This window comes from Candidatus Neomarinimicrobiota bacterium (genome assembly GCA_018651745.1).
Taxonomy (GTDB): Bacteria; Fidelibacterota; Marinisomatia; order Marinisomatales; family TCS55; genus JAAZYX01.
The window spans coordinates 1-57,671 of record JABIDL010000027.1; the positions used below are offsets into that span (position 1 = coordinate 1).

The 57,671-nt window shown below is 38.4% G+C and carries 56 protein-coding genes and 1 pseudogene (1 of these 57 running past the window's edge); 25 read left to right on the forward strand and 32 right to left on the reverse strand.

Annotation, left to right across the window (positions count from 1 at the left end):
- The 3 genes from HOD97_04815 to HOD97_04825 all read right to left on the reverse strand — a co-directional run.
- On the reverse strand, positions 1-2,400 hold a 2,400-nt coding region (locus HOD97_04815), incomplete at its 3' end, for a TonB-dependent receptor (GenBank protein MBT4280920.1).
- A gap of 29 nt (positions 2,401-2,429) precedes the next feature.
- Complete coding sequence (locus HOD97_04820; protein ID MBT4280921.1) at positions 2,430-3,884, reverse strand: hypothetical protein; 1,455 nt, start codon at positions 3,882-3,884, stop codon at positions 2,430-2,432.
- Between the two features lie 12 nt (positions 3,885-3,896).
- Positions 3,897-4,232: a 4Fe-4S binding protein gene (locus HOD97_04825; protein MBT4280922.1), complete on the reverse strand. Its 336-nt coding sequence runs from the start codon at positions 4,230-4,232 to the stop codon at positions 3,897-3,899.
- Positions 4,233-4,408: 176 nt separating this feature from the next.
- On the opposite strand from HOD97_04825, the gene HOD97_04830 reads away from it, so the two are divergent.
- The 13 genes and pseudogenes from HOD97_04830 to rseP all read left to right on the forward strand — a co-directional run bounded on the left by HOD97_04830 (position 4,409) and on the right by rseP (position 17,213).
- Positions 4,409-4,714 carry a ferredoxin family protein gene (locus HOD97_04830; protein MBT4280923.1) on the forward strand — a complete coding sequence of 102 codons (306 nt, stop codon included), beginning with the start codon at positions 4,409-4,411 and terminating at the stop codon, positions 4,712-4,714.
- Positions 4,715-4,788: 74 nt separating this feature from the next.
- Entirely contained in the window at positions 4,789-5,904 is a 1,116-nt protein-coding gene (locus HOD97_04835) for an Mrp/NBP35 family ATP-binding protein (protein MBT4280924.1), read from the forward strand.
- An 11-nt stretch (positions 5,905-5,915) separates the two neighbouring features.
- On the forward strand, positions 5,916-6,707 hold the full coding sequence (locus tag HOD97_04840) for a hypothetical protein (protein ID MBT4280925.1): 792 nt from the start codon (positions 5,916-5,918) through the stop codon (positions 6,705-6,707).
- A complete protein-coding gene (locus HOD97_04845) occupies positions 6,704-7,099 on the forward strand; it encodes a hypothetical protein (GenBank protein ID MBT4280926.1) in 396 nt (131 codons plus the stop codon). The genes HOD97_04840 and HOD97_04845 overlap by 4 nt, the downstream gene beginning before the upstream one ends.
- A gap of 105 nt (positions 7,100-7,204) precedes the next feature.
- Complete coding sequence (locus tag HOD97_04850; protein ID MBT4280927.1) at positions 7,205-7,957, forward strand: isoprenyl transferase; 753 nt, start codon at positions 7,205-7,207, stop codon at positions 7,955-7,957.
- Positions 7,957-10,362, forward strand: a complete 2,406-nt coding sequence (bamA, locus tag HOD97_04855; protein ID MBT4280928.1) for an outer membrane protein assembly factor BamA — start codon at positions 7,957-7,959, stop codon at positions 10,360-10,362. The genes HOD97_04850 and bamA overlap by 1 nt, the downstream gene beginning before the upstream one ends.
- 19 nt (positions 10,363-10,381) lie before the next feature.
- The gene (locus tag HOD97_04860) at positions 10,382-10,927 is read left to right on the forward strand and encodes an OmpH family outer membrane protein (protein MBT4280929.1); all 546 of its coding nucleotides are present in this window, start codon (positions 10,382-10,384) and stop codon (positions 10,925-10,927) included.
- 39 nt (positions 10,928-10,966) lie between these two features.
- Positions 10,967-11,941, forward strand: a complete 975-nt coding sequence (gene lpxD / locus HOD97_04865) for a UDP-3-O-(3-hydroxymyristoyl)glucosamine N-acyltransferase (GenBank protein MBT4280930.1) — start codon at positions 10,967-10,969, stop codon at positions 11,939-11,941.
- Between the two features lie 17 nt (positions 11,942-11,958).
- Positions 11,959-13,363, forward strand: a pseudogene (locus tag HOD97_04870) (bifunctional UDP-3-O-[3-hydroxymyristoyl] N-acetylglucosamine deacetylase/3-hydroxyacyl-ACP dehydratase).
- A 13-nt stretch (positions 13,364-13,376) separates the two neighbouring features.
- Positions 13,377-14,138, forward strand: coding sequence for an acyl-ACP--UDP-N-acetylglucosamine O-acyltransferase (gene lpxA, locus HOD97_04875; protein ID MBT4280931.1), 762 nt, complete (start codon positions 13,377-13,379; stop codon positions 14,136-14,138).
- Positions 14,139-14,159: 21 nt separating this feature from the next.
- Positions 14,160-14,876 (forward strand): hypothetical protein, encoded by a 717-nt coding sequence (locus HOD97_04880; protein ID MBT4280932.1) that lies wholly within the window; start codon positions 14,160-14,162, stop codon positions 14,874-14,876.
- Positions 14,876-16,024, forward strand: coding sequence for a 1-deoxy-D-xylulose-5-phosphate reductoisomerase (locus tag HOD97_04885; protein ID MBT4280933.1), 1,149 nt, complete (start codon positions 14,876-14,878; stop codon positions 16,022-16,024). Before HOD97_04880 ends, HOD97_04885 begins: the two co-directional genes overlap by 1 nt.
- Before the next feature lie 19 nt (positions 16,025-16,043).
- Entirely contained in the window at positions 16,044-17,213 is a 1,170-nt protein-coding gene (gene rseP / locus HOD97_04890; GenBank protein MBT4280934.1) for an RIP metalloprotease RseP, read from the forward strand.
- On the opposite strand, the gene HOD97_04895 is transcribed toward rseP, so the two are convergent.
- From HOD97_04895 to HOD97_04905, 3 genes are read right to left on the reverse strand one after another with little or no spacing between them, the layout of a single operon-like run.
- Positions 17,182-17,892, reverse strand: coding sequence for a DUF3108 domain-containing protein (locus HOD97_04895; GenBank protein MBT4280935.1), 711 nt, complete (start codon positions 17,890-17,892; stop codon positions 17,182-17,184). The genes rseP and HOD97_04895 overlap by 32 nt on opposite strands.
- A gap of 17 nt (positions 17,893-17,909) precedes the next feature.
- Positions 17,910-18,479 (reverse strand): threonylcarbamoyl-AMP synthase, encoded by a 570-nt coding sequence (locus HOD97_04900; GenBank protein ID MBT4280936.1) that lies wholly within the window; start codon positions 18,477-18,479, stop codon positions 17,910-17,912.
- On the reverse strand, positions 18,476-19,342 hold the full coding sequence (locus HOD97_04905) for a lysophospholipid acyltransferase family protein (GenBank protein ID MBT4280937.1): 867 nt from the start codon (positions 19,340-19,342) through the stop codon (positions 18,476-18,478). Before HOD97_04905 ends, HOD97_04900 begins: the two co-directional genes overlap by 4 nt.
- A gap of 118 nt (positions 19,343-19,460) precedes the next feature.
- Between HOD97_04905 and HOD97_04910 the strand changes: the two genes are divergently transcribed.
- The 3 genes from HOD97_04910 (at position 19,461) to HOD97_04920 (ending at position 22,284) form a co-directional block, all read left to right on the forward strand.
- On the forward strand, positions 19,461-20,789 hold the full coding sequence (locus HOD97_04910; protein ID MBT4280938.1) for a nodulation protein NfeD: 1,329 nt from the start codon (positions 19,461-19,463) through the stop codon (positions 20,787-20,789).
- 1 nt (position 20,790) lies between these two features.
- Entirely contained in the window at positions 20,791-21,804 is a 1,014-nt protein-coding gene (gene floA / locus HOD97_04915; protein MBT4280939.1) for a flotillin-like protein FloA, read from the forward strand.
- A gap of 93 nt (positions 21,805-21,897) precedes the next feature.
- Positions 21,898-22,284 carry a hypothetical protein gene (locus HOD97_04920; protein ID MBT4280940.1) on the forward strand — a complete coding sequence of 129 codons (387 nt, stop codon included), beginning with the start codon at positions 21,898-21,900 and terminating at the stop codon, positions 22,282-22,284.
- A 1-nt stretch (position 22,285) separates the two neighbouring features.
- Here the strand turns inward: HOD97_04920 and HOD97_04925 are convergent, their stop codons facing one another.
- The 9 genes from HOD97_04925 to HOD97_04965 all read right to left on the reverse strand — a co-directional run bounded on the left by HOD97_04925 (position 22,286) and on the right by HOD97_04965 (position 30,150).
- Complete coding sequence (locus HOD97_04925; protein ID MBT4280941.1) at positions 22,286-22,879, reverse strand: dephospho-CoA kinase; 594 nt, start codon at positions 22,877-22,879, stop codon at positions 22,286-22,288.
- 1 nt (position 22,880) lies between these two features.
- The gene (locus HOD97_04930; GenBank protein ID MBT4280942.1) at positions 22,881-23,438 is read right to left on the reverse strand and encodes an adenylate kinase; all 558 of its coding nucleotides are present in this window, start codon (positions 23,436-23,438) and stop codon (positions 22,881-22,883) included.
- Positions 23,439-23,442: 4 nt separating this feature from the next.
- Positions 23,443-24,663 carry a NupC/NupG family nucleoside CNT transporter gene (locus tag HOD97_04935; GenBank protein MBT4280943.1) on the reverse strand — a complete coding sequence of 407 codons (1,221 nt, stop codon included), beginning with the start codon at positions 24,661-24,663 and terminating at the stop codon, positions 23,443-23,445.
- Complete coding sequence (locus tag HOD97_04940; GenBank protein MBT4280944.1) at positions 24,663-25,226, reverse strand: thymidine kinase; 564 nt, start codon at positions 25,224-25,226, stop codon at positions 24,663-24,665. Before HOD97_04940 ends, HOD97_04935 begins: the two co-directional genes overlap by 1 nt.
- 8 nt (positions 25,227-25,234) lie before the next feature.
- A complete protein-coding gene (gene udk / locus HOD97_04945; protein MBT4280945.1) occupies positions 25,235-25,858 on the reverse strand; it encodes a uridine kinase in 624 nt (207 codons plus the stop codon).
- Positions 25,855-26,235 (reverse strand): cytidine deaminase, encoded by a 381-nt coding sequence (cdd, locus tag HOD97_04950; protein MBT4280946.1) that lies wholly within the window; start codon positions 26,233-26,235, stop codon positions 25,855-25,857. The genes udk and cdd overlap by 4 nt, the downstream gene beginning before the upstream one ends.
- A 2-nt stretch (positions 26,236-26,237) precedes the next feature.
- Positions 26,238-26,894 carry a rhomboid family intramembrane serine protease gene (locus HOD97_04955; GenBank protein MBT4280947.1) on the reverse strand — a complete coding sequence of 219 codons (657 nt, stop codon included), beginning with the start codon at positions 26,892-26,894 and terminating at the stop codon, positions 26,238-26,240.
- Positions 26,894-29,146 carry a M23 family metallopeptidase gene (locus HOD97_04960; GenBank protein ID MBT4280948.1) on the reverse strand — a complete coding sequence of 751 codons (2,253 nt, stop codon included), beginning with the start codon at positions 29,144-29,146 and terminating at the stop codon, positions 26,894-26,896. The genes HOD97_04955 and HOD97_04960 overlap by 1 nt, the downstream gene beginning before the upstream one ends.
- Positions 29,147-29,259: 113 nt before the next feature.
- Positions 29,260-30,150: a PDZ domain-containing protein gene (locus HOD97_04965; GenBank protein MBT4280949.1), complete on the reverse strand. Its 891-nt coding sequence runs from the start codon at positions 30,148-30,150 to the stop codon at positions 29,260-29,262.
- An 89-nt stretch (positions 30,151-30,239) separates the two neighbouring features.
- On the opposite strand from HOD97_04965, the gene HOD97_04970 reads away from it, so the two are divergent.
- Together HOD97_04970 and HOD97_04975 are read left to right on the forward strand one after the other, a co-directional pair.
- A complete protein-coding gene (locus HOD97_04970) occupies positions 30,240-30,929 on the forward strand; it encodes a hypothetical protein (protein ID MBT4280950.1) in 690 nt (229 codons plus the stop codon).
- A complete protein-coding gene (locus HOD97_04975) occupies positions 30,883-31,692 on the forward strand; it encodes a hypothetical protein (GenBank protein ID MBT4280951.1) in 810 nt (269 codons plus the stop codon). Before HOD97_04970 ends, HOD97_04975 begins: the two co-directional genes overlap by 47 nt.
- A 5-nt stretch (positions 31,693-31,697) precedes the next feature.
- Here HOD97_04975 and HOD97_04980 read toward each other — a convergent pair whose 3' ends face one another.
- Genes HOD97_04980 through HOD97_04990 form a run of 3 tightly spaced genes read right to left on the reverse strand, consistent with a single transcriptional unit; the run spans position 31,698 to position 36,068 of the window.
- Positions 31,698-32,345 (reverse strand): hypothetical protein, encoded by a 648-nt coding sequence (locus HOD97_04980; GenBank protein MBT4280952.1) that lies wholly within the window; start codon positions 32,343-32,345, stop codon positions 31,698-31,700.
- Positions 32,346-32,399: 54 nt separating this feature from the next.
- Complete coding sequence (locus HOD97_04985; GenBank protein MBT4280953.1) at positions 32,400-35,645, reverse strand: lamin tail domain-containing protein; 3,246 nt, start codon at positions 35,643-35,645, stop codon at positions 32,400-32,402.
- Between the two features lie 3 nt (positions 35,646-35,648).
- Complete coding sequence (locus tag HOD97_04990; GenBank protein ID MBT4280954.1) at positions 35,649-36,068, reverse strand: arsenate reductase ArsC; 420 nt, start codon at positions 36,066-36,068, stop codon at positions 35,649-35,651.
- Positions 36,069-36,158: 90 nt separating this feature from the next.
- Between HOD97_04990 and HOD97_04995 the strand changes: the two genes are divergently transcribed.
- Genes HOD97_04995 through HOD97_05020 form a run of 6 tightly spaced genes read left to right on the forward strand, consistent with a single transcriptional unit; the run spans position 36,159 to position 41,052 of the window.
- Entirely contained in the window at positions 36,159-36,950 is a 792-nt protein-coding gene (locus HOD97_04995; protein ID MBT4280955.1) for a site-specific DNA-methyltransferase, read from the forward strand.
- A gap of 11 nt (positions 36,951-36,961) precedes the next feature.
- Complete coding sequence (locus HOD97_05000; GenBank protein ID MBT4280956.1) at positions 36,962-37,405, forward strand: GatB/YqeY domain-containing protein; 444 nt, start codon at positions 36,962-36,964, stop codon at positions 37,403-37,405.
- Positions 37,406-37,408: 3 nt separating this feature from the next.
- Complete coding sequence (locus tag HOD97_05005; GenBank protein ID MBT4280957.1) at positions 37,409-37,960, forward strand: CvpA family protein; 552 nt, start codon at positions 37,409-37,411, stop codon at positions 37,958-37,960.
- A complete protein-coding gene (locus HOD97_05010) occupies positions 37,961-39,709 on the forward strand; it encodes a DNA primase (GenBank protein ID MBT4280958.1) in 1,749 nt (582 codons plus the stop codon).
- The gene (locus HOD97_05015; GenBank protein MBT4280959.1) at positions 39,706-40,164 is read left to right on the forward strand and encodes a hypothetical protein; all 459 of its coding nucleotides are present in this window, start codon (positions 39,706-39,708) and stop codon (positions 40,162-40,164) included. Before HOD97_05010 ends, HOD97_05015 begins: the two co-directional genes overlap by 4 nt.
- A 3-nt stretch (positions 40,165-40,167) precedes the next feature.
- Positions 40,168-41,052: a hypothetical protein gene (locus tag HOD97_05020; protein MBT4280960.1), complete on the forward strand. Its 885-nt coding sequence runs from the start codon at positions 40,168-40,170 to the stop codon at positions 41,050-41,052.
- A gap of 78 nt (positions 41,053-41,130) precedes the next feature.
- Here HOD97_05020 and HOD97_05025 read toward each other — a convergent pair whose 3' ends face one another.
- From HOD97_05025 to lexA, 5 genes are all read right to left on the reverse strand, one after another.
- Positions 41,131-44,061, reverse strand: coding sequence for a TonB-dependent receptor (locus tag HOD97_05025; GenBank protein MBT4280961.1), 2,931 nt, complete (start codon positions 44,059-44,061; stop codon positions 41,131-41,133).
- Positions 44,062-44,210: 149 nt separating this feature from the next.
- A complete protein-coding gene (locus HOD97_05030) occupies positions 44,211-44,858 on the reverse strand; it encodes an SOS response-associated peptidase (GenBank protein MBT4280962.1) in 648 nt (215 codons plus the stop codon).
- Positions 44,859-45,025: 167 nt separating this feature from the next.
- Complete coding sequence (locus tag HOD97_05035; GenBank protein MBT4280963.1) at positions 45,026-48,058, reverse strand: DNA polymerase III subunit alpha; 3,033 nt, start codon at positions 48,056-48,058, stop codon at positions 45,026-45,028.
- A gap of 3 nt (positions 48,059-48,061) precedes the next feature.
- Positions 48,062-49,204, reverse strand: a complete 1,143-nt coding sequence (locus HOD97_05040; protein MBT4280964.1) for a hypothetical protein — start codon at positions 49,202-49,204, stop codon at positions 48,062-48,064.
- Between the two features lie 75 nt (positions 49,205-49,279).
- Complete coding sequence (gene lexA / locus HOD97_05045; GenBank protein ID MBT4280965.1) at positions 49,280-49,882, reverse strand: repressor LexA; 603 nt, start codon at positions 49,880-49,882, stop codon at positions 49,280-49,282.
- Between the two features lie 141 nt (positions 49,883-50,023).
- Between lexA and gpmA the strand changes: the two genes are divergently transcribed.
- Positions 50,024-50,770 (forward strand): 2,3-diphosphoglycerate-dependent phosphoglycerate mutase, encoded by a 747-nt coding sequence (gene gpmA / locus HOD97_05050; protein ID MBT4280966.1) that lies wholly within the window; start codon positions 50,024-50,026, stop codon positions 50,768-50,770.
- 11 nt (positions 50,771-50,781) lie between these two features.
- On the opposite strand, the gene HOD97_05055 is transcribed toward gpmA, so the two are convergent.
- From HOD97_05055 to HOD97_05095, 9 genes are all read right to left on the reverse strand, one after another.
- Positions 50,782-51,402, reverse strand: a complete 621-nt coding sequence (locus HOD97_05055; protein ID MBT4280967.1) for a rhodanese-like domain-containing protein — start codon at positions 51,400-51,402, stop codon at positions 50,782-50,784.
- Positions 51,403-51,404: 2 nt separating this feature from the next.
- The gene (locus tag HOD97_05060; GenBank protein ID MBT4280968.1) at positions 51,405-51,995 is read right to left on the reverse strand and encodes a YeeE/YedE family protein; all 591 of its coding nucleotides are present in this window, start codon (positions 51,993-51,995) and stop codon (positions 51,405-51,407) included.
- 10 nt (positions 51,996-52,005) lie between these two features.
- A complete protein-coding gene (locus HOD97_05065; protein ID MBT4280969.1) occupies positions 52,006-52,515 on the reverse strand; it encodes a YeeE/YedE family protein in 510 nt (169 codons plus the stop codon).
- 10 nt (positions 52,516-52,525) lie between these two features.
- The gene (gene nrfD / locus HOD97_05070; protein ID MBT4280970.1) at positions 52,526-53,464 is read right to left on the reverse strand and encodes a polysulfide reductase NrfD; all 939 of its coding nucleotides are present in this window, start codon (positions 53,462-53,464) and stop codon (positions 52,526-52,528) included.
- 4 nt (positions 53,465-53,468) lie between these two features.
- Complete coding sequence (locus HOD97_05075) at positions 53,469-54,002, reverse strand: 4Fe-4S dicluster domain-containing protein (GenBank protein MBT4280971.1); 534 nt, start codon at positions 54,000-54,002, stop codon at positions 53,469-53,471.
- Positions 54,002-56,242, reverse strand: coding sequence for a molybdopterin-dependent oxidoreductase (locus tag HOD97_05080; protein ID MBT4280972.1), 2,241 nt, complete (start codon positions 56,240-56,242; stop codon positions 54,002-54,004). The genes HOD97_05075 and HOD97_05080 overlap by 1 nt, the downstream gene beginning before the upstream one ends.
- A 5-nt stretch (positions 56,243-56,247) precedes the next feature.
- Positions 56,248-56,724 (reverse strand): MerR family transcriptional regulator, encoded by a 477-nt coding sequence (locus HOD97_05085; protein MBT4280973.1) that lies wholly within the window; start codon positions 56,722-56,724, stop codon positions 56,248-56,250.
- Between the two features lie 217 nt (positions 56,725-56,941).
- A complete protein-coding gene (locus HOD97_05090) occupies positions 56,942-57,667 on the reverse strand; it encodes an ABC transporter permease (protein ID MBT4280974.1) in 726 nt (241 codons plus the stop codon).
- A protein-coding gene (locus tag HOD97_05095; GenBank protein MBT4280975.1) for a DUF971 domain-containing protein crosses the window boundary here: on the reverse strand, positions 57,664-57,671 show its 3' portion. 301 nt of this gene lie beyond the right edge of the window; 8 of the gene's 309 nt are visible here — the last part of the coding sequence; the start codon falls outside the window, past its right edge; it ends in the stop codon at positions 57,664-57,666. The genes HOD97_05090 and HOD97_05095 overlap by 4 nt, the downstream gene beginning before the upstream one ends.

Genomic DNA, 57,671 nt, shown 5'->3' on the forward strand with positions numbered 1-57,671 from the left:
TTGCCAACTCATTACTTTTGATCCATCTTCGATATAAACATATTCATTGGGGTTGGGTCGGTTCAAAATATTTATAATATCCCAAAATGCTACAAGATTTACTTTCTTAAAATTAAACCGCTGTTGAATCATAATATCCAATCGATTATAATTCCCATACCTTTCCGTATTCCAAGCATCATCGGAATTTGAATACCAATCTCTTGTTGTTGGGTCAAAATGTTTTAAGGTAAAAGGCCGCCCTCCCATATATCGGTATTTAATACTGATTTCATATTCATCGCTTGGCATAAACGGGAGCCAAGAAAACGCTTTCGCAACCCACGAATTTTTATAGGATTTATACCAACTAAAATTTGTGTACTGAATTTTATATCCACCCACAATGTTCATAACATCTTTATAATCGTAATCCCAAGGATAAAGAGTGTTTGATCTTGGATCCACACCCTCGGCAATTGAATGAGACCAAGAAATTGAGCCATACCAATTGTCTGAATACTTTTTTTGTATAAAAAATTCGATTCCATCTGATTGCCCTTCTCCAACATTGACTAAGTTTTCAAAGTTCAAACTGTCTTTGCCGGCGGAATTTTCCAATATTTCGAATGTCACCATATCATCATATTTTTTAACATAATATTCCAAAGTAATTCGTGTATCCGAAGCTGGGAAAAACTCGAACCCACCCACCAATTGGTCAGCAAAATAATTTTTAAGGCTTTTTGGTGATCCGCTATTGGAATTCAACTGGATATTAAATGGTGATTGAAAATATCGCCCCGCAGATAAATTAAGTTTTAATAGTGGGGTTAAATGATATTTCATTCCAAACCTTGGAGATAAACTTGATTCATCTGTGAATGAAATATAATCCAGTCGGGCACCAAGCGATATCTCCATATTCGGAAAGGGAAGCGAATTGATTTGAAGAAATCCACCATATTTTTGATAATTCAAAACAGCTTTTGTTTTGAAAGTGTCTAATTCTCCAAAAGACCCTATTTCGGTGATAATTGTATTGGGGTTATCAAAATATGTGGTATAAAAAACCTCTTCGCTAATAGATTGTGGGGATTCAGCGGAATCTAGTGAATAACCATAAAGATTTTTCGGTCGATCTGCAAACCAATTTTCATAATCAAGATTTATAGATTTTGCGGATAATCCACCACTCAATTCAATTCCTTTTTTGAGCTTATACACAATTTTGCTCCGAAAAGAAAGATCCCCTTCCAAATCTTTATTTTCGAAATAAATGTCTCGTTCTAAATCAGAATTAATCTCATAAACATCTGCATTAAGGCTAATCCAAGATTTCCCAATCGAAGATATAAAGTAACCACTTTTAGAGAATAAATTTTTATAGGTCATTCCAAAGGTAGATTGCCAAGAAGAATAATCAACATTTTCTGCACCACGCAATTGGGGATTGTTTTCACCTTCTATTGTGATGTTGTCAATACCTCCAATAAAATTAACATAGACTTTTTGTGTTGGCGATATATGATACACAATTTTCCCTTGGCTTGACCAATACTTTGGTATGGCTTGTAATCCAGAAGATGAAATGACAAGGTCCAAAAAGGAGCGTTTTAATGAATAAATATAGGATGAATTTTCGGCGATTGGGCCCTCAGCAGTTAATCCGAAACCTGCCATGTTTAAATCCATTTGCTGAAGGTGGTTTTCGCGATTTCCATCTCGAAGTGTTACATCCATCACAGAAGATAATTTTTCTCCATATCGAGCCGGAAATGCCCCGGCAAAAAAATCAATTCGTTCAATAAATTCAGTATCTACCATGGTGACAGGACCTCCGCCCTTTCCTTGTTCAGGATAATGGTTAGGGTAAGGTATCTCAAGAAAATCCATTATAAATAAATTTTCTCCAGGGGAACCACCGCGGACGATTATTTCATTTGTCTGATCTGATCCCGATACGACAGAAGGTAACGATTGCATCATAGCCATAATATCGTAAGCGCCGATTGGGTCAGAACGAATTTCCTCAATATCAACGGTTCGGCTACTTGTGACTGCATCTTTTGTTTTTTCAAAATATGTTACTGTTACCTCAACACTTTTGCCCTGCAAAACTTGAGGATGTAAATCAAAATTTGTGATTGTATTCCGTTTTGGCACAATATGAATATTCGCCCGTTTCACCTGTTCATATCCAATCATGGAAACATGGATTACATAAGATCCAACAGGAAGATTTTCAATTCTGAAATTTCCTCCTTCATCTGTTGCAGCGCCGATTTCCGTTTCGCTTACAATGACATTCACCCCGATTAATGGTTGGTGTGTGAACACATCGCGAATCAGTCCCGTAAGTGTGCCTGTTTGGCCGAATACTAATCCCAAATACAAGGGAACTAATTGCAATTTATTCATTGTTAAATATTGGTTTAATTCAATATCAATTATTGTGAAATAGTTGGCTGAATCCCCTCGGAAATCAATACCTTTCTCCAGCTTTCGAGTTTTTTCATTCTATCTACCTTATTCATTTTTGGATTCAAAATAGTGCTACAAGAAGTTGGGCTTGGTTTCCAATTCACATCCTCCGAGATTTTTAATAAATTAAAAACACCCATTGCTGTTTTATCTTTCATTGATGACACCCCGATTGGAATCTGCAAAATATCTGATATGAATTGTAAAAGTGGTGTCCTCGCCCCACCACCACTGACAGTGATAAAATCTGGACTTAACGATTGAACATGGTTTACTGTGGAAAAAATATCATGTATTAAAAATCCAATTGATTCCATTCCGGCTCTAATAATTTCATTCTTTTCAGGATTGGCTGGGAACCCATGAAGTGAATTTGATTTACCGGACACCCAGTACGGTGCTGCTATTCCCCAAAAACCTGGGAAAAACACTCCAGATGATTCTGTTTTGCTGCATCGTTCTTCCCACACCATTTCTCGGTGAGGAATACCAAGATCTGTTTCCAACCAATAAAAAAGAGAATTACATGCGTTAATTGTCCCCTCTAAAATATAGTAACGCTCAGATTGCGATGACCAAAGCACGCTACTTAATAATCCATTTATTCTTGTTGGATTCTCACCAGAATTGATTTGAAGTGAACCTGATGTTCCAAGGTTGATTGCAACTGACTCTTCCGCCCACCCACCTTGTCCGATTAATGCGGCTTGTTGATCGCCAATGACGCAATAGAGCGGAATTGCATCATCGTTGATTTCAACCAACCCAAAATCATGTAAGGTTGGTTTTACTTCTGGCAGAACATCGGAAGTTGCCCCAAAAAGGGAACAAAGATCGTCGTCCCATTCTAACGATTCCAACCCCATCATAATGGATCGGCATGCAATGGACCCATCTACAAAACATTTTCCTGTAAGCGAATGTGTCAAAAAGGAACTGAGTGGACCAAACCATGCAGACTTATTTTCAATTGCTGAAGCTAAAAAAGGATTATTCCTGATAAGATGTAGAAATTTAGGTCCTCCAAAATGTCCGCTTAATGGTTGTCCGGTTTTTTCAAAAATTGTATTTTTTAATGACTGAAGTTCATTTTCAATGTTTTTTGCTCTATTGTCTTGCCAGCTGATTGCAGGTGTAAGTGGTTTCAAATTTTGTTTATCCCAAAATAGAAATGTGGATCTTTGTACTGCAAGCCCCATGCACTTTATTGTTTCACTTATAGATTTTGAAAATTTGATAGCTTCAGAAATAAGCGTAACACATGCGGTTGCAATATCAATCGGATCTGATTCTACATGATGAAGTTTGGGACGGTGTAGCAGATGCTTAATTCTATTTGAATACAGCACATCGCCAACTGCATTAAACAAAAAAGCTTTTGTAGAAGATGTACCTTGGTCTAAAACTAGATAGAGAGACAATGCTCTAAAGCGTCAATCCGCTACGGTAATATTGTAGAGAGTTTCAAATTCTTCCGTCGGAAGCATTTGGATGGCATCCCAGGTAAGCTTAGTGCAGACTTTAGCACAAATTTGGCAGCCAATACATTCGTCGAAACGAATTTGAACAGGAGGAATAGGAATATTATATTTTTGCGCTGGAACAGGTTGAATACAATCCACCGGACAAAAAGGAACACAGACTTGACATCCTGTGCAATTGTCCTCGTCAACTACGGCTATTAATCTAGGTTTTTTCTTTTTCTTATTGATCTTTTCCGCTGGATCGGGAACAGTTTTGTAATGATCGTAATTATATGTGTCTGGCATGATTTAAGTTAAAAGTATCTTGGAAATTTAGGAAAAAGTTTTGGATAAGGACAAGAAACCAATCTTATTTAATCTCAAATTTCTTTTGATGAAAAAAAAATCCATGTAAATTCGAAAACGTTTGACAGGCAATGTAATCTGCCATTACTAAAAACTTTACAATTAGGAGCAAAAAAATGACATACATCATAGCAGAACCTTGTGTAGGAGTTTGCGATACAGCTTGTGTTGAAGTCTGTCCAGTTGATTGTATCCATCACACCCAAGATGATGCAGGCGAAGTGGTAAAACAAAAATTAGAAGCTGGTGAAGATATTGAAGGACTTACACTTTATATAAATCCTGAGGAATGTATTGATTGCGGAGCATGTGAACCGGAATGTCCGGTTGAAGCTATTTTTGAAGAAAGCGAAACTCCCGAAGAGTGGCATAAATTCATTGCAATGAATTATGAACACTTTGGGCAAACACCGCCAAGCTAATTAATTAACCAGCTCCTGAAAAAACGGTTGTTGGATTTGCAACAACCGTTTTTTTCTATACTATCATCTAAATTATGAACCAGTCCCAAGTTATTGACATTCTGAAATCTGTACTCTATCCCGGATTTAGTAGGGATATTGTTTCGTTTGGGATGGTTGATAATATACATATCGATGATAAATCAATTGTCATCACATTAAAATTGTCAACCCAGCAAGATGATAAAAAAGAAGCTGTGGTAAAGCTTGTGCAAGAAAAACTGGATTCCACGGGGGAGTTCGATACCATTCAGATTGAATCATCCGAAGGGGCACCCAATGCTTCTACCACACAATCCTCTAATCAAATTGCTCCGGAACCCCTTGCTGAAGTTGAACATATTTTGGCAGTTGCCAGCGGAAAAGGTGGAGTGGGAAAATCAACCATTGCTACCAATCTCGCATGCTCACTAAAAAATCTTGGTTATAAAGTTGGCTTGTTAGATCTTGATATTTATGGGCCTTCTCTTCCAATTATTTTAGGTATTTCTGAACAACCTGAGCTCACTCAAGACAAAAAACTTGTTCCAATTGATTATCATGGAATAAAAGTAATGAGTTTTGGATTTATCAGTGGCAATGACACTCCAACAATTTGGCGAGGTCCATTAATTGCAAGAATGACCGAACAGTTTTTCCGTGATGTTACGTGGGGCGTTCTTGACTTTCTTGTATTAGATCTTCCGCCTGGAACCGGTGATGTCCACCTTACTTTGACCCAAAAGTTAAGGATAAGTGGAGCTTTAATTGTAACAACGCCACAGGATATTGCTCTTGCAGATGTTAGAAAGGGCGCAGATATGTTTCGAAAGGTTCAGGCACCTGTGCTCGGCGTGATTGAAAATATGTCAGGTCTTGATATAACGGGAGAAATTCGCGGCGATATTCAGTCTTTAACAATAGATGGCAATCAAATTGAGGTGGATAAAGCAGGTAAATTTTCGTACAAAATAAATTTATTTAAAATGGGTGGTGGTGAAAAAGAAAGCGAGAGACTTGATGTTCCGCTATTGGCAAAAATTCCAATATCCAAGGAATTAATGGATTCAACAGATAGCGGAACGCCAATTACACTCATAAAACCAGATTCTTCTGTAAGTAGTATTTTTAGTGAAGTTGCCAATAAGGTTGTTTCGCATCTGCAGGGTTAATCCTGCTTTCAATGACATCTAATTTTTCAGAGATTTTAGTGCTGATGTTTTTGGGATTTAGCACATTTTTTCCAATCTTTTTCATTTTAATTCCACGACATAAAATTGATTCCGGGTTTTATAATTTTAATCTTGGGTTATCTGGGATAGTAGCAAGTTTTGCACTGATGCTCTTATGGATTGCAAACATAGAAATGTCCGTACTTATTTATGTATTCGGTTGGCTTGCAGTTCATTTAATAATAACATCTATTTATTGGAACTCTGAATCTATTTCGTTTATTCCTTTACTTGTTTCTTCTCTTTTAGGATTGGTAGTTTTTTGGATTATTTTTATTCACTTTCATCCAGAACTCGCATCCCCACGTTCTGGATTTATTACTCTGATTGGAAATGGAATTTTGTCAGGAGTGTTTTTTGCGATGATTCTTGGACATTGGTATTTGAATGTTATCAGATTACCTATTCGTTTATTAAGAAATGTTACCATTGTATTGTTTATACTTGTTGGGATTCGTGTAGGAATTGATTTATACGGATTAATAACACAAACAGTTCTAACTCCAATCGGGACGCCCATTCCATTGTATATATTCGTAACGACTTTTGGAGGGTTTTTTATTTCCCTGGCATTGTTTTTCGGTCTTATCGTACCGGTAATTGTATTGGCCATGGTTTGGAAGACGATTCAAATTCAATCCACCCAGAGTGCGACCGGACTGTTGTATGTATCATGCGTTTCTGTGTTATTTGGTGATTTATTTTACAGGTATTGTCTAATGCAGTACGGATTGGTGTTGTGATCAACCGCATACTTGATTGTGAAAAATGTAATAAGGTTAAAACTCTTCCCGAGGATGGTTTTTCATGTGATAGGTGCGAAAACCCTGATTTAATAAATCGTTCATTTGATTTTAAAGAATGCCCAGTTTGCGGAGGAAAACAATTTTATAAACGTAAAGATTTTAATTCTGCACTTGGCTGCATTATGGTTCTTATAGGTGCGCTATTTGTTCCACTCACTTATGGATTGAGTTTATTGGTTGTAGCGATTTTAGACTGGGCGCTTTACAGAAAAATATCCAATTCTGTTGTCTGCTATTTATGTAAAGCCGAATTTAAGAAATTTGGAAACATTCCTGAGTTTATCAATGTTTTTGATCATCATACTGCCGAACTTTATGAGGAACCATAAAGTGGGCTTGTTGTATATAGAAAAACTGAAGGAGTCCCCTGTTGATTCCGTAAGTGCAAAATGGTAACTTCGCGTGCTTTTTTGATGCAAGAATAATTAGGTATAATGACTTTACAAAATACAAACAATACACAATTTGACCAGGATCATCTTCCACGCCATATTGCGATTATTATGGACGGGAACGGTCGTTGGGCTAAAAGCCGTGGGCTACCTAGGATAACGGGTCACGCAGAAGGTATTAATTCTGTACGAGAAATAACACGCGTAGCCGGCGAAATTGGTATAATGCATCTGACGCTTTATACCTTCTCTCAGGAAAATTGGTCGCGTCCGGCAACAGAAGTATCCGCCTTAATGAAGCTTCTTTTAAAAACAATACGAAAAGAAGTTGAAAACTTAAATGAAAACAATGTCCGGCTAACTACGATAGGCAATGTAAGCGATTTACCCGATGGTGCAAGAAAAGAGATTGAAGAGGGGATCGAGCTAACAAAACATAACTCTGGGTTGAATTTGAATCTTGCCTTGAGTTATGGCGGACGACAAGAATTAATAGCTGCGATTATACAAATTGGGAAAAAATTAAAAGATGGTAGTTTAAAACCTGAAGATGTGGATGAATCTCTTGTCGCGTCAATGCTATATACTTCGGATATCCCCGATCCAGATTTATTGATTCGCACTGGCGGAGAATATAGAGTAAGCAATTTTCTATTGTGGCAAATAGCATACACTGAAATGGTTGTAACCCAAAACTATTGGCCTGAATTCCGAGAAAATGATTTATTAGAAGCTATCAAGATTTATCAGGATAGAGATCGCCGGTTTGGGAAAGTCAGCGGTCAGGTAGCATAATGAAAAAAACAATCCAATTCGCTTTAAGCATTCTTATGATTTGCATTTCATTTGCCATGGGACAGGAACTTCAGGAAGTAACCCTCAAAGCTGTAAGCGTGGAGGGCAATATCACCACTTCTGACAATATGATTCGATATACAGCTGGATTGAAAGCCGAGCAGACCGTACGATTAAAAGATTTCTCGAATGCGGTTGACAGATTGTGGAAGCTGGGGTTATTTAAAAATATTCAAATTAAGGTGGAAGAAGATTCGCCGGATGGAATGTCTATACGAATTGAAGTGGAAGAGAACCCCATTCTTGGAGAAGTTGTATATAAAGAAAATAAAAAGATTAAGGACCGCACCTTTCGCGATGAATTGGAATTTCGTAAAGGTCAACGGATTAAACCAGATTTGATCGCAAAATCTATCCGCTCTATTCAAAACCTATATGATGAAAAAGGATATTTAAACGCAGTTGTTTCTGCCGAACTGACCATACCAGAAAATATCTCTGCAGATGCAAGTACTTCAGAAAAAAATACACGGAATCTTATTTTCACTATTAAAGAGAATAAAAAAGTTAAAACGAGGAGAATTATTTTTGATGGTAATTCAGCATTTTCTGATCTCAGATTGCGCCGGGTTCTTTCAGAAACAAAACAACAAAGATGGTATTTATTTTGGCGTCCTAGTTTTGATGAAGAAAAATTTGAAGAAGATAAACTAGCTTTAACTGGGTTTTACCGTAATAGAGGTTACCGTGATTTTAATATCTTGAGCGATTCGGTTTACTTTGATGATTCTGGAAAAAGATTGTATTTGCAAATAAATGTGCACGAAGGACCCAGATACAAATATCGAAACTTTACTTGGGATGGCCAATCTCTTTTTACTAGGGATATTTTGGAAAGTGCTCTTGGATTAGAAAAAGGCGATTTTTTCAGCGAAGAAGATTTAAACTTAGCGGTATTAGAAAAAGTTCAGTCGCTTTATCTTGATAAAGGTTACATCTATAGTCAAATTGAACCTCAAATTACTCCTGCAGGTGAAGACTCCCTGGATATTCATTTTGTGATAATTGAAAACCATCAAGTAAAAGTTCGAAACATATATGTTTATGGGAATACAAAAACGAGAGAAAATGTTATTCGAAGAGAATTAAAGATTTATCCGGGCGATATATTTAATCGTAAAACATTACAGCGAAGTGTTAGAGATTTGTTTGTACTGAATTTTTTCGAAAATGTTGTTCCCGATGTTTCTCGAGTAAATGAAGATGAAGTAGATCTTGAATTTACAGTGGCTGAGAAACCTACAGACGAAATTACGGCTAGCGTTGGTATTACCGGTGCATACGGAATGGAAGGCGGCGGAAGTGTTAATATGAAAAATTTCCGAGGGTTAGGCCAACAATTTGGGATATTTTTTAAAGTGGGGTCTCAATATAGTGTGTATAACCAAGACCCGGGGAAATACCAGTCATTCAGCCTTCGATTTGTTGACCCAATGATTTTTGATTCACCCAATAGGATTGGCTTTAGTTTAAGTTATTCATATCGCGGATCTGCAACTCAATATTATTTCCCCCTAGACATTCTTGTACGAGGTGGATCTATAGAATGGGGTCGAAGATTCAAATGGCCCGACGATTATTTTAGTGGATATTGGATTTTTCGAACGCAAAAGAAGGATTATCAAGGTACCGATGAGGATCTTGAAACTTATTTAAATGGAATTACTAGCACAGTTGGATTAAATATAACCCAAGTTTTATCCCGGAATAGCCATGACAGAGCAGAATTTCCGACACGAGGATCAAAGCTATCCCTAGTTTCAACCTTATCTGGAGGCATTCTTGGAGGGAACGAAGACTTTCATAAACATGTTTTGAATTTAGAATGGTATACACCTACATTCTGGAAATTCGTATTAATGAGCTCTTTCAAAATGGGCGTTATCCGTCCTATGGGGTCTTCAGGAGATGAGGTTTCTATTGTGCCCTTTGATGAAAAATTTATCATGGGCGGCAATGGAATACCCTATGGTACAATGTTAAGAGGATATCGTGACAATGCGGTTGGGCCAAGAACTTCAAGTGGGTCTCCTTTAGGTGGTAGTGCTATGCTTAAATTCACCTCTGAATTCAGGATTCCTATTTCTGAAAGTCCTGTAGTATATGGATTAGCTTTTGCAGAAATGGGGAATGTTTGGGATGATCAAAATATGTCAGAACCATATTATTTAGATCGTTCTGGAGCATTAGATTTGAAGAGATCTGTTGGCGTAGGAATCCGATTTTTTATGCCAATGATTGGTATGCTTGGTTTTGATTACGGATATGGTTTTGATGACGCCGATGGAGATGGTAATAAAGAAGGCTGGATGGCAACCATTATTTTTGGACAAGGGAATTATTAAACATTACAAGGAGATAAATGTGATTAAATCAATAAAACAAACGCTGCTGGTTCTGGGGTTTTTATTAATCCCCGTATTTGCAAATGCTCAAATGCAAATTGGTTTTGTACAATCTGATCGTATTCGTGCTGAATATGAGGAATTCAAGGATGCAGAATCCCAATTGCAGATGGAGTATCAAAAAGTGCAGGAAGAATATAGATTAATGCTTACCCAGCTTGACAGCATGAACCAAGCATTTGAGGCTCAAAGGCTTATGAGTTCACCTGAGTGGCGTCGTGAAAAGGAGCAAGAGGTTCAAGACGCAGAAAGAATGATCCAAGTTTTTCAAGCGCAAAAAATTGGTCCTGAAGGTGAATTATATCGCCGTCAAGCCCAGTTGGAATTTGAGATATTAACAAAGGTTAAAAGGGCAGTTGATAAAGTTGCCGCCACTAAGAAGTTTGATTATATCATTGATGGCTCTGTTGCCCTCTTGTATGGGAACCCCACTCATGATTTAACCGACGATGTCCTCTTTGAATTGAGAAAATATAGTCTACCGGAATCTTCTGATTCTAAGTAAGTAGCACTCGGCGTGTTTACTCTCAAGGAAATAGCGACCTTGGTTAACGGAGAAGTTGTAGGAGATGGCGATGTACTTATTACAGGAGTTTCTGACATTCGCAATTCAAAACCCGGAACCATTACCTTTTTAAATGGACGGAAATACATGGAATATTCCTATTCGTCCAAAGCATCAGCAATAGTTACGAATGAAAAAGAGATTCTAGGAAATATGGATGGAATCTTCGTGGATGATGTACGCATTTGTATGGCTAAAATAATTAAACAATTTGCTCCTGAGTTAAAAGTAAAACCCGGTTTAAATAAAACTGCCAAAATTGCTTCAAGCGCAACCATAGGAAAAAATGTATCGGTTGGACCTTTTGCCGTTATTGAAACTGACGTTCAAATTGGCGACAATACGAACATAGGTGCACAAGCGGTTATTGAAGAAGGTGTAATTATAGGTTCAAATGTTAGTATACATTCAGGAGTGAAAGTATATAAAAATTGTAAGATTGGCAGTCAAGTCACCATTTTTTCAGGTACGGTAATTGGAGCTGACGGATTCGGATTTGTGACAGAAAATGATTATCCATTTAGAATCCCTCAAATTGGTCGGGTGATAATCCGAGATAAAGTAGAAATTGGTCCCAATTGTTCAATTGATCGAGGAACAATAGGAGATACAATTATCGGAGAGGGATCAAAATTTGATGGCCAAATACATATTGGACACAATGTTCAAATTGGCAAGGGGTGTCTTTTTGCCGGACATTCTGCTATTGGAGGTAGTACAATTATAGGGGATTACTGTATGTTCGGCGGAAAAAGCACAGCAACAGATCATATTACAGTTGGGGACAAATCTATGGTTGCTGCAGTATCAGCGGTAATGAAATCTGTGCCAGGCGGAGAGATTTATAGCGGGCGCCCTGCACGAAAACTTCGCGATCAACAGAAAAAAGATGCTGTATTAACTCAAATTTCAGGATTGAAAAAACGACTTAGAAAGTTGGAGGAGAATTCCTAACATTCGGAAGGTAGAATATGGAAAGAAACCAGAAAACAATAGCTAAATCTGCTTCTTGTATTGGTGTCGGTCTTCATACCGGAGTTGAGAGTACAATAACCTTTAAACCAGCGCCAGAGGATTATGGTATTCGATTTGCTAGAACAGATGTTACGGGTTGTCCTGAGATCAGAGCTGATATTGAACATGTAGTCGATATTTCACGGGGGACGACCATCGAAGAAAATGGAGTTAGAATCCAAACTGTAGAGCATGCTCTTGCCGCAGTTACCGGTCTTAGAATTGATAATATTCTAATTGAGCTAACCGAAAAAGAAGCCCCCGTTATGGATGGAAGTGCAAAAGATTTTGTTGATGTAATTATGGATGCTGGCATTGTTGAACAATCGAAGTCTCGATCTGTTCTCGTTATTGATAAACCTGTTATGTATTCTGACCCTAAAAAAGAAATTGATATTCATGTTGTTCCTTCAGATCGCTTTAGAATTACGTTTATGGTTGACTATTCTCTTCCTCAATTAGGTACACAGTACGAAGCAATCTATAATATGGCTGAAGATTTTGCAGAAGAAGTAGCACCCGCTAGAACGTTTTGTTTTTTAAGCGAAGTGGAAATGTTGAAAGAAAAAGGGCTTATTAAAGGTGGTAGTTTGGATAATGCTATTGTAATTGTTGATAAAGAAATTGATATAAAAGAAGTGAATAGTTTGCAAAAAGAGTTTGGTGTCCAAGAAGCGATAAGTTTAGGAGCCAATGGTATCCTGAATGGAAAAGTTTTAAGATTCAAAAATGAACCAGTGAGGCATAAAGCGTTGGATTTAATAGGTGATCTAGCATTACTTGGTAGACCCATCCAAGGGCATGTAACCGCCGCCAGAAGTGGTCATGCGAGCAATGTTGAGTTTGTAAAAATGATCCGCAGTCAATACCTGTCAGTATTTAATTAAATTTATATAGGAGGATAAGATGGGGAATAACAATACCCTTGATATCAACGAAATCCTCCGGTTAATTCCACATCGATATCCTTTTGTTTTTATTGATAAGATTGTCGAGATGGTTCCGGGGAAACAAATTGTTGCTATAAAAAATGTCACAATAAATGAACCATATTTCCAAGGGCATTTCCCAGGATCGCCGATTGTTCCAGGTGTATTGATTTTAGAAGCTATGTGTCAGGCGGGATGTTTTGCTTTATTGTACAATCTGAAAGACCCGTTAAAAACAAATTTACATTTATCTCAGGTTGAAAAACTCAAACTCAGAAAACCAGTTGTCCCGGGAGACCAAATGAAATTTGTTGTTCAATTGCTTAAAAGAAAACTCGGAGCATGTAAATTTTATGGTGAAGTTTTTGTCGATGACACGTTGGTTGCAGAAGCTTCCTTTATGGCCAATCTAACCGAGCGCGCAGGTACCTAATATTTCATCTTTAATTCATTCCACAGCATTGATTCATTCCAATGCTGAGCTTGGAAACAATGTTTCTATTGGTCCTTATTCCATAGTAGAGGAAGGTGTACAAATTGGGGATGATACTGTAGTTGGTAATTATACAACGATAAAAAATGGAACTTCAATAGGAAAACAATGCAATATTTTTCATAATTGCAGTATTGGTGAAATCCCTCAAGATCTCAAGTTTAAAGGGGAAGAAACACAGGTTGAAATTGGCGATAATGTTATTATTCGTGAATCAGTAACTATTAATCGAGGGACAGTAGAGCGCGGGAAAACATCAATCGGGAATAATGTATTGTTAATGGCAACTGTTCATATTGCTCATGACTGCATTATTGAAGACAATGTTATTATGTCCAATTTAACAACTTTGGGAGGACATGTGACAATTGAAGAATGGGCGGTTTTAGGAGGGTGTGTTCTTGTGCATCAATTTACCACAATCGGAGCACATGCTTTTGTTGGTGGCGGTTTTCGAACCGTCCAGGATGTGCCACCATTTATTCTCGTGGCAGGAGAGCCACTTAAGTTTAAGGGCCTAAACAAAATAGGGCTTAAAAGACGAGGATTTAATGATCAAACTATTGCAAGTATAAAAAAAGCTTATCAAATGATTTATAAATCTAAATTATCGAGAAAAGAATCCGTTGAATTATTACGAAATGATATGAATAATATACCGGAAGTAATGCAGGTGGTTGAATTTATAGAATCAAGTGACCGTGGAATTATTTAATTAAAAGCGTGGATATATTTAATGATCATAAAAAATTATTTATTTTCCATAATTTTATCTCAATCTCTGACCTTTTCGCAATGGATTTCCTTTGATTTAAGTTCTATTCCTGTCTCTCTTTTTCAAGAACAAGTGGAACCTTTTACTCGGAGTATATCCTTTATGATTGGGCATCCCGTTACCTCTACTATTTCTGAAAATAATCGATTTCAAGGAGGGGTTTCTTTTGGTATGGCATTGGATCTATCTAACAAGACATTTAATACAAATCCACTTTCCGGATTTCCCTCGCTACATGGATCATTTCTAGTTACCGAAAATTTGAGATTAAATGGAGCAATCAGCGGGTTTAGTTCAGGGAATGATATGGTTCAGGTATCAAGTTACGGATTGGATTTACTGCTTAGTAAAGAAAACAATAATTCTATTAACATGTTAATGAATTTCGGGTATTTAGATGGACCCTCAGATTTCCGGTGTCGCACTATTCATAGCTCTATTAACAGAATGATTGAAACACGATTTATTCCAATTGAATATGGGGTTGGTATAAATTTTTATAGTGCTCATATTTCCCAAACACTCTCAAATGAGATTCCGAATAAAATAAAAGGACAAACCAATTTTGTATTTGTTGGATTAAAATGGCCGATAAACAAATGGGAAATTGGTACAAATGTAATTTTTCATCCGAATACAATATTTATTTCAATTGATTTGTTAAAGGGCTTCAGATGATGCCCAAAAGAATTACAATTTTGGGCTCAACAGGGTCTATCGGTATTAATGCAATACAAGTCATTGATGCTCTGGGCGAAGAATATCGTATCGATTATTTGTCTGCTAATACCAATTCAGAAAAACTAATCGAACAGGCTTTGTTATTAAGACCGAAAGCTGTTTGCATTGTTGATGAAGATTCATCGACAATTGTTCAGAGCCGGTTACATAATGAATCTATTGAAGTGTTAACAGGTCGAGATGGTCTGCTACATGTAGCAACTCAAAAAGTTGATATTCTGTTAAATGGATTGGTAGGGTCAGCGGGAATGGAACCGACTTTGAAAGCAGTTGAAGCAGGTACTAATGTTGCATTGAGTAATAAGGAAAGTCTTGTCATGGCAGGGCAGCTAATTGAAAACGCAAAAACGAAATCCGGCGCTGAAATTTTCCCGGTTGATAGTGAACATTCTGCTATTTGGCAATGTCTAAAAGGCGAATTAATGGCTGATGTAAATAAGTTGATTCTTACAGGAAGCGGAGGTCCGTTTAGAGAAAGGGACATCAATACTTTTTCTAATATTTCGCCCGAAGAAGCGCTTAATCATCCAAACTGGGATATGGGAAAAAAAATAACCATTGATTCGGCTACAATGATGAATAAAGGACTTGAAGTCATTGAAGCACATTGGTTGTTTGGTACAAAACCGGATGATATAGACATTATCGTCCACCCTCAATCAATTATTCATTCGATGGTGGAATTTTCTGACGGCTCAGTAAAAGCACAAATGGGTGTTCCCGATATGAAAATACCAATTCAATATGCCATTACCTATCCACGGCATAAACCATCAAGTTGGGAATCTTTGGATTTGCTTTCAAATCAAAATTTAACATTTCAAGCTAAAGATATTGTAAGATTTCCATGCATTCAGTTAGCATACGATGCATTGCATAAAGGCGGCACAGCACAGGCTGTTTTAAATGTGGCAAATGAACATGCTGTCTATCGGTTTTTAGATGGTAGCATATCATTTACGGATATTCCCAGGATTGTGGAAGGTGCATGTGAATTACACGAATATTCAGAAAATCCGGACCTTGACAACATTATTCAATTAGAACGGTGGACTAAAAATTTTGTTGTAAACTTCCGCCCATGATTTTGGAGAAAAACATAATATGACAACACTTTGGGCAACAATTTTTGTGTTAGGGATTTTGGTCCTCGTACACGAGCTAGGTCATTATTTAGCCGCACGATCCGTGGGAGTTCGTGTTGATAGATTTTCAATCGGCTTCCCTCCTAGACTGATAACATTTACATCTGTTGATAACGGGTGGAATTTCAATATATTTTTCTATAAACGAGATGAATCCGGCAAACTAATTTGGTCGCCAATTATAGAAAAGTTCATAGCGTCTAATCAAAAAATTGGTAGCGGTACCGAATATTGTTTGGCCCTTATTCCATTTGGAGGATACGTAAAAATGGCTGGAACAATTGATGAAAGTCTTGATTCAGAAATTGAAAATAAACCCTATGAATTAATGAGCAAATCTCATCTAGCTCAAACGTGGGTAATGAGTGCGGGGATATTGATGAATATATTACTGGCATTTATTTTATTTACAGGTGTGAGTTGGCACACAGGCTTACCGGAAGCAATTGATGCGCCTGTTGTTCATGAGGTTATTTCAAATTTACCGGCAGAAAAAGCTGGTTTGCTCATTGGTGACAAAATTACAGCGATTGATGATGCAGAGATTAATTCTTGGTCAGATCTTTCTGAGGTTATTCACTTATTGCCAAATACGGAAATTTCATTAGAATGGGAACGAGATGGATCAATCCTGACCAAACAAATAACCACCTCTTTTCAAGTAAATCCTGCTACAGGAGACACCTTGGGCGCAATCGGTATTCTTCCTGAAATAATCTATAATCCAATAAATTTTCAGACAGCAGCATCGTTAGGATTTCTTTCCACGGTTAACGGGTTTGGGATGATTATTAATACTCTTAGGATGCTGTTTTCCGGTCAGGCATCACCCAAAGAATTGGGCGGACCTATTATGATTGCTAAACTTGCTGGAAAATTCGCAGAGAGAGGATGGGTAGATTTACTTGTTTTTATGGCGCTTATATCAGTGAATTTAGCTTTTATAAATATTCTACCAATTCCTGGGTTGGATGGCGGACATATTTTGATTACTATAATTGAAGTGGTAATACGAAGACCATTGACCATTAAAACACGTATGCTTATTCAGCAGGTTGGAATGGTATTTCTTTTATTGCTTATGGCAACTGTATTCTTTAATGATTTTTCTCGCCTTTTGGGTAACTGATTTTTTTCAATTTCATTGTCATAGTACCAAATTTCAATTTTACCACCACTTGAACCGGGAAACGATTTAGGTCATCGCTAAACCATATTTGCATATCCCCCTTATTTTTTAACAATGTTTTTCCATCTTGATATGGTTTAACAACAAAACAAAAATAATCACCGGATTTTGTCTTAATAAATTCTTTTCCAGTCACTTTCAATTTTAACTCAGTAGTTTTATTTGACTCAAATGTTAAAAATGAAAACACCTCCCCAACCGATAAAGGGATGGTTCTTAAATAGTAAAAAAGTGAATAAGGGTCCCGGACTTTTCCTGAAATGTGTACTGTATCATTATTCGAGATGGAAATATGTTTCTTATAATCAATTTGTGTATCTATATCTTTTATAAATGATCCTTCCCTAATTTTTTTGGAAAGACGATGGGTATAAAGTTCTGATTTGTCTAACCACATATCTACTTGGTCACGAATTTTAAAAAATCGATCTGCTACTTTACCTGTATTTGCTTTATAAGCTATGTGATAAACCGGATGACCATAAAGAGTATCGATAGATACAAATTCCAAGGATGATTCTCCAGCTGGAATAAAATTAAATTGTGCTGTATAATCTAATTTTTCACCCAATTGAAATGGGGAATTTGCGGTTGCTGTTGCAAAGAAAAATATAATCAAGAATAAGTACTTATAAATCATTGACGAATAATAGTAAGTGAATTGTTTTTAAAATGGTAAATAGTAGATCCTTTGGATGCAAGCTTCCCGTCATCAATAATGAGGTCAATTTCTTTCCCGAAATTTTGTTTGATCTGCTTAGGTTCATTCAAGGGGAATTCTCCTTTAAGATTCACACTTGTTGTCGTTATGGGATAACCTAAGGTAGAAACCAAATTGGTAGAGAATGAATGATTTGGTATTCTGATGCCCAGGGTTTGATTGGGACCTAAAATAGTTGATGAAACGAAATTTTTTTTCACTGGTAATATTATAGTGGTTTTGCCACCCAACTTATTCTCAATTGATTCCCAATATTTATTATGAATAGAAGACCAACTTTTTACAGTCCTAACATTGGGGGCAATGACACTAATAGGGCCCTCACGTTTTTTAATAAAATTGAGTTTTTGAATGGCAGCGTCATTTCTTGCGTCAACACCGAAACCGTATAGGGTATCTGTAGGGTACACAATAATTCCACCTTTTTGAATTACGTTTGCTGCTAGCGAATTTGCATCAGGATGATTTACGGAAATTATCTTCATTTAACATGTTGTTTTTCAGAAGATTTCCATCTTCTATGAAACCAGAAATACTGTGCAGGATATTGTTTGATTTTGTTTTCTAGCATTGTGGTAAACGTTTGAGTAATTGTGTCTATATCGTAGGTTTTTGGATGTAATTCCTGGAATTGAATATGGTAGGTGTTATTCCCTTGGTAGAAAGCGGATCCAAAAACCAAAGGTGCGCCAGTTTTCAAATGAAAAACAGCTGGCCCTTTTGGTGTGGATGCATTTTTCCCGAAAAATGAAACGAAAATACCTTTTTCTCCGGCGTCCTGATCAGAAACTAATCCAAGAATTTTTTTGTTTCTTAATGCATTGAACATTGTTCCAATTGATTCAGAACGGAAGATATGTTCTACACCGAAAAAATCCCGTTGATCCTGAAAATGTTTATTCGAGCCAAGATTTTTCTGTACTGCTGCGACTCCGGCAAATGGGTATTTATTTGATCCAAGCCAAGAAATTAACACTTCCCATGCACCACAATGACCTGTGATGAAAATTACTCCTTCGTCTTTGGCTATTGCGTGGTCTAAAATTTCTTTTCCATCAATAAGAAATTCATAATTATGATACGAATTAGGATATGCTAAAAAGTGGACTGCATTTTTCATAAAATATCGATAGCATTTTTTTAAAATTTTGATTTGAGAAACAATAGATTTATTTGGAAAAGCAATTTGTATATTTTTTAGAGCTTCTTTTTGTCGAATTGGAATCCACCGATACACTATTCTAGCTAACAGATCACCAATTTTATTTCTATTTTGGTGTGACAAAGCCCTGAACCATTTTGATAATAGTTTCAGGAACACATAAGTTAATGTTTCAGTTTTGGACATGATTGGTTTTAGTTATGTATGCTATATGTATCAAATCTAAGTTAAATTCATCGCCACAGAAATGAATTTTGGTATTAAACCACAGCGAATAAATAGCATCTTAATTTGCTTTTTAGTAATGATGTCTTTAGCGTTCTCAAAGAATGCCGTCTATAAAATTACAATATCTGGAATTATTGACCTTGGATTGCCACCTTATATAGAGCGAGTAATAGAAACGGCAGAAAAAGATAGTGCAGATGCAATTATTTTTGATATAGAGACTCCGGGTGGAAGGGTTGATGCAGCAACTCAAATAAAAGATGCAATACTCGGAACTGATATTTTAACAATTGCATTTATAAATCGCCGCGCAATTTCAGCAGGAGCCTTGATTTCATTATCCTGTGAAAAAATTTATATGACCGGTGGCGGAACTATTGGAGCAGCAACGGCAGTAGATATGCAAGGAAATAAGGCGTCTGAAAAAGTCATCAGTTATATGCGCGAAGAAATGGCATCGACCGCAGAAATAAGAGGAAAGGATGTGACTATTGCCCGTGGAATGGTTGATGATAGTTTGAGCTTCACTCATCTTGTGATAGATGGCGATTCATTGGAAGTCAACGATATTGAAGGCAGGAAAAAAGGAAAACTCATTACTCTTACTACAAACCTAGCGCTTAAATATAAAATTGCTGATGGAGAGGCAGAGTCAATTGAAGAAGTGCTAAATAAGATTGGGTTAACAAACGCAATTATAAAATCTTCCAAAGAAAACTGGTCCGAAAATTTGGTTCGTTTTTTGACGAATCCCATTGTTGCTTCGCTGTTAATGACATTTGGGTTTTTAGGAATTTTATTTGAATTACAAAGTTCCGGCTGGGGAGTTCCCGGTACCTTTGGTGGTGTCTGTCTTCTGTTGTCTTTAAGCGCTTCGTATATTGCAAAATTAGCAACCGCTACAGATTTCATTATCATTATAGTTGGCGTTCTTCTACTTCTCGCAGAAATTCTTTTTATTCCAGGATTCGGAATTGCAGGTGTTTCAGGAATTGTCATTATATTTTGGGGTATTTATGAACTATTATTACCAGATATTCCTGTGGGTGCAGAGGCTATGTCCGATGCCATTACGGGGCTGACTATTGGGATTATCGGCGGACTAATTGGTCTCGCACTTCTATTTAGATTGGTTATCAAAACAAAATTTTGGGAAAATTTGACTGCTCCTGGATCTGAAAATCGAAAAGAAGGTTACTCAACCTCAATCGGGTTGGAAAGTTATGCTGGTCAAAACGGAATTGCTGATACAGATCTACGCCCTTCGGGTTGGATATTAGTTCAAGAAGAACGCATTTTTGTGATAACGGAAGGCACATTTATTAATAAAGGTGACTCTGTAAAGATTCTATCAGTTGATGGAAACAGAGTTTTGGTAAGACAATTAAATACAGAGGAGAAGTAGCATGAACCCCGCATCAATTATATTATTATCATTAGTATTAGTATTTGTTATACTCTTGTTTTATTTCGTTCCGATAGGAATGTGGATTCAATCAGTGGTCAGTTTGGGAATAGGCAAAATTACCATTATTGATCTTATTAGAATGAGATTACGAAAAATTCAACCACGGCTTATTGTAGATGCTGTAATTAATCTTCAAAAAGCTGGGCTTGCAAATATCAAAACTGATATGCTTGAAACCCATTTTATGGCTGGAGGAAATATTGTAAATATCGTCCATGCTCTCATTTCAGCTGATAAGGCAAATATCCCGCTGACATATGAAACAGCAACAGCAATTGATCTTGCAGGGCGAGATGTAAAAACCGCAGTTGAAACGAGTGTCTATCCAAAAGTAATAGATGCACCGCGGGAAGGTTTTTTATCAGCGGTAGCGAAAGATGGAATTGAATTAAAGGCAAGAGCCAGAGTTACAGTGCGAACTAATATTCCCGGTCTTATTGGCGGCGCAACGGACGATACAATTATCGCTAGAGTAGGAGAAGGCATAGTGAGCGCAATTGGATCCTCTGTGAGTTATGGAGGAGTTTTGGAAAACCCAGATAATATTTCTCGCGCTGTTTTGAATAAAGGATTGGATGCCGGCACAGCTTTTGAAATTCTCTCGATTGATATCGCAGATTTGGATGTTGGGAAAAATGTTGGGGCACAACTTCAAGCAGATCAGGCTGAAGCAGATTTGAGAGTTGCCCAAGCTCGAGCTGAAACTCGTCGTGCTATGGCAGTGGCAGAAGAACAGGAAATGAAAGCCCGAACACAAGAAATGCAAGCAAAAGTGGTTGCATCTGAGGCAGAGGTTCCCTTGGCAATGGCACAAGCCTTTAGAGAAGGTAAATTGGGCGTATTTGACTATGTAAATATGAAAAACATTCAAGCTGATACTTCTATGCGAGAATCCATTTCTGGTGGATCAGAATCCAAAACCGATCAACATCCCGATAAAAATCCTGATTAGATGGAAGGAATAGGCTACTGGCTGTTTATTGCGGTTTTTTACCTGCTGTCGTTTCTAAAGAAGAGACGACAGCAGCAAGCCGCCCTCCAAAACATGGATGATGAAATTGGCTCAGAAGAAAAACCTCAAGACACATTCAAATTTGATTATTTGAAAAACATGTTTAATGAGGACCAAGAATTAATAGATGATGATTTAGTTGAAGTTGAGACCGGATTAAACCAAGATGATTTGGAAGAAGAATGGGTGGAATCTAATCCTGAAATTGCGGATACAAGCGATAAGGTTATTATTGGTCCTAAGCGTGTTATTAAACCCGGGCTTACTCATTTGAAAAAGCGGTTTAATTCCAATAAAAAAGCCCGGCATGAAGATTATTTGAATCATACAATGTTCAAAAATATCCACGATTTAAAACGTGCAATCATTTTCAAAGAAATACTAGACAAACCGCGAGCTTTGCGGCGTGCAATTCGATGATTTATACAAGTTTTTGGAAAATGGCCATTATATTATTATTGAGATCTTTTTCAGTAGTTTCATTGTAAACGATAAAATCAGCCATTCCGGTTTTTTCTTCCTCTGACCATTGAAGATCTATCCGCTTTAGAATTTCATCTCGACTTAATGTCCTCCGACTCATTGCTCTTGAAAGCCTAGTTTTCAATTGAGCGGTGATGATGATTACATAATCCAAATGTTGATCATAGCCTGATTCAAAAATCATGGCACCATCAACTACAAATAGTGGAAATGAGTTTTCTTTTTCAATTTTTCTATAAACTGAATCAATTTTATCAAACACAAACGGATGAATGACAATATTTAATCTGGATTGATGGTCTTCATCCTGAAATGCAATTCGACCAAGTTTCTTTTTATCAATTGTATTCCTCGCTCCCAATATATCGGTTCCAAATTCTGAAATGAGTTCGTTTTGGACTTGTATGTTTTTATCAATTAGAAGCTTTGCTTCTTTGTCTGCTTGGAATATATAACACCCTGCCTTTTCTAAAATTTTACTGGCAGTACTTTTCCCACTACCAATTCCCCCGGTAACACCAACTCGAAGCATATTACAACACTCCTAAAATCCTGTCCGTAATATGCTCAATAGAACCTATGCCATCTACTGATTTAAGCAGATTGTTATCCTCATAATATTGAATTAAAGGTGCTGTTTGATTCCAATAAACTTTCTGTCGCTCCTGAATAACTGATTCAGTATCATCGCTCCTGCCGGAATCCTTTGCTCGGATAACCAGCCTCCTCACCAATTCATCTTGGTCGGCAGTAATGCTGATAACAGCATTAAGTTTATGACCTAATTCCATTAAAATATTTTCTAATCCTTTTGCCTGCGGGATAGTGCGAGGGAAGCCATCTAAAATATATCCCGACTTACATTCCGATTCTCGTAATCGATTATTCATCATCTTTAATAGGATTTCGTCCGGAACGAGTTTTCCCGCATTAATGAATTCCTTTGCCTGAATTCCGATGGAGGAAGATTTCGCCATTTCTCCTCGTAAAATTACTCCGGTTGATAAATGAATAATATTAAAATGATCCTTTAGCCTTATTGCTTGGGTCCCTTTTCCAACTCCCGGCGGTCCTAATAATATTAATTTCAACATGTTATATCAACATTCCCGCAATGGTAGCGGTGAGCCAAGAAGCAAGGGCACCACCAATCATTGCTTTACCAACTATTTTAGCTAAATCTTTTCTTCTTTCGGGCGCCATTCCGCCTATGCCACCAAGCTGAATTCCAATGGATCCGAAATTTGCAAAACCGCACAGGGCGTAACTGGCGATAATTGCTGTTCTGTCAGATATTTGTCCTGATGCAAGCAAATCCTTTAAATCTCCATAAGCTATGAGTTCTGTGAAAGCTATTTTTTCTCCCATAAGCATTCCCATGATTCCCGCTTCTTTCCAAGGAACTCCCATTGTCCATGCGAGAGGTTTGAATACAAACGCGAAAATTTCTTCCAATGAAGTTCCCCCAATTGCAAGTAGGTAATTTATCATGGAAACAATTGAAACAAAAGCAATCAGCATGGCGCCAACATTTGCTGCTAATTTTAATCCTTCGGTTGCTCCACGTCCGAGAGCATCCATTGAATTCGCATCAACTTTCTTAACTTTTATATTTATTTCACCGGCAGTTTCCGAAAGTTCAGTTTCGGGATAAATTATTTTAGCGATGGCAAGTGCTGCAGGTGCCGACATCACTGAAGCCGCCAATAAATGTCCCGCAATTCCCGGAATATCTCCTAACCAGGTTACATATAATGCCAAAACTCCGCCGGCAACCGTAGCAAATCCTCCCGTCATTACAGTCATAAGCTCCGATTGGGTCATGTTTTTAATGAATGGTCGTACCAATAATGGAGCTTCTGTTTGCCCCACAAAAATATTGGCAGAAACACTTAAGGTTTCTGAACCGCTTGTTTTCATAGTTTTTTGCATAGCACGCGCAATCCATTTTATGACAAATTGGATTATTCCAAAGTGGTACATTACAGTCATAAGTGCGGAAAAAAATATAATGGTTGGTAATGCCCGGAAAGCAAAATTCACCATCGCTTCATGATATCCAACCCCGGGAACAAATGACTCAAAAAGAAAGTCGCCTCCTGCATCAGAAAAACTAATTAGTTTTTTAACTACTTTATCAAGGAATGCAAACAGAGGTTCGCCGACCGGTGTTTTAAGAATAAAAAGTGCAAATAAAAGCTGTAACCCCAAACCCCATCCTACTACTCTCAGATTAATTTTTTTTCTATTATTCGACATTGCAAAAGCAATTCCCAATAATACGATTACTCCGATAAGTCCCACGAATTTTCCCATCAGGATTTTCCAGGTGGCTGATAACATCCACGACAACGTGCTTCGTAAATATCCGTCTCGCCAATGATGACTTGCTCGGTATCTTTTGACAGACGTTGTGTGAAATTTGCGGGATCCCCGCAGGCAACACAAATTGCTCTTAATTTAGTAACATAATCTGCCTCGCACATGAGATTTGGCATGATTCCGAATGGTTTCCCCTTATAGTCTTTATCTAATCCAGCAACAACTACTCGAGCTGAATTTGAAGCAAGGATTTTACAAATGTTTACAATTTCTTCATCAAAAAATTGAGCCTCATCTATACCAATTACATCAGCATTTTTTGTAAGCGGAATAATATCAGCTGCTTTTTCAACCGTATAGGATTTGAGCTTTGATTGATTATGAGATACAATATGTTCTTTTTCATATCGATTATCAATTGCAGGCCTAAATATAGCTGTTTTCATTTTTGCTATTTCTGCTCTTTTTAACCTCCGAATAAGTTCTTCGGTTTTTCCGCTGAACATACTTCCGCATATCACTTCAATCCATCCTGAATATTTTGGGGAAAGTGTCATAATTGTTATTAATTAGGAATAATCGAAGAAATTTTGGTTCTAATTAAATCAATTGCCACGGGATTTTCTCCACCTTCTGGAATAATAATATCAGCAAAAAGTTTGGAAGGTTCTACAAATTGGGAATGCATGGAGCGAACGGTGGAAAGATACTGATCAATCACGGACTGAGTTGAGCGTTCACGTTCGACTCTGTCGCGCGTCAATCTTCGAATAAATCGAATGTCTGTGGGCGTCTCGATGTAAATTTTAATGTTCATTAAATTTCGTAATGCAGTATTAGCCAAAACCATGATGCCTTCTATCACAATGACGTGATGTGGTTTAATTGTACGTTTTTCGCTCAGACGAGAATGAGTTGAAAAATCATAAATAGGAATTTGAACCATTCCCCAGTTTATCAAGGATTTCAAGTCTTGTTTCATCAGTTCAAACTCAAACGCATCCGGATGATCAAAATTTTGCTGATTCCGTTTTTCCAAAGGCATGGTTGACAAATCTCGATAATAAGAATCCTGTTCAATCACTACAACTTCACCCGGCCCATATTCTTTGAGCAATGCTCGTGCTAACGAAGTTTTTCCAGATCCCGTTCCTCCTGCGATTCCAATTAGAATTGTTTTATGCTTCATGGCAAATTTCCACCATCAAAGGCATCAGGTAATAAATCCGAAGAATTTTTAGTAATAACAGATCCGTCTAGTTTTGCAATGTGCACGGGAATATCACCACATAAATCCCAGATAACTTGTCGGCACGCTCCACATGGCGGAGCGCCTAAATTGGAAACAACAGCGATAGCAATAAATGATTTATATCCTTCAGAGATTGCGCGGAAAAGAGCAGTCCTTTCTGCACAGTTTGTAAGACCATAACTGCTGGATTCTACATTGCATCCGCTAATAATTTCTCCGGATGATGTTTGTACGGCAGCCCCCACTTTGAATTGAGAATAAGGAGCGTGAGAATTTTTTCTCACTTCTATAGCACTTTGTATCAATTTATGCATCACTACACCTTTTCAAATTTAAGGAAGCGACTCATTCGTTCAAATCCAATCCCGGCAATAAACCCACCAATATGAGCAAACCAAGCAACACCGCCGGTTGCGTCCGGCCCCAGAGTTCCGAGTCCGCTTGTGAGTTGCATGAGAAACCAAAAGCCGAGTACATAAAAAGCAGGGATTTGAATGGTTGTTATAAAGATAAATATGAAAACAAAGACATGGACTCTTGCGCGTGGATACCGAATCATATAAGCGCCTAACACACCGGCAATTGCACCGCTAGCTCCAACCATTGGGATTGAAGAGGATGGGTCAATCATAACTTGCAAAAGAGCCGCAGCAATTCCACAAACAAAATAAAAAATAATGTACCGAACATGTCCGAGGGCGCTTTCTACATTATCTCCAAAAATCCAAAGAAACCACATATTTCCGATGATGTGAGCAAATCCCCCATGGATAAACATAGAAGTAAAAATATTCATTACCCCAAAATCAGAGGGGATGAGTCCAAAAGTATTTATAAATGATCGCACGGCCATTGGGCTTGATACTTCCATTCCCATTTGAAGTAAGAATAAAAAGGAATTAATTGCAATAATTCCATAGGTAACATAGGGTGTTAAAATGTGTGGATTGTCGTCTCGGTAGGGGAAAAACATCAGTCGATAATAAAGTTAAGAGTTTCTTCGGTTTTGTTACCAGCTTTATCCGAGCACGAAACAACTATCGAATGTGAACCGAGACTTAAAGGTTCATCAAGATAGTATGCTAATTCTTGAAGAATTGGTTGATAGGCGAATCTGATTTGTTCACCATCTAAGGCTAGAGACATTGATGTTTCACTAGGGTCAATATCTGATAATTTATCCTGAAAAGAAACCCGGATTTTTTCAACGAAGTAAGATTTATATTTCCCGCCATTCCCCGGGAAAGAATCCACTAACTTTGGCGGAATTTCATCTTGAATGATTGCGATAGCTTCTAAACTCGTAATAGAACCGGTGATGACTTTACGTTTTTTGCTAACCACGTTATTGACAAAAGTCCATCCATCGTCTTTATCATAATAATATAAATCTATATGATCTTTCCCTTTAATTTTTTCTCCAAAGCGAATGCCTACATGGATCGAATCTTTTAATGGAATTTCGAATGGTTGCAACTGGTACACATTTGAAAGGCGAACTCCTCCGACTACCTCAACCGGATTATCAATTGTTTCAATCCACATAACGGTTGGGAAATACGTTGATTTATTTTTCGTTCTAATGGAACATTGATTATCTTGAGATAATATTGTAGTTGGGTTGCCTTCAACGACAACTTGAGGTTGGATAGCAAACCGAATATCCCTTTGAGTTTTATCTGAAACTGTAACATTGATTCCTTTTATTCCATTAAATAAATTTGGATCAAGCATTTTAGTTAAATAAACATTTGGATGGGTTTGCTCAAGTGAAATTGGCATGAGCGAAGAACCCTGATTTATTGCAAGCGCCAGTTTTGCCTCTATAACCTGTTTAGTTTCTACCTGAATGAAAACTCCAGCCTCAGAATGTGAAATATCTAAATCTATTTTTGTTTCAAAGGCAGAAGCATCAAGTATTTCGCCATTCCAATGAATTGGTTTTGAATACGCACCAAGTTTATTAATACCAATGAACTGGATTGCTTTCCGTTTGATCTCTTTTTTTGGGAGTGTGAGTAGAATCCCATCTTTTGATGAAGTTTGATTTAAAATGTTGATTCTCTGATCTGCAAATCCATACGATGTAAAACTGTATGCTATTACTTCTTTAATGGGGACTAATATTTTTTTTGGCTGAACTGTGAATTGTATTTCACTTTGATGTAGCATTACATCAGAAATCTTCATATCAAAAGGAGGATTGCCAAATATTGTACCAACAACTTTTGACATATTTCCTGAGGAATCAAATCCCTTTATTTCAATCCTGTGAAACCCAGGCGTTATGTGTAAAGGCCTTCCGTTTTGATTTTTAGCAACCGTGACATCTGAATACGAATTTAACCGGTACAGCTTTGAGTATTCTCCGAGATTTAAGCGGTCAAAACTATAATCTCTGACCGTATGTACTTTTTTCCCTTGTGAATAATCAAGTGTATCAAACTGAAGTGTATAATAATTTTCGTCATCTACCCACAGCTCAATTTTTTGCAACTGATATTCGTTATTCGAACCCTCACGCTTGTCAACAACATTGACAGCCAATCCTATTTTACCCAAACAATTTAATGTATCTGGGAATCGGAAAATTCCTCCTTTATTTTTAAGTAATGGAAAAGATTGTGGTAGGCGAGCTCCATTTATCCAAGTGTCTGCTGAGAGTGGGATAATGGCCACTTCACGGAAAATCGGTGGAATTCTATCCTGTACGATGAATCCATGAGTTAACGGATTTATTGGCTGCTCTTTATCATTTCTTAATTCAAAATGCAGGTGAGGACCAAAAGAGGCACCCGTATTTCCGGTTTGTCCGATAACATCGCCTTTTTTAACTCGAAAATCACTTGGATTAAAATATTCGTTTACAATGTAAGATTTTTTTTCTTTTTGAACTTTTCTTGAAACAGCCTCTAATAGTGGCGTAAACTGACTAAGATGAGCATAAACTGCAGTCTTTCCGTCGGAAGTTGTAAGATAAAGTGCCTTTCCGAATCCGGTATAATTGGCAACCATTCGAGAAACATAGCCATCGCTAATCGCAATAACTGAGGCACCTTCTTGTTCGCTGGTTTTAATGTCAATTCCCATGTGAAAGTGGTTATCACGATATTCACCAAAATTAGACGAATACATAGTTCCAGCATCTGTCGGCCACGTGTAGTCTTGTGCAATCATGATTGTCACAATAAGAAAAAATGTAAGAAGGGATGTTATGATTTTCATATTTCAGGATGCTTCTTCAAGCAATTTAGGAAAAGGTACCCCCCGGATTCAACGGATAAAAAAACAGGCCGGTTATCCGGCCTGTTTTAAAAAAGATGCTTTGAGTTTTTTGTTTATTGGTTTTTTAGCATTTCAATTTCTTTCTTTAAAGCTTCCAACTCCTGGCGAAGTGATTTCAGATCTTCTTGTAGTTCACCTCTTCCACCCTCATGCTTTTTCATTATTTTGAAATGTTTTTTTACAGGATCATCAAAATCATGGTTATCTCTTTCCATGTCAAAAAACATCATTTTATGATCATCACCAGGAATTGCTTGTCTCCAGCTGAAGGTATTTTCCTGCTCTCCCAAAGTTATAGATATAGTTTTTTTTCTTCCATTACGCTTTAGAGTTAATTTGACTTTATCTTTAGGCTTATAGCTTCTGATAATTCTCTGAAGACTCCTTGGTCCATCAATGGGCTGATCTTCTACCTTTATGATAATATCACCAGCTTTAACTTTTCCTTTTTCGGCAGGGCTGTCTTCAACAACCTCCGATACTAAAACACCAGACTCGTCTTCCACTTTAAAATATTTTCGTAATTGTTCCGTTAAATCCTGGATATGCACACCAAGAAAGGCAGCGTCCGAACTTCCGGCATCAATGATGAATTTACTGTCTTCACCAAATGCCAATGCTTTTACATGAACGTCTATTCCCATGGCTTCGATTTTTTCTTCAATTTCTGAAATTGCGTTTTCATCTTCAATATCAAAGGAAAATTCAGATGTCTCTCCGTCTCTGGTGATTACAATTGTGCAAACACCGTCTTCCACTTGGGCATCCACATTAATATTAATATCTTCTGACTGGTCGCCAACAATGACCTTTTTTACGATTACTTTTTTGTCATGTTCGCCCGCAAAAGCAGATGAAGCTAGCAATAGGGCACTTAAAACCAAGTTAATCATGATTGTTACTCCTATATGTTTTATATCAGATGGTACAGATTGGGATAACATTTGTTCCGGCCTAGAAAAACATTTTATGTGTTCCTCTCAAAACTTTCCGTTAAATTTACGTTAGAAAATAAAGCGAAAAGGATAATTCCATGAAATTAAGAAATACAGTACTCATCGTACTTTTTAGTCAAATTATGTTTGTGGGCACGGCACAGGCAATTGGTGGATTGGGTTTGCAGTTAGGCCAGGCGACCGCGTCAATACCGGCGTTTTCAATTCCAAGTGGACCTGCTACGCTTACGACAACGGCATTTTCAAATCCTATCACAATTGGAGGGTATTTTTATATTGATGCAATTCCTTTTGTTGACTTAGAAGCAGATATTTTAATTAAGGGTCAGGAATATGACTTCAATTTTGTGAATGCTTTAGGGACTATCGGACCTTTCACTTTTGGCTGGGGCAGCATATCAACATATCTATCGTTCCGAAAAAAACTAATGAGTCTTAGTCTTCCATTACTTGCAAAAGCAAAGCTGTATTATGGAGGTGGTTACAATATGCATAAGGTTACACCACTAATGACTGTCGATTTAATGAAAGAATTTATGGATGGGGATATTGAGTCATCACCCACAGGATTCACTGAAAAAGACTTGATAAATAAATTGGAAGAAAACTTGGTGGATGCTAGCGGGTTTCACGTTCAAGCTGGTCTTCAATTTAAATTATTTATGTTAGATTCGTTTTTGTTCTACCGCTATACTTTGACTAAGGATGTAATCCCTGATAATGATGGATTTGGTAGTATCAACCTTAGGGTTGGAATTGGAATCTAATAAAAATAATAAATTTGGGTTTATGAAAAGGGGCAGAATTCTGCCCCTTTTCTATTTCTGCGCATGGCTCTCGGCGCAACAATCTATATCTTTGTCGGATATCCCAACCGGTGAAAATGTAAAACAGTCGGGGAAGAAACTGATGAAATTCGATGACGGTTTCATTGAAATTATCGCTGGAGAATCCGCAGACTTAGACACGGTTTATGTGGCCGTACATGGATATGGATCTAGAGGATATGAATGGGTGGATGCACTTCGAACCATGGCTGAAACCGGAAAGAAAACATTGTTTTACCGGTATGACTGGAACCTTTGTCCGAAAGTCATATCTGATAAGTTGTCCGCTGATCTTGCAGCATGGCTAAAACAAAATGAATCCAGCCCGTATCTTATTATTTTTTCCCACAGTTACGGCGGAACTGTTACGACATCTTTTTCTGGGACTTATTCTCTAGACGTGTCTGCCGAAATCCATTCCATCGCCGCACCGCTCGGACATCACATAAGGTTTTCTGAAAAATGCGGTTACGAAAATGGGATACTTTTTGACAGTACTTTCACTTTGGCAAATGGAATAAAACATATTCAATGGAGAACCTCTCATTCGGCTGATGGCGCTTTCCGGAATTTGGAAATTGATCCGCAGATTGTTCAAATTAAGGGAAGTACAGTTCATGAGCTTCCTGCCACATTTCGAGGTGGAAAAAGACTCGGGCATAATTGGTCTGTTACCTACGTTATTGAACAGGTTTTTCGCTAAAAGGATTATTCCGAATGCTGTTTAATGAAACGGTTGTTAAAAATCCCCACCATTCCGGTGCCAAGAATAAGATATATCACAATAAACTTCTGGGAAATAACGTCGGGTTTAAATGTATCTGTATAAAAAAGTCCACCTAAATTGAAATCCGAAAACAAAATATAAATACTTGTAGAAAGAGAGATTAATCCAAATCCAATTGCATGTTTTATAGTAGAAGAATCCATTCGAAAAAATGCTATAGTATGAAACAGGGCTGCAAAAAATACTAGTCGAAAAAACCACACTGCAAAAAATATATGAAAGTTTAAAGTAATATTTGCCGGAGTAAACCCAACGCCTAATAGAAAGATAAAACTCAAAATAAAAAGCACTGTACCTATTCCAAGGGTAATATCACCTGTTGGAAATATCCCTTTAAAATAGCGAAAGCTTCCGTAAAAAAATCCAATCATTGAAAGACTGATACTTGCCAAAGCACATATAAACAAAACCATGGATTTCATATTATTTTCTTCGGATGGGGTTATGGTTTTACCCAAATCGCTCAAATAATTTTCAGAAAAAGTATATCCTTCGGTTCGGTGTTGTTTAATGGTTCCTCCTGGGTAAAGTGAAATGGATAAAACGATTAATAATAGGAAACTAATCATCCCTATTATTGGAAGTTTTATCAAAATGAAGTGTGGATTTTTGAATAACATGTTCTATAGTGGTTTTGCCAATACGACTGTTTGTACATCTTCCCAAAGCTGTCCGGATGATCCATCCCGCGCAGTGGTTTTTACAATATAAATACCAATTCTTGCAGTTTGACCATTATTTTTGGTGCCATCCCATTTCAAAATACTTTCTTGGGCAGAGTAAACATTCCAATAAGGAGTAGCGATGCTACGGCCAACCACATCAAATATCTCAATTTTGATTACCGCTGTCTCGAACGGAAGCTTGTATTTTAAATACAAAATATCATCATGACCGTCGCCATTAGGAGAAAACGGATTGGGTTCAAAAATGATATTGCCTGCATTTGCCAATTCTTCAAAATATACACTGTTTTGCTTTCCGGGGGTCATCCCAGTGTCATTCACCGCAATGGCCCACCGGGAAGAATCATTAGATGAAAACTCCGGACGAAGTTTTTCAGTAGACCTAGATTCAAAAAGGGGCCAGTCCTCCGAATAAATAAGTGAATCAATAATGAATCCGGTCATATCATAAAGAAAGATAGCATCGGACGTATTATTCAATGCTGGAAATCCATCAGGAACTGATGAAATCGTGCCGACAGGATAAAGATTCATCAGCAAACTATCATTATCAGCGATAATGATATATTCGGCACGTTTACCATTATCCCCTGAAAAAGAAAGTGTTTTTTTAGAATTTGTATTGTCGCTGATAGACCATCCTTCCAAACTGATATTATTTGCATTAAATAGTTCTATAAATTCAGTTTGTGTTGTTTCAGGTTGGGATAAAAATTCATTTATAAAAACTGTTTCAAACGGATATGAAATTAAGAGTGTATCAAATCCGATGTTGTTGGTAGAGTTTTCATCCCCGGAAATACTGAGGGTGATGACGATTGGGTGTTCCCCTGATTGTAGTTCAGGGATAGAGACTTCAATTTGGGAAGTATCGCGAAATGCAATGGAAGAAATACTTTGACTTCCAATTTCTTCGTCATTTTCTTCGACCGAAACTGACCCACCAATTGCTTGCACTCCCGCATTCATTATTTTAATGAACAAGATTGATGTTTCGTTAGCGGTCGGATATACCGGATATAAAAAATTGGAATCCTGAACCAATCCGCCATCTGTATCAAACAAAGTTACAGAGTTTCCATATCCGGGGGTCATGCCACCGATTTCTGTTGATAACGCCCAATTATCAATAACAGAAGACTCAAATTCCGGTCGAATTTTTTCCGATGAAATTTCGGACTCAATTCCCCAAGCTGAAGAATAAATGAGCGAATCGACGACTGTGCCGGTGGCATCAAATATAAAAATTGCATCGCCGGAATTGTTAAGTGTGGAAAATCCTGTTGTTGGAACTACAACGGTAGCACCCGTTGGAGCGTAGGAAGCGATATTAGAATCTGCTGCAATCACCACATATTCACCAGATATAATCTCGATCGCTGGAAGAAATTGAATATTAAGAGTGTTATCAGAAATACCCCAACCATAGAGCGAGATAGAATCAAAAGCGACTATTTCAACGAATTCGGTTTGATTGTTATTTGGCATAGCCATGAATTCATTTATCTGAATTGTCCCAAAAGGATAGCTAACATTTATAGTGTCAACCATCAAATTATCTGTTGAATCCAAATCATTGCTAACGATTAGTTCAATCGTAACAACAGACTTGCCTGAATTCATTGGCTCAATAGAAACGGTTACAATAGTAGTATCAAATTTTGCCAGCGATGAAAAGGATCCTCCTCCGATTTGAGAATCATCTTTTGTAATGGAAACAGTTCCGGAAATATTTTGTAGCCCGGAGTTTAGCACTGGTATAGAAAAGTTGATTGAATCCGTTGAAGTTGGCGGCAACGGTGAATAACTAATCTGATCCTCTAAAAGTGCGCCGTCAATGTTTCTAGGTGTAACAGAATTGACGAATCCTGGCGTCATTCCATTTATATGTTCAGTGGTTTTCCAGTTACTGCTATTGTCGGAGGAGCTGTCCGGGAATATTTTTTCCGCCGATACGCCTGAGGAATATCCCCAGTCAGAATCGTAACGGATGGAATCAATCAATGTGCCGAATGGATCAAAAATCCTAACCTGATCCGGAGTGGTATTATTCAGATTTGGAAAACCGCTGTTCGGGACGATGAATAAAACGGAATCCGGGATGAATGATATAATTGAGGAATCTTCTGCTGCTACAAAATATTCTGAAGAATTCAAAGTAAGGTCAGGGAAAATGTAATTTCCACTTTCTGTAGCATCAGCAATCCGCCAGTTTTCTAGATTAAGCGAATCGGTTCCGTGGTAAATAAACTCAACAAATTCTGCCATTCCTGAAGATGGGGCTGGCATGAATTCATTGATAGTCAAAGTACCTTCTGAGTATCGTACACCGGCGCTTACCGTTCCCAAGTTGTTCGTGGTATCTTCATCATTTGACACCTGAAAATGGGCGGTAATTGAATGATTGCCGGAGCTGAAAGGTCCGAGATCAGTTTCAAAACTAACCGTGTCTAGTTCTGCCAAATTGGAAACATCAATATTTTCCAAATCCTCCCGATCGGTAGATATAATTATTTCCCCGGAAATTGTCTGTGTTCCATTATTGATAACTTTTCCCTTGAGTGAAATAAGTTCTGAAGATGAAACAATGTTTGGCGTAAGCGTAAGGGAATCTGAAAGCAGTTTGCCGTCAACGGTGAATGGAAGGACGCTGTTCGCCTTTCCGGGCGTTCCCAACGAATCCTTGCTTACATCCCAATTTTCCGGTGCATTTGAAAATGTCAGCCTCACCTTTTCTAGTGAAAATCCATCAGGCGCAACGTCTGTCCACCCGAGTGAGTCAATCACAATACCGGAACTATCCATCAGGTAAAGAGAATCCGCAGTAGACAAGCCGTTTCCGATGCTCGAATCATCAACTTTTATCAAGATCGTGTTGCTAGGGATTGAATCTGCATAAATTCCGTTGGTCAGAGAATAATCACCTTCAAATATTATTGCATATGATTGCGGAGGAATGCTGATCCCAAATCCGGAATCAACGAGTGCATCTTCGGATGATTTATCCATAATACTATATCCGCTTAAGTCTGCAGTATCCGTTTGAGAAAGATTAAATAGCTCGACGAATTCGTTGGGAGAGTCGGTACCTACAAGGTCGTACATTATTTCTGTCATGATGACTTGGGCACAAGAAAATGAAACTAAAAAATAAATGGTAAGAAGATATTTTTTATAATTCAATTCTTATTTATCGCTTGAAATGAAGTCATGAAGTTTCATCTTTAATAATTCACGGCAATCACGAAATCCAACCAATTGACTTTGGTCAAGTTTCCACCCTAAAAATGGGTCTGGGATGCTCCAATGTATGTGTTCCGCCCCTCCCGGAAAGGTAGGGCAAGATTGATTGGCATTATCACAGACTGTAATAACAATATCCATTCCAAGATCAAGATATTGTTTAATTCCGTCTGACGAATGTCCGGAAATATCAATCCCAATTTCGTCCATAACAGAAATGGCATTGGGATGAACGATGGAAGGATGGGTTCCAGCGCTATACACTTCGAATCGATCACCTGCACTATCGCGAAGCAGTCCTTCTGCCATTTGGGATCTACAAGAATTTCCGGTGCAGATAAATATCACTTTTTCCTTATTCATACTATTGGAAGTTTACATGTGGCTGGATATATGTCAAATAGTGAATGTGGATTCGTTTTTTGTTATCGCTATGAAGTTCTAAATTTTCATATGTCAGATTACGAAAAAGAATCATTTAGTCCACTTTTTACTCATTCGCTGGAACCTGTTGCGGGTCTTACCGTTGAGGATTTAAACCGATACCTTGCAGCAGTACAATCTGTTGAGGATATAAAGCTGGATGAAGGAGAGTTATCCGAGGGATTATATCACGGAGATGCAATTGCAGGATTGAAAAAATTACCAAACGAATCCATTGATCTCATTATCACAGAACCGCCAACTAAACCCAGCGGTTCTGCTGTAACATCCGGTAAACGACTGACACTTCAGGAATATTATGATTGGAATGCATCTTGGCTAAATGAGGCTTACAGGGTTTTAAAAAACACGGGATCAATTTATCTTTTATGCGGATGGCGCTTATCAGGAATGTATCATGGGTTATTGAGCAATCAATATAAAGTTCAAACGCGGTTAACTTGGAAGAACCAAAAAGCGAGTTCTGATTCTGAAAATTACAAAAACCAACTTGGTGATATCTGGTTTGCAACTAAATCTAATTCTTTCCAATTTTGCATGGATGAAAAATCTAGGGAAGAAAACAAAACAAATTTTTGGCCGGAAAATTTAGGATCGGACAATTCTGGCTCAAACCCGGCCGGGGTTTATGAACGATTAATAAAGAATAGTTCTTTTAAATTAAATTGGATTTTAGACCCATTTATGGGGAAGGGAACTTCGGGGAAAATGGCAAAAATTTTAGGACGACGATTTATTGGAATTGATGCAGATAAAGACTGCGTTATTATTGCAATGAAGCAAATTGAAACATCTCAATAAAGGAGAAAAACATGGATTTATTTGATCAATTAAAAACAGATATGTATGCTGCCATGAAATCTGGCGAAAAAGAAAAAGCATCGGCACTTCGAATTGTTATATCAAAATTGAAGGATAGACAAATTGAAAAAAGAGAAGATCTAAACAAAGAAGAGATATTGAAGGTACTCCGAACACTTGAAAAGCAAAGGAAAGAATCGGTGGAACAATATCGATCGGCAGGGCGAGATGAACTTGCCGATGCCGAACAAATAGAAGCTGATTTAATCAATACCTACCTTCCGAAAATGATGGATGAGATGACAATTCGAACTATTGTTGAAGACGTTATTAAAGAAACAGGCGCAGAATCCATGAGCGATGTTGGAAAAGTAATGCCGGTAGTAATGAAAAGAGGTGCGAACCAAATTGATGGGAAGCAAGCCCAAACTATTTTACGGGAATTACTCGACTGAACAATGGAATGGTATTTGGATGCATTGGCTGTATTTTTTATGATTGGGCTCGGATTAATCGGATATAAACGCGGATTAATTGAAGAGCTTGGTCGTTTATTGGGCTTGGTTTTAGCAATGATATTCGGTTTTAAATATTATGTAAAAATTTCTGCGCTATTTCTAACTTGGTTATCATTAGATGGTGGAGTGATATTGGTTTTAAGTTTTGCGCTAGTTTTTGTTAGCACATTATTGGTTGTTCGAATTGTGACAAGAATGATCCATTTATTGCTGATGTCAAAAGGTACAAAATGGCTAAATAGAACGATGGGATTTGCATTTGGATTAATTAAAGGCGGAGTTGTCCTAACAGCATTGTTGTGGATGACAGAAATATTTTCTGATTCGAAATGGTCTGAATTAATTATGTCTGAATCAAGATTTGCCGGGGTAATGCAAAATACGCGAATTAAAACTATCCGGATATTTCATTGGGAAGACCCGGTGGAAATGGGAAAATTGTTTATCCAATCTCTGGTAGAAGAATCCACTGAAAACCAAAGTAAACCATAAATGGCGCGAATACCACCAGATGTAATTGACCAAGTTCGAGACTCTGCTGATATTTTGGATGTTGTAAACCAATATGTTGATTTAAAACGTAGAGGTCGAAATTATTTTGGTCTTTGTCCTTTTCATCAAGAAAAAACACCCTCTTTCAGTGTTGCTCCTGACAAAGGTATTTATCACTGTTTTGGGTGCGGCGCTGGCGGGAACTCGATCAATTTTATTATGGAACACGAAAAGCTGAGTTTTGTGGAATCCGTAAAATCGCTTGGAGAAAAGTATGGAGTACAAGTCAATTTTGAAGAAGGCGCCGGCTCCAGCGAATTTTTCAGTGGTCTGTATGAAATCCACGAAAAAGCAGCAGACTTATACCACGGTGTTCTTTTATCGGAACGGGGATCGGCGGCGCTGTCTTATCTGAATGAAAGAGGACTTACGGTTGAAACACTGAAATTGTTTCGGGTCGGATTCGCTCCGGAATCCGGCGATGTGCTCCTCAATACATGCCGAGGAGTTTATTCCGAAGAAATTCTAGAAAAGAGCGGATTATTTAATAGAGGACAATCCGGATTTTTTGATCGCTTCCGTTCACGGATAATGTTTCCAATCGCAAAGCCGTCAGGGAAAATAATTGCATTCGGCGGACGAATATTCTCTATTGATGATCCTGCAAAATATCTGAATTCCCCCGAAACGCCGCTTTACAAGAAAAGCGATATTCTCTATGGAATGGATACAACCAAATCAGATATCCGCGAAGAGCGAAATGCTATTTTGGTGGAGGGATACACAGATTTACTTCAGATATATCAGTCTGGAATAAAAAATGTTGTAGCAGTTTCTGGAACCGCTTTAACGCAAAATCATGTAAATCAGCTCGGAAAATTCACGAAGAAGGTATCGGTTTTATATGACGGTGATGAAGCCGGAATTCGCGCAGCAATTAGAGCTGGTTATATTTTATTACGAGGATCGGTAGAACCCGCCATGGTAGAGATTCCGGACGGAATTGATCCCGACGACTGGATACAGGCTGAAGGCGCAAAGCCTATAGAGTCTGCCATTAAACACGCGAGCTCATTGTTAAAATTTCACCTCAATTCAGTTTCTATGGACACTATGTCCGCAGCAGAGAGATCTGAATTGATTAAGGATATTCTTAGGGAAATTTCCGGGATTAAAGATCCCGTGGTTAGAGATGATTTTTTGAAATCACTTGCATCCTCTGCCAAATTAGATGATATAGAAATCATTCGAATGTTTAAAAGCCAAATAAAAAGGAAACGTGCTCCAAATATGTCGCAGGAAAAATTGGATGAACCAGATTTATTTACTACCGTGGAAACAAAAGCCCAAGCAGAAATAGTTAAAATTATCGCCACACAGGATAGCAAGTTTATCGAAAATTTTACAACACTATTTGACATTAATATCTTTACAAATCCTCTTTTAAAAAAACTCGCTGATTTTATTATAGCCCAAAAAGGCGAGGTTGATATTCCTGAATTATTAGATCAACTTGATGAAAAAAATGAAAGGGAAAAAATATCGGCCCTCTTCATGGAAGACATGGATCTTATGGATTCTGACCAAGCTCTAAAAGAATGTATTCGTACGTTAAAAAGACAAAAATTGAAAGAGCAAATTAAATCTTCCAGAATAGCATTAAGGGATGTTGAATCTTCTGGGGGAGATGGATCTGAATACTTGAACAAAATTGCACGGTTACAGAAGGAATTGGATGATTTAGTATGAAAAATGCCACGCTGATATTTCTTGCGTTAATTTTGAGTCATGAATACAGCTTTTCCCAGGAAATACAATGGAAGAATGCACCCAAACGTACCGCTATTTCCATTGGTTGTGATTCACCAAATGTGCCTATTTACCTTGATGATCATTTCATTGGAAAATCCCCCCTTGAAAACCCCATTAACGTTACTCCGGGTTGGCATAGAGTGAGCATTTTCCCAAATATGAAAAATGAATCTATACGTACAATATCAAAAAGCAGAAGAATTAGAGACATTGTAAAAATGGGTTTTCAGGATATTTATGTTGAAGAAGGCAAAATCGAAAATGTAGCTCTAACTTATAACCGCATTGAAGCCGAAGTTGATGTTTATGATAAAAAAATGAAGAGCGCGAAAACTATTGGATTTTCTGTGATGCTTCTTTTTGTCAGCCTTGTTGGATGGGCGCTTTCATAAAACATGCGGTCTGCAATTATTCTTTGGGTTGGATTAAACGCGTTATCTGGGCAAGCAGATACGACAACTATAAAATATTTCAAAACAAGCCTACTTCGATCTGCTATTCTTAGAAATGAAATAGATGCTAAAGACGTTCGGAAAAATCCTCATTTTAAGGCAGTTTATGACGGAAATGGGAAATTGCTGAATATTGAATATATACCCGCGCCATGGGATAAACCCGGCCGGAGGAAATCTGTAAAATCCAAAAACTTGAAACTATATTATAAAACCTGGAATCCCAGAAGGACAGAACTTGCAGAAGGCCTTACACGTAAAGAAGCGAGAGGGAAGAAATATTTTGAAGCTTTGTTAAACCGGGACGGTAAGGTTGTTTCGGTAACTGAAATTCACCCATCCGGCCGTAGAAAGTGGACGTATCATTTACAACCCGAATCCAATGACTATTCGATTGAATTTCATTCAAACGGGACCATACTTGCTCTAGATAATTTATTGTTTGCCGATGCGGTTAGCGAAGTTCGGCGAGGATGGAATGCGTTATATAAAACAAGAAAAGATGGTCGACCAAAACAAGTGCATGTTCAAGATCGTTTAGGCCAACGAGTGTATTATTATACAATTACTTTTGGCGCATCACGCAATCAGGAGTTCTCAGGAAAGACGATTAAATCTGAATATTTTAAGGATGATAAATCAAAAGTTGGACACCATGAAATGATCTTTGATAAAAAACGTCGTCTTACCAAAGTTGAATATTTTGATAGAAAGGATAATCTAATTCAATCTTTTATCCATGAATACCGAGATGCTTTAAAGGAAAAAGTGATTAGCACTATCAATGAGAAGGGTAAAATGGTGGAACGGAAAATTGTCCCTTATTGATTATTATGAAATGAAGAGAAATAAAAAACCCCGCAAATGCGGGGTTTTTTATTATTAAGAAGTCCTAATATTCCTTAACTAGAAAGCGATTGAAACACCTGCATTGATGGACATGGGTAATCCAAAAAATACTTCGGCGTCATCAGCATCGTGATCTTGGTCATACGAATTATATTCACTGTTGTCTGCAGCATCTTGAATATATTTTTCATCAAGAGCATTGAACACATGTAAAAATAACTTGGGTTTTGTTGGCCCTAGTTTGATAGGCAAATTGTAATAAGCGTGAATATCTAAAATACCAAAATCAGGCGATTTCCACGATTGCTTTCTATCGAAGAAAGCATCACCGGGCGTGTATTCACGGCTTGTTGGGTCCCAATCAGCATAATGGTTCATGTAATGTCGGTACAATAACTGAATTGAAGCACCTTCTATCGGGGAAATTGTAAGCCCAGCAATCATATTAGATTGAGGCATATCTCCAACTTTCAAACCTTCCAAAGCATATGAATAGGATTTTTCAGTACCAGAAGAATCACTACGATAGGTTCCCGAAGCATCATCAAGATAAGACCAATCTCCAATCCCCGCTCCGAGATCAAGACGTATGGATGGTGAAAACTGGTAAGCAATTTGGGCCTCAACGCCTGTATGTTTTTGATTGATTCCAGTCAAGTAAATGATATTATCGTCACCTTCAAGGTTTTGGACATATTTAGTCGCAATTCTATCTTGCCAAAGCGTGTTGTATGCGTTGATACTTACAGCCATATTGCCTTGTGTGGAGTTAATACCAACCTCGTATGAAGTAAATTTTTCATTGGTTGGATCTTCGGCATATTTTGAATCCCAGTCTTGAATAACCTGATCAAAAATTGGCGCTTTATCTACTAAGCCAAAGTTGGCCCAAACATCCACTCCAGAGCCGAGGTCCATCATTAATCCACCTTTTACCTGAAAGGTTGTGATTGGGGTTGCTTCAATGTAAAGCTGCCCGCCACCGCTGACACCAATTCGATTTGCTCCCCACCATGTTGAAGGTTCATCTAGGTCTTTAGCTTGTATATAAGATCCAACATATGTGGATAAGGTGTCAACGTTATAAAGTGATGCTTTTTTAAAGTGGTTTAAATGAGTGTATTTCACCGTCGTAGATCCAAACATACCATAAGCAGAAAGTGGTCCAGAATTCCACTCTGCTTGTGCGAATAAACCTAACCAATCAACTGTATTGGTAAAGTTGTAATCAATCGGATCACCTAGGCCTTTTTGCTGGTCAGTACCATCATAGTCACTATCTTCATTGATAAAATATTCTCCACCAAGTAAATCCCGGATAGTTTTCACATGATAGATCATTGCGGAACGCCAGTCAATTCCCACTTGTGTTTTCAGATTTTCATTAACATCGAAGTTAAGTTTTGAAATAGCACCGATGGTTGATTGACGGTTATTGCTATTACGCAAAATACCAATAGATTCTTTTCCTGCACGAGCAAATGTTTTTTTATAGGCGTAGACAGTATCACCATCGGATGCATTAGCAGCAATGGTAGCGTCCCAGTCTCTTACCCATGGTGAAGGTCCATAATAGTATTTGTACCAATTTGATTCTGCGGTACCTAAATCATTTTTCCCATTAGCATCAGTAGTAACGATTGTTCCATATGTACCGGTTCCGCCACCCATTCCGCCAGACCAATACAAAATACTGGAAAGATGCATTTTTTCGTTCAATGTCCAATAGTGGTTTAGACTGACCTGGGGTTTATGAAAGAAATTCTCACGTTCAGAAAGATTGCTGGATTCATGACGGGCTACACCATTTTCATTTGGTTTTCCGTACATTTGCCAATGTTGCTGTCCTGTTGCTGCGTCCAGAATTGCCTGAGATGAAGCTGAAATATTTGCAACATTTTGGTTAAAAGATCTTCCAGTTTCTATGAACTCACCGCCATTTGAGGCTAAAGCATTCTCATCATACGTTGCTAGAGATAAGGCGTAATTAGAATCATAGACAGCGATATTTTGTTTGTATAGGCTTTGGCCGTGTCTCTGAGGAGCACCCAAAGCATACAATTCGAAGCGATGATTTTTTGATGCATTAAAACTTGCCCCAATATAATAAGCCCAAGCATCTGTCCATGTGCCTTGTACATAACCTGTGCCCGTTTTTCTAACAACGGTTCCGCTTACGGCTAGCTTGTCATTCATGATGAGCCCGGAATGAAATGACCCCGTTGTTTTTAAAAATCCATCATTTCCTACTTCTTGTTTAAACAATCCTCTGCGTTCCTGAGCTGTGGGATCCGTGATGACATTCATTGATCCTCCAATTGAGGGGGTTGCCAAATTTACAGCACTTAAACCCTTTTGCATTTGAATGGAACTTGTTGCATCCGATACGCCGTCCCAATTAGACCAGTAAACCCATCCATTTTCCATATCGTTTACGGGAACACCGTTAATCATAATGGCAACATTTCGTTGGTTAAAACCGCGAACATTTATACGAGCATCACCGGCACCACCACCCTGTCCTGTAGAATAAACACTTGGGACCGTATTTAATATCAAAGGAATATCTCTAGACCCAAGCCGTAATTGTAAATCTTCTTTGCTGATATTTGAATATGCGACGGGAGAGTTTTCACCAGCTCTTGACGCTAATACTTCGAGCGCCGATAATGAAATCACGGTAGAAGCCAAAGAAAAATCTGCAGTTATTGCATCGTCAGAAACTGTTACCGGTTCACTGCTACTTTCATAACCTATTACAGATGCTGTGACTATGTATGTGCCGGCAGGTACATTATCTATGCTGTAGGTACCGCTTGCATTTGCTGCTGCACCCATGTTTGTTCCATCAACGACGACGTTTGCGCCTGCAAGTCCATTACCAGTAGATGCGTCTGTGACTGTTCCCGAAATTGATCCCTGTGCGTATAGTGCCAAAGGCAATAGAAAGGTGAAGAGAAATGTATTCATTTGTGTGAGTTTACTCATGATTGTGCTCCTTGGGTTTGAAATGATAGACATTTTATTTACTTCAGGTAAATATCCATTATATACTAACAAAAATTAGAAACAGCCAGCCAGTATTTCAATGAGTTTGAAAAGAATTATTAGCATTCTGTATTTGAAATGTTTTTTACTTAAAATAAACCTTCGATTGACTGAATACACAGCTCAGAATTATTTTTTGGCGAATTTACAAAAGTAGAGACAGGATGGAATGCCAGTTTTTCAGAGTAAGGTTTTAGTAAATCTTTTGCCTCCCTTGCTGGGTGATTTTTTTGTTGAATCCAGCGGTCAATATCATATGATTTCAAGATCACCGGCATTCGATTATGAATAAAAGAAATTTTGTCTTGCGGTTCAGTCGTAATAACGGTATAGGATAAAGTTTTATTTCCTTCCAGTGATTTCCAGGTATCAAACAACCCTGCCATAGGAAGCAATTTTCGCCGCGGATGATGAATGTAATATGGCGTTTTTGTTTCCCCTTCGCGACGCCATTCATAATATCCATCGGCGATGACCACGCAGCGATTCCGGGAAACAAGATCCCGAAAAGATGGTTTTTCTAGGATTGTTTCCGCTCTGGCATTAATCAGTTTTGGCCCGATTGACCTTTTTTTTGACCATGATGGGATCAGTCCCCATTGCATCATTTTGACCACCCTTCTCCCGGGAAATCCAAGAATTGGGGTCATTTGAGTTGGGGCGATGTTGTAGCTTGGGGAATATCTTTCAGGATCCATCCATTCTTCTATTGCAAGTTCCTCGATGATGGATTGCATGTCCCGAGTTAATGTTTTTCGTCCGCACATAATGTTGTTTAATTTTTAACGTAAGGCGCAATGAATCAAGGAAAAGAAACTCTTAATGCGTAAGAAAATATTGAATTAATAACGATGGTTTGTTTTTCTATTCATATTAATCACTCTACGTTTTTCTGGTAGAGAATTTACGCCGTTTTCATCTTCTTTATCATAGTGCTTAAGCTTCCTAACTTTTCGATAGTAACTGAAATGACACCAAATGACTCTTCAACCTTGCCTCTAAGAATAAATAGATTCTCCCATAATAGTAAGTCACCATATTTCTGAAAAGCTTCCGGAAAAAGAACACACTCATAAATATCTGTTTCATCTTCTAATGTTAAAAATTCCATGGCGTCTCTATTCTTTACTGTCGCTGTTTCTTTTCTCGTGATATATACCCCGGCCAAGTGAATCGTTCGACCAATATAATTTGATAAGTCCCTTGCTTTACGCACACGATGATTAATCATTTCCAAATAAGGTTCTAATGGGTGTTCTGAAATCGGAAAGCCAAATGATTCGATTTCTAATTGACGGCGATCTGCTTTGCTTAGCCTATTATACTGAAATTGACAGAGTGCGGTGTTTGAAGTAATATCACCATTTGCCATACTCAGGGTGGCGCCTGTATTGTTTTCTCCCAAACAATACCATACGGCACGGTAAGCAATTTCTTGATGAGATAATTCCGGTGCTAATGCAGAAAAACAACCCGCATTTGTCAGAGCCATAACATCCGATAGATTGGGGTCAATGCGCATGAAAAAATCATCCAGAGAAGAAAAATAGCCAGCTTTTCGTTCATCTAATATTTCTTTGATTGTTTTTTCCTGCAGATTGCGAATACTCATAAATCCCATACGAATTTTATTTTTTCGACCTCGATATTCCATCCAACTTCTGTTTACATCCGGGGACAAGATTTGAATTCCAAACCGACGTGCCTCACTGAGATATGCAAACGGCGAATAAAAACCGCCTTGATTTGAAATAACCGCCGCCAAAAACTCTGCTGGAAAATGGGCTTTGAGATATGCACACGTAAAAGAAAGCATGGCAAAAGATGCAGAATGGGGTTTGCAAAATGAATAACCCACAAAAGAACGAATCATACTCCAAATATCCTTAATAACGCCATCTTCATAACCGCGTTTTTTTGCACCTTGAAAAAACTTCTTTTCCCAATTTTTAATCAAGTGCTGCATTGCATCTCGGCTCATGGTTTTACGCAAAGATTCTGCCTCCGCATACCCCATCCCCGCCATAACCTGGGCCGCCATGGATACTTGTTCTTCATATACCATAATGCCATAACTTTCTTTTAAAAAACCTAAATCTGGGTGTTTAATTTTCCATGGTTTTCCGTGGATTCTCTCCAGCATTATATGGGTAAAACGGTTCGCCGCCGGTCGAATAATGGATGAATAAATCACCACATGTTCGAAATCCACTACACCGGCTTTGGCTAAGAGCTGCCGCGTAGCGGGACTTTCGATATAGAACACACCCATGGTTTTTCCACTCTTCATCAGTTCAGCTGTTTTTTCATCGTCAATCGGTTGGATTTTATGATAATCTAAATGTCGGTTTTTTGTTGCCGCTTCACCATAATTCAAATTGATTTGTTTAATCGTATCCCGTACCACCGCCAGGCTGCGGTTGCCCAGAATATCAATTTTTAGAAGCCCCGAATCTTCCACCTGATCTTTTTCCCACTCTACAATTTGCACACCTTTGGGTGCCGTGAGTACCGGTACATATTTTCGGATTTCATCAGGAACAATCACCACGCCACCAGGATGGACAGATGGATGGCGAAAAGCACCCACTGCTTTTTCACTTTCCTTCAGGATTAATTCTAATGTTTCGTCCAGTTCTATATTTTCAAATCGAGGGTCGGTTTTTACCCAGTTCAGTAAATCCTTCCGGGATGCAACCCAACCAATCCGCTTGGTAATTGTATTAATTTCTTCATTGGATAGCCCATAGACTTTTGCCACTTCGCGAATCGCAGATCGTGGTTTCATAAAAACCTGACTACAGACCATTCCCGTTCGTTCGTTTCCATATTTTTTAAATACGTAATCCAAAATATCGTCTCGTTCATCCCATGGAAAATCCACATCAATATCCGGCATATTACTTCGTTCGGGGTGGATAAAGCGTTCAAACTGAAGGTTATATTTAATGGGGTCCACCTGAGTGATTAATAAACAATAACTCACAATGGATGCGGCGCCAGAACCCCGCCCGATGGTGGCGTGCGTTTGCTTCACAATATCTTCTACAACCAAAAAATATGGGGCAAATCCCTTGGCTGTAATCAACGCCAACTCATGGTCAATTCGTTTTTGAATTTCTGTCGTGACTTTTTTATAACGCTTTTGTGCGCCTGCCGCTACTTTTTCTTTCAATATTTGGTTGGACCGACGGGTATCTTTTAAGGATAAATAAGGGAAAATTGTATTCACAAACGACCAATCTCGTTTGCAGCGTTCCGCCAAATAGGCGCTGTTATTGATGGCTTCCAAACTGTTGGGGAATCGTCGTACCATATCTTTCTCTGAGCAAAACCAGTGCTTGTCAGACTTGCAAGCATCTTCCGGAAGTTGGGATAAGGTTGTGTTCAAATCGATGGCACGTAATATGCGGTGTGTTGATCTATCTTCTTTTTTAAGAAAATACACATCGCCAGTAGCGATCATTTCTAATTTAAGTTTTTGAGATAATTCACCCATGGGTTTTTCTGCCATACCCGGACGTAATTCTACAAATAAGTGGCTATTGGGGATGTGTTGGCTCAAGGACGATAGTGTTATTTTGTCATGAGATAATATAAATAACCCATCGGAATGTTTTTCTAAAACATCCGCTATAGATTGAGATGGGTTGTCGTGAACAGCCGAAGTGGCACGGCAGATGTTTTCATAGCCACCCTGGTTTTCTGCCAATAAAATAGCTTCGCCCTGATTGGTGATCAGGTTGACGCCGGCAAGGGGTTCTATCTCAGCGGCACGAGCGTGTTGGACAAAACGAATGAATCCCCATAAGCCATTGGTTTCTGTTAATGCCAGGTGGTTCATCCCTTGGTTGCGTGCCGCAGTGAGTAGCGCCGGTTGGGAAGCGGTTCCGGACATTCGGGAATAGTGGGAATGGACATTCAAATGCGTAAACATGGTTCATTGAGGACTTTCCATATTTGTATTATTGTACTTCTTTCTGAGAATATCCATGGCAAAGGAAATACGATCTTGTTCTGTATCTTTTTCAAACAATTCCATCTGGTTGGCGACCTGAGCAAAACCAGACAAATCTAATAAAATGGATCGAATACGATTTCGGCGAATGTTTGCTTTTTCAAACAACTGCCATGATTCAGTTAAAATTGTTGCATCATTATTGTTTAAATATTGTCCATGAGTTTCATATTTAAATCCATCTGTATAATGGATTTCTACCCGAACTTTTTTTGCAATCTGGGACCGTTGCCTGAGTTTAAATGCCACCTGATCTGATAGCCGTTTCACCTCCGACCATAATATACTTGTATCATTCGTATCTTCTGCCAAAACGACCTGCTCCACGATATGATCTTTCATAGCTGGGGGGCGCACCACGGATAAATCTTGTCCGTGGACTTCTCGGAAAAGAGGTAATGCATACCGTCCAAACAATCTCCGGGCATTGGCTGCTGAATTCACAAGTGATTGAATTTGTCTCACTTGGTTCAAAATCAAAAACTTGATCAGTTTCCAAATCGATGGCTCATGAACAATGGGAATGACCGGCGTATCCAAGGGGGATAAAAATTGAGCCTCATTCCCTGCCATGATACGATAAATTGTATCGGGAACAACCGATGTAGAAATACGGCTCACCAGTTTGTTCTGACTGATACCCAAAATAGGATTAAGCCCAACCTGATCTTGAACCAGTTTTGATATGTTTGACCCCGCTTGTTTATGACTTTTATAGATGCGTTCCATGCCAGTCATATCCATATAGAACTTGCCGTAGCCAGCGGGTTCTACAATAGGGGTAAATCGCTGAACAGTGGCATAGACATATTGATTCAGTCGTCCATAAAGCGATGGGTTGTATGGCAAAAACTGGGCACCATGGCTCATTTTCCGGGCCAAAGAGACCTTCATCCCTCGACATAAACCTTCATCTTTTGCTTCTTTAGACACAGATACCACCGTACTATTTTGATGATGAGAAGAAATAATGGCAATGGGGCGCGTGCGTAGAGATGCATCCAGCCGGCGCTCGGCCTGCAGTTCAAAATCTTTTAGACGAAGGTGAAATACAGTGGGGTGCATACTTTAAACACGAAGCGCACCAAGTATACATTTTTCAACCAAAGTATCCGGACGCAGTTCTATATTTATGTTTCATTAATATTCCCGAAAGGAATAGAGAAGCACGCCGTTAATTTTGAAATGATCTGTTTTATGAACCATAATCACAGGGTAATTCGGATTACGGGGATGAAGTTCCACATGTCCATTGGTGGGTTGATAACGCTTGAGCGTGGCCTCACCATTAATAAGGGCCACAACAATCTGCCCCGGATTTGCTTCCGCAGATTTCCGCACAATAATATAATCGCCATCTTCAATGTGATCTCCCACCATAGAATCACCTTTGACCTGAAGTACAAAATTATCCGGGTGAATAAAAGGCGTTGGCACAGAAATCGATTCTGCATTTTCCAGCGCTTCGATGGGTTCCCCTGCAGCAATTAAACCCAACAATGGCAGGCGGGCCGGTGTGGCGTGATCCTCATGAGTGAGGGCTAAAGCCCGCTTGCCGTTAGGTCCTTTGGAACGATCAAGATGGCCGTTGTGAGTCAGGGCATTGACATACCAGTGAACCGTCCCCAAAGATGCAAATCCCATGCCATTCATAATTTCTTCATAAGAAGGGGCTTGGCCGTATTCAACAGTATAACGTTGAACAAAGCTCAAAAACTTTTGCTGTTTGAATGATAAAGTCATTTGATTATTTAATCTTTAATTCCCGTAAGTTACTCGTAAGTATATTACGGGATAAAAAAAATATATACAAGTATTTTTTCTTTTTCTACTTTCGGATACCGTCATTCTAATCGAACTTCTACATCAAGTTTGAGATCAAAAATGACTACGCTCGTACTACTTCGTCATGGCGAGAGCCAATGGAATCTGGAAAATCGTTTTACCGGTTGGACTGATGTAGGTCTAACTCTGCGCGGGCAAGACGAAGCAAAATCCTCCGGGCGAATCTTGAAAGAGGATGGATATAAATTTGATGTGATTCACACATCTGTTTTGACGCGCGCAATCCGCACGATGGAATTATGTTTGGACGCAATGAATCTGAAAGATATTCCAATTTATTATCATTGGCGTCTGAATGAACGGCATTACGGCGCACTCCAAGGACTTAACAAAGCTGAGACCGCTGAAGAATACGGCGAAGAGCAAGTCCATATATGGCGCCGAAGTTATACCACATCGCCTCCAAAACTGGATTTTGATGATGAGCGCCATCCGCGGTTTGCCGATCTTTACAAAAATTTTGCGCCTGAAGAATTGCCGGCATCAGAGTGCCTTAAAGATACAGTAGAACGATTTTTGCCTTACTGGCACGACCAGATTGCACCCGATGTTAAATCCGGGAAACGAATATTAATTGTGGCTCATGGGAATTCGCTTCGAGCTCTGGTAAAATACTTGGATAATATTTCGGATGAAGAAATTGTTGACTTAAATATCCCGACCGGCGTTCCGTTGGTATATGAGCTTGCTGAAGATTTGAAACCCATCAATCATTATTATTTAGGGGATCAGGATGCTATTGCTGAAAAAGCCGCCGCCGTTGCTGCGCAGGGAAAAACGAGGTAACCAACTAGATATCAACACCCTCCCTCTGGCGCTTTCTTTTTCTTTCTTTGTTTAATTTTTGGCTTGGTTATTTTTGTTTTTGTTGAAGTTGTTTTAGATATTCCTCCACTCCCAAAATACTGACTGGCCCCTTTTCTGAATTCATATTTTGCAATTTCATCATCCGGCGATGTGGACTTCGGTTTATTGGGATTTAAAATTGTTTCTGTCCAATAATTCAATCCGCCCATTAATACCGTATTGTTTTCATAGCCAAGTTGTCGAGATATCATCCAAGCTTCGTGGGCCCGTGTTGTACCATTAGAATAAAGAATGTTCATTTTAATATCCTGATCTAAAAAATCAACCCATTCATCATCCAATAATTGATTTAGCGGAATATTAATCGCACCATCTAAATGAAAATTTTGAAATTCATCTCTAGATCGTATATCGATAAGTTGAATGGATGGATCATTGTTGATTAACCATTCTGCAAGCTCATCCGGATGAATAAGTTCAGACCCATATTGTACCTCATTCAACATTTCTGAAGCTGTAAGTCGAAATGGTTTTGTGGTATTTTCCGGCACAAATGCAATGATAAGTCCAAATCCTAATAGCACGGCCGTAAGTTTATTTCGAGGTGTCATGGTTAATACTCCTCTCTTGGAAATTTTTTCTCAGCAATTTCAGCAATCCAAAACATAATTAAAGCCGCAATAATTACGAAAAAAGTCAGGAATCCTTGAGAAATACCCAAAATTTTAGATAGTTTTATCTGACCAAGGTATTCCGCCATATAGAGTGATTTGATCATGGGATAAAATTCGCCAAAAACGAAAATTCCTATAAAAATACCACCGACAAACACCATGGCATCAATTTTACCAATGGCTGCTGCACATACACTTGTTCCCGGGCAGAATCCACCTATGATAAATCCAGCGCCCATAATAATGCCGCCAACTATCGCTGACCATAAGTATGTGGGGTTGACCCATACCAAGTTCAAATCAATCCAGTCAAACAAGCTAAAATAGAGCAACCCAAGCATGCCTGTAACTGCAGCGGTAAAAAATACTTTTAAAACAACAGCATCATATCCGTAAAAAACACCTGCAAGTTTTCGGCTTGAGGAGAACCCTGCTTGTTCTAATATAAACCCAAATCCAATTCCTACAGCAAAGGCTATAAAAAAATTCCATCCCTCACCAATAACTTCTTGGGGTATTAAAGGTCCCATAATTAATCTCCTAAATCCAATTTTTTCTAAAAAAGTATGCCAATGCGAAAGCAGTGCCAAAAATAGCCATCATCGTTACAAACCCCGCCAAAGACAGAACAGCCATCCCAGTAAGAGCGGAACCGCTTGTGCAGCCGCGACCCAATTGACTACCGAATCCAAAAAGAATACCGCCAATGCCGGCCAACATAAGGCGCTTATTTGATGTAATTTTAGGACTATGCTCTACTTTCAATTTCAATCTACCCGCCAAAGCGCCTGATAGGAATCCCCCTACAATCACACCCAATATTTCATATACCAACCAAGAATTTAGTGGATTCTTTCCTTCGCCCGTATATTTACTATAATATTCAGAATTGGATGCATGATCAGAGGCAACCATTTCTACTGCTGTAACCACAACGCTTTTTACAGCACCACTGGCACCCAAGCCTCGCCCTGAAAAATAAAATGCAGATAGGAGGACCAGCCCCAATAGGACACCTGCAAGGTAGGGATTCATATATTTTGTTTTCATACTTTTCTCCTTAATAGAGCCAGCGACTTGCTTGACCCGCTTCGACTACAATAAACCGAAGCATAATGCTTCCAAATAATATCAATAGTGCCGGTATATAGGCAGGTACTGTCTTTTTCTTTAATTCTATAACTTCAAGGATTACAGGTACAATCAATCCAAAACCAACAACAAAAACCCAAAAACGAACTGTATATTCCCCACCTAAAAAGAGTTTTGCTGCTTCAATATGCACCTGCGTGCCCGCTAATAATCCCATAAATAAATGAGTAATTAAAAACAACTCTACTCCAATTAACATAAGATCTATTCTTGTAAACAAATGTCGTTCTTTTGATTTTGAAAAAAGAATAATGAAAGCCGTTCCTGCTGATAATCCAGATGTAAGGAAAAGGGGGCCCATTATGGCTGAATTCCAAAATGGCCTCGCGTTGAATGCCGATAATAATATACCCGTGTAAAGCCCCAATACAATTGCCAATACCATCATTATCCAGGCAATAATATTTCGAAATGATATAAATTTATCTATTATTATTTGTAACCATTGGTATTTCCAATCCCAATTAGGGAAAGCCTCTTCGACCCAACTGGCTGACCAAATCACAGATAGTGGCGTTATAACGAGCAATGTCCACGCGCCCCAACTCATAGGCGACTCCCAACGAATATTTGTATATAATTGCCAAAAATAAAGCTTATGGCTTAAATCAAGAAAAAGTGCAAATAACCCAACACCAAGCAAAATGGGTGTAATCATCGGCGCAATCATAACAGCAATTGGAAATTCTTTTGATTTTCCTCGAATGGCATAAAGAGCGGAAAAAAATAAAATCCCAGCCACTAACCCCCCAATAAAAAGATAGAGCGGAATTTCCCAATGCCAAACATGCAACACTGGATCAATCTCCGGATTCATTCTACCGCTTACAATTATTTCTTCTATCATAATATTATATCAAATAGTATATGTTTGGTTCAGTCCCGGCTTCTGGAATAAGTGTTTTCCATTTTCGTTTTTTCAATAATTTTGAAATATCACTATTGGGGTCATCAGTATCTCCAAAATACATACATTTTGTAGGGCAGACCTCAACGCAAGCAGGATCTTCTCCTTTTTCAACTTTATGAATACAAAAGGTGCATTTATCCACATGCCCTTCTGGGTGAATATATCTTGCATCATATGGGCAAGAGGCAATGCACGCCTTACATCCAATACACTGGTCAGGATCGACAAGAACTATCCCACCTTCAACTATATGGCTTGCTTCCGTTGGACAGCAACGTACACAAGGCGCATTGGTACAATGGTTACATCGTTCACTCCGCATCTCCATCGATAAATCAGGATATGTTCCAGAAGTCGCTTCCACGACCCAATCTCGACAAAAACCATCTGGCACATTATTTTCAATTTGGCATGCTACAACACAATCGCTACACCCAACACATTTTTTCGTATCGATGGCCATGGCATAACGCATTAGACACCACCTTGAACTGGCATTTCAGTATGAAATGTCACAAAGTTCCCCCGCATACCAGTACCACCCATTTCAGGATCAATGTGTACCTTTGTGATTAATTCTGCATCGCTTGCACCTTTGCCATGAGCTCGGGAAAGATTTTTATTCGTATGACCAAACCCATGAACCATATAAATTGAATCCCATCGAATTCGCTCTGTAACTCGAACCTTGATGGGGAATGAAGAAATAACACCATCCTGATTTTCTAACCAAATTTTCTGATCGTTTTTTAATCCCCACTCTTTAGCAACTTTCGGATTAATCCATACAGAATTTTCATCCATTAGATTGGTTAAGTTTGGATTGTTAGCTGTTCGGCTAAACGTGTGCATGGGCGCCCGACCGTAAATCAATCTATAAAATCCATCGGGTGGTTCTTCGTGAGCCGTATATTTTGGTAAAGGATCATATCCTTCGTCTTCCATTGATGTTGAATACAATTCAATTTTACCCGTATTGGTATTGAATTCATATTCTTCAAGGTTTTCTAAGGGATAAAGATCATCAAATTCACGAGCATATTTCTTGAGACCAATCTTTTTCATTTCCTTTAACGAAGAACCAATTTGTTTTAACTGCCAATCTAATTCTTCTTCTATTGTTTCAAATGGAAAGTATTCATCCAAACCAAGGCGACCGGCCAACTCTTTTGCCATCCACCATGCCGGTTTTGAATTATACTTTGGCTCAGCAGCAGGGGCTCTCAATGCCACTGTTGGTTCACGATGGCTACTCACTCTCAAATTATCATATCGTTCCAAATAGGTACATTCCGGTAAAACTACATCTGCCCATCCTGTTATTTCCATGGGCATCGTATCAATGGCAACCATTAGGTCTAAATTTTGAATAGCTTTTAAAGTATTCTTCTGATCAGGTAAGGTGGAAATAAGATTTGTACCATTAACAAACCAACCCTTGAATGAACAATCTCTCTCAACAGTAGGTATCGTGGCATCACAAATCCCCGATGCCAATGCAAGGCCTGCTAATTTATACTGTCCCGGAAATGCATCCCGCCATGTTTTAGTTGGTTTTGGATATTTTGGTAGCTTCAATTTGGCAACTTTATATTTTTCCGGGTTATAAAAGCCTCCACGTCGCCCCCAGCTGCCCAATAAAGCATTTAGGATTGAAACAGCGCGCAAACGCTGAGTATCGTCACCATACCAGGTGACATGTCGTCCTGGATGAACAATTACAGATGGTGAGGCATTGGCCATTTCTTTGGCAGTTTTACGAATGACATTTGGTTTAATTGTGGTAATACCATAGGCCCACTCTGGTGTAAAATCTTTTACATGCGATTTTAGCTCTTCAAAGCCAAATGTATATTTTTCCACATATTTCTTATCATACCATTCTTCTTTAATAATCACATGTATCCATGCAAGAAGAAGAGCCATATCGGTCGCCGGTTTTATGGGTAGCCAATAATCTGATTTACTAGCGGCAGTGGAAAAACGGGGGTCCACAGTTATAATGGTTGCGTCTTTATCTATGGCATCAGACATTTCTTGAACTTGCCCATTATGCATATTTTCACCAATATGAGATCCAATCAATACCAAGCAATCCGTATCGCGAATATCTACTCGTTCTGGTGATCCAATTCCTTCGCCATAGGTTGCAAAAAATGCAACTTCTCTAGGCCCCCTACATTGTGCATAAGATGGGGCCGTTATATTGGGAGAGCCAAATGCTTTTAGCATGCGCCCAAAGTGTTTACCCCCTGAACCGTGAGAAAATAGGGCTATACATTCCGGGCCATATTTTTCTGAAATTTTTTGCATTTTTTCCGCAATATAATCAAATGCCTCATCCCATGTGGCTTCACGAAATGTTTGACTGCCTCTTTTTCCTGTACGAATTAAAGGTGTCTTTAACCTGTCATCATCATAATACATTCCAACGCCACCGGTACCACGTGGACATAACCGCCCATTACAATGGGGATCATTATCATGGCCAGTTAATTTCCAGATATCACCCTTTTCGTTTAAATGGGCCCAACCTGCACATTTCCAAAAACATACTTCGCAATAGGTAGGGATTTTATTGAATGTTTGCTGAAGATCGGCTTCGGTTAAAACCGCGCCAGTTGCCCAATCAAAAATGGGATTTGCCATCGCTAGGCCGCCTAAACCGGCAGTTGATATTTTAATGAAATCTCTTCTGTTAAATTGTTTTGACATATGATCTAGTAGAGGCCTTCGTCCAAAATATTTTTGTAAAGATGCTTTATATCCGTGCATTTATTCGCCAGTTGATACACCTTACATTCACGGCAATCCACATCCACGCAATCCATTCCTTTTGGATTTGCTTTCCAACAGGGTTTTGTTGAGACGGTATATGCTTCGCAAGAATTTCGACTGGATTTACTGCATGGCTTAATGATCCAACACGGAACAAGGGCAAGCAAACTTTTGATGCCGGCAATGTTGAGTCCTTCTTCATCTAGATGCTTTCGAATGCAAAGAATCCGGTTGATGTCTACATCAGAGTAGAGTCGTCTTTTTGTTTTAGTTTTATGGGGAAGTATGAGCCCTCTATCTTCGTACATACGTAAAGTAGAAATGGCTGTATTGGTAAGTTTTGCGGCTATAGATATCGTATATAAAGGCCGGGAGTCATTGTTGGGAATATTCGAATTTTGTGATTCGCTAGTATTCATTATCTATATCCAGTGCAGTAGATTATCTCATTTCTATAGTAAAGTTAACATATAATAAATTACACTACAAGAAAACAAGATCAGCATGTCTGATATAAATAATTTTTTTACGAATAGCCAATCTTTCAACTTTTGTTCTAAATTAATAAATTACCGAATTGCGAACATCTGTGTTAACACATTCGCTAAGATGGTGTGGTAACTCAAATATACATAATCATTCTTCTGACGCTAACTCAGATAATTGTGGTTTTATCAGCATTAAAAACATGGCGGTTGAAAACCCAACAGCACTAAAGATCATGCACATTACCATAATTTGATACCGAACTGCAATGAGAGGAGAAATCCCTGATAAAATTTGGCCGGTCATCATCCCCGGCAGAGACACCAAGCCTACTGCAAAAAGAGAATTAGTGATGGGAATCAATGCTGCTCTCAAGGCAATTCCCCGGGCTTTAAAATAGCTCACATCCCTAGTCATTTCTGATTCTAACCGTTCCGCAGCAAGGCTCACGCCATTCATAGAGCTGGCGAAAATCATTCCGGCTAGAGGAATCATGTAGCGGGGCATAAACCAAGGATCCAATTGTAAAACGAATTGAGTTACCAAAAGCAATGTTAAGCCGCCTCCAACCAATATAGATAAAAGGGCAAATTGGTAAAACGCCCTTCTTTTATGTTGGATGGACCCAAGGGCGATCCAGCTAGCTGCAAAAACCATCACCGATAAAACGCCCACCGTTATGGAAGCATCTTCAGATTCGAAAATGTAAGATAGGAAATAGCCGATTAACAGTAATTGGATCAACATTCTGAGTATCGCATAAATGGCATTTTTCCATTCTAAAGACCATGTATGCAGAAGGCCTATAACGACTGCAACCGGAAGGAAAACCAACACAAGGCTAGAAAAGGGGATGGTTGTTATGGTTTCATTCATGTGG

Excerpts from the sequence above, each read along its gene's own strand:
- HOD97_04825 (MBT4280922.1), bottom strand. The coding sequence starts at position 4,232 with ATGCCAGACACATATAATTACGATCATTACAAAACTGTTCCCGATCCA.
- HOD97_04830 (MBT4280923.1), top strand. The coding sequence starts at position 4,409 with ATGACATACATCATAGCAGAACCTTGTGTAGGAGTTTGCGATACAGCT.
- HOD97_04835 (MBT4280924.1), top strand. The coding sequence starts at position 4,789 with ATGAACCAGTCCCAAGTTATTGACATTCTGAAATCTGTACTCTATCCC.
- HOD97_04840 (MBT4280925.1), top strand. The coding sequence starts at position 5,916 with ATGACATCTAATTTTTCAGAGATTTTAGTGCTGATGTTTTTGGGATTT.
- HOD97_04850 (MBT4280927.1), top strand. The coding sequence starts at position 7,205 with ATGACTTTACAAAATACAAACAATACACAATTTGACCAGGATCATCTT.
- bamA (MBT4280928.1), top strand. The coding sequence starts at position 7,957 with ATGAAAAAAACAATCCAATTCGCTTTAAGCATTCTTATGATTTGCATT.
- HOD97_04880 (MBT4280932.1), top strand. The coding sequence starts at position 14,160 with ATGATCATAAAAAATTATTTATTTTCCATAATTTTATCTCAATCTCTG.
- HOD97_04885 (MBT4280933.1), top strand. The coding sequence starts at position 14,876 with ATGCCCAAAAGAATTACAATTTTGGGCTCAACAGGGTCTATCGGTATT.
- rseP (MBT4280934.1), top strand. The coding sequence starts at position 16,044 with ATGACAACACTTTGGGCAACAATTTTTGTGTTAGGGATTTTGGTCCTC.
- HOD97_04900 (MBT4280936.1), bottom strand. The coding sequence starts at position 18,479 with ATGAAGATAATTTCCGTAAATCATCCTGATGCAAATTCGCTAGCAGCA.
- HOD97_04905 (MBT4280937.1), bottom strand. The coding sequence starts at position 19,342 with ATGTCCAAAACTGAAACATTAACTTATGTGTTCCTGAAACTATTATCA.
- HOD97_04910 (MBT4280938.1), top strand. The coding sequence starts at position 19,461 with ATGATGTCTTTAGCGTTCTCAAAGAATGCCGTCTATAAAATTACAATA.
- floA (MBT4280939.1), top strand. The coding sequence starts at position 20,791 with ATGAACCCCGCATCAATTATATTATTATCATTAGTATTAGTATTTGTT.
- HOD97_04920 (MBT4280940.1), top strand. The coding sequence starts at position 21,898 with ATGGATGATGAAATTGGCTCAGAAGAAAAACCTCAAGACACATTCAAA.
- HOD97_04925 (MBT4280941.1), bottom strand. The coding sequence starts at position 22,879 with ATGCTTCGAGTTGGTGTTACCGGGGGAATTGGTAGTGGGAAAAGTACT.
- HOD97_04935 (MBT4280943.1), bottom strand. The coding sequence starts at position 24,663 with ATGGGAAAATTCGTGGGACTTATCGGAGTAATCGTATTATTGGGAATT.
- HOD97_04940 (MBT4280944.1), bottom strand. The coding sequence starts at position 25,226 with ATGACACTTTCCCCAAAATATTCAGGATGGATTGAAGTGATATGCGGA.
- udk (MBT4280945.1), bottom strand. The coding sequence starts at position 25,858 with ATGAAGCATAAAACAATTCTAATTGGAATCGCAGGAGGAACGGGATCT.
- cdd (MBT4280946.1), bottom strand. The coding sequence starts at position 26,235 with ATGCATAAATTGATACAAAGTGCTATAGAAGTGAGAAAAAATTCTCAC.
- HOD97_04955 (MBT4280947.1), bottom strand. The coding sequence starts at position 26,894 with ATGTTTTTCCCCTACCGAGACGACAATCCACACATTTTAACACCCTAT.
- HOD97_04960 (MBT4280948.1), bottom strand. The coding sequence starts at position 29,146 with ATGAAAATCATAACATCCCTTCTTACATTTTTTCTTATTGTGACAATC.
- HOD97_04965 (MBT4280949.1), bottom strand. The coding sequence starts at position 30,150 with ATGTTATCCCAATCTGTACCATCTGATATAAAACATATAGGAGTAACA.
- HOD97_04970 (MBT4280950.1), top strand. The coding sequence starts at position 30,240 with ATGAAATTAAGAAATACAGTACTCATCGTACTTTTTAGTCAAATTATG.
- HOD97_04975 (MBT4280951.1), top strand. The coding sequence starts at position 30,883 with ATGATGGATTTGGTAGTATCAACCTTAGGGTTGGAATTGGAATCTAAT.
- HOD97_04980 (MBT4280952.1), bottom strand. The coding sequence starts at position 32,345 with ATGATTAGTTTCCTATTATTAATCGTTTTATCCATTTCACTTTACCCA.
- HOD97_04990 (MBT4280954.1), bottom strand. The coding sequence starts at position 36,068 with ATGAATAAGGAAAAAGTGATATTTATCTGCACCGGAAATTCTTGTAGA.
- HOD97_04995 (MBT4280955.1), top strand. The coding sequence starts at position 36,159 with ATGTCAGATTACGAAAAAGAATCATTTAGTCCACTTTTTACTCATTCG.
- HOD97_05000 (MBT4280956.1), top strand. The coding sequence starts at position 36,962 with ATGGATTTATTTGATCAATTAAAAACAGATATGTATGCTGCCATGAAA.
- HOD97_05005 (MBT4280957.1), top strand. The coding sequence starts at position 37,409 with ATGGAATGGTATTTGGATGCATTGGCTGTATTTTTTATGATTGGGCTC.
- HOD97_05010 (MBT4280958.1), top strand. The coding sequence starts at position 37,961 with ATGGCGCGAATACCACCAGATGTAATTGACCAAGTTCGAGACTCTGCT.
- HOD97_05015 (MBT4280959.1), top strand. The coding sequence starts at position 39,706 with ATGAAAAATGCCACGCTGATATTTCTTGCGTTAATTTTGAGTCATGAA.
- HOD97_05020 (MBT4280960.1), top strand. The coding sequence starts at position 40,168 with ATGCGGTCTGCAATTATTCTTTGGGTTGGATTAAACGCGTTATCTGGG.
- HOD97_05025 (MBT4280961.1), bottom strand. The coding sequence starts at position 44,061 with ATGAGTAAACTCACACAAATGAATACATTTCTCTTCACCTTTCTATTG.
- HOD97_05030 (MBT4280962.1), bottom strand. The coding sequence starts at position 44,858 with ATGCAATCCATCATCGAGGAACTTGCAATAGAAGAATGGATGGATCCT.
- HOD97_05035 (MBT4280963.1), bottom strand. The coding sequence starts at position 48,058 with ATGTTTACGCATTTGAATGTCCATTCCCACTATTCCCGAATGTCCGGA.
- HOD97_05040 (MBT4280964.1), bottom strand. The coding sequence starts at position 49,204 with ATGCACCCCACTGTATTTCACCTTCGTCTAAAAGATTTTGAACTGCAG.
- lexA (MBT4280965.1), bottom strand. The coding sequence starts at position 49,882 with ATGACTTTATCATTCAAACAGCAAAAGTTTTTGAGCTTTGTTCAACGT.
- gpmA (MBT4280966.1), top strand. The coding sequence starts at position 50,024 with ATGACTACGCTCGTACTACTTCGTCATGGCGAGAGCCAATGGAATCTG.
- HOD97_05055 (MBT4280967.1), bottom strand. The coding sequence starts at position 51,402 with ATGACACCTCGAAATAAACTTACGGCCGTGCTATTAGGATTTGGACTT.
- HOD97_05060 (MBT4280968.1), bottom strand. The coding sequence starts at position 51,995 with ATGGGACCTTTAATACCCCAAGAAGTTATTGGTGAGGGATGGAATTTT.
- HOD97_05065 (MBT4280969.1), bottom strand. The coding sequence starts at position 52,515 with ATGAAAACAAAATATATGAATCCCTACCTTGCAGGTGTCCTATTGGGG.
- nrfD (MBT4280970.1), bottom strand. The coding sequence starts at position 53,464 with ATGATAGAAGAAATAATTGTAAGCGGTAGAATGAATCCGGAGATTGAT.
- HOD97_05075 (MBT4280971.1), bottom strand. The coding sequence starts at position 54,002 with ATGCGTTATGCCATGGCCATCGATACGAAAAAATGTGTTGGGTGTAGC.
- HOD97_05080 (MBT4280972.1), bottom strand. The coding sequence starts at position 56,242 with ATGTCAAAACAATTTAACAGAAGAGATTTCATTAAAATATCAACTGCC.
- HOD97_05085 (MBT4280973.1), bottom strand. The coding sequence starts at position 56,724 with ATGAATACTAGCGAATCACAAAATTCGAATATTCCCAACAATGACTCC.
- HOD97_05090 (MBT4280974.1), bottom strand. The coding sequence starts at position 57,667 with ATGAATGAAACCATAACAACCATCCCCTTTTCTAGCCTTGTGTTGGTT.